Genomic DNA, 57,671 nt, shown 5'->3' with positions numbered 1-57,671 from the left:
GCCGGTGAAGACTGTGGATGTACTGTGCAAGGTGGTGTTTGGCCTGCTTCTGATCGGTTCCGGTCTGTATCATATTTATATTTTTGTGCGTGAAAAAGATAATACTACCATACTGGATTTATTTTCCGGTGTATTGGTGCTGGTGATCGGAGGTTTCCTTTTTACGAATCCACAGGTTGTGATCAAGCTTTTGCCTGTGATGCTGGGGGCCTTTGTACTGGTGGATAGCATCTGGACGATGAGAGGCGGACTGAAGCTGAAAAAGCGCAGACTTGCGTCCTGGAAAGCGTTTCTTGTGGAGAGCCTGATTTTTATTGTACTTGGTGTCTTTCTCATTGCGTACCCCTTCCAGAGTGTAAATGTGATGCTGATGTTTGCCGGATGGATCTTTCTGTGCAACGGCGTCCTGGATCTGATTCTCTACATTATTCTGCAAAAGGGTATGAAGAAAGAGATCACTGCTGAGGAAAGTACGGAAGAAAAGACGAGCACTTCCGCTGATAAAGAGGCTGTGGAAAAAACGGAAGAGTCTGTGGATGTCACGGAAAAAGAGGAAAAAACGTCAGAGAAAATATCGGAGGAGATAAGGCCAGCCGAAATTGCGGCAGAGGATGAGACGGAGACAGAAATTGCGGCGGAAGTGGTGAAGGATGACACAGAGCTGTCCGGCAAGGAAGAAATTTCTCCGGAGACTGAACAGGAAGTCCTGGAGGAGTGGAAGGACTGAGAAAATATAAGAAAGCGATGTACCGCTATGGATAAAACAGAGAACAGCGGAATTGTAATAATGGATTTCTCCGGAATATATGAGGAAGAACAGTTCTGGAAGGAAGAAAAGGTGTCCTGGGTGAAGGCCCGGGACCTTTCCGGAACAAACTGCTACTGCGATGGGGAGGCATTTGAGGTGCTCAGAGAAAAGATCGCAGAGTTTCCAGCCGGGGGAATTCATTTTATTGATTCCGGGAACTATCATTATATGAGCCGTATCTGGCTTGAAAAACTGGAAAAGCCATTTTGTCTGTTGGTGTTCGATAATCATACGGATATGCAGCCTCCTGCATTTGGAGGGCTTTTATCCTGCGGAGGCTGGATCGCCTCGGCACTGGAAGAGCTGGAAAATTTAAAAGAAGTCATACTTGTGGGGCCGGATGAGGCAGCTTATGACCAGGTGGATATGGTGCTGAAGAAAAAAGTACGGTTTCTGAGCAGGGAGGAGCTGGAATGGCATAGAAGCGGCGAAGTGGGTTTACCGGCAGCCGTGGAATGCTTTTTTAAGGAGATTCCCGTGGAACTGCCATTATATATTTCGATTGATAAGGACATTCTGTGCAAGAAAGATGCCAGTACCACCTGGAGCCAGGGGGATATGTCCCTGGAGGAGCTGAAGAGCTGCCTGGAGACAGTTTTCCTTCATTTACGTGAAAAAGGAGGAAAAATTGCCGGTGTGGATATCTGCGGGGAACAAAACCAGGAGGAAGGTGCGTCAGGCAGTGTAAACGACAGGGCGAACAGAGAGCTTTTGGATGTAATAAAGAGAGGAGCAGTATTTGAAGAATGAATTGTTGAGAATCGGTCCGTTTACCGTGTACGGTTATGGATTTATGATAGCTATTGGAATTTTGGCGGCGTATTTTACCGGGGAATACCGGGCAAAAAAATATAAGCTGGAGTACCAGCATGTCTTTTATCTTGTGATCTGGTGCCTGCTGGGCGGCTTTACGGGTTCTAAGATCCTGTATTGGGCTACAGAGTGGAAAAGCATTATAAGTGATCCGGGATTTCTCCTGGATACTCTGACAGATGGATTTGTGGTATTTGGAGGAATCATAGGCGGGATTTTGACAGCCTATGTTTACTGCCGGATCAGACATATTAATTTTCTGGCGTTTTTTGATGTTTTGATGCCTTCTGTGGCACTGGCACAGGGATTCGGGCGGATCGGCTGTTTTTTAGCAGGCTGCTGCTACGGAAGAGAAACAGCAGGAGCGCTGGCAATTACCTTTCATAACTCTGATTTTGCACCAAATAACATAGCCCTGGTTCCTACACAGATTTATTCCAGTATTCTGGATTTTCTGCATTATGGGCTGCTGCTGTACATTCTGAAGCATAAAAAGAGGGATGGCCAGGTCGGTGCAGCATATCTGATCTGTTATAGTGTGGGCAGATTCATCCTGGAATTTTTCAGGGGGGACTTGGAAAGGGGAAGCGTGGGTGTGCTTTCCACTTCACAGTTTATCAGTATTTTTACGCTGCTTGCAGGCATTGGTCTGCTGGCTTGCATAATGGGACGCAAACGGGCATAGTCTTTAGCAATGGCAATCGAGGAGGACTGTGAATGTTTGGACCAGAGGATTTTATAGAAAATGAAATAAAGATGCAGCAGGAGGTCCCCGGAGCGCAGGAGACGGCAGAGGTGCCGGCTCAGAGTGAGCGCTTCGGGGATTTTATTGTGAGATACGAGCAAAATATCCGCGAGATGATAGAAAATATACCGGGACATTCCTTTCAGTCGATCAGTGATATTTTCGGCGTGGTTTATGTACCTCTGGATCAGATCCCTGAAATTGCGATAAACAGCTATTCTTACGGTTCGATACCCAAATGCTATACATACATGGACCTGGAAAGCCAGAATGCTTCCGGTGTGACAAGGCTGCATAATCATCCATATCTCCAGCTGCGGGGAAATGGAACAGCGGTGGCAGTGATCGATTCGGGGATTGACTACCGGAATCCAGTTTTCCGCAATGCAGGAGGAAGCAGGATCATGTATATCTGGGATCAGACCTTAGAGGGTGGGCCGGATGAGCAGGTACCCTATGGCAGACTTTTTACGAAAGAGGATATTGACAGGGCGCTGGCTTCTGAAAATCCGCTGGAGGTGGTGCCTTCTACAGATACAAACGGACACGGGACCATGATGGCAGCCGTGGCAGCAGGGAATCTGGTCTTGCAGGAGGAGTTTTCCGGAGCAGCCCCGGAGGCATCCCTGATCATCGTAAAGGTAAAGCAAGCAAAACAGTATCTGCGGGAATTTTATTTATTTCCACCTGATGCGGATCTGTTTCAGGAGGATGATCTTATGCTGGGAATGGCTTATTCCATACGATTTGCCAGAGGGCTGGGGATGCCTCTTTCCTTTTGCCTGGGAATCGGAACAAGCCAGGGAGGACATATCGGGAAAAATCCCATAAGCCAATATGTGGATTATATAGCAGGTATTTCAAAGCTTTCTGTTTCCATAGCTGCGGGAAACGAGGGTGCTTCAAGGCATCATTATGCCGGCAATTTCAACGGAAGGAATGAGATGGCATCCGTGGATCTGAGGGTGGCGGAGAATGAGGAAAGCTTTACCATGGAATTCTGGGGAACCGCACCGGAAATTTATAATGTTTCCATTCAGGCTCCCACAGGAGAAACGCTGGATATCAGTTCCTCGCTGGGGGCGGTGACGCAGGAGCTTTCTTTTGTCTTTGTGGAAACTAAGGTGCTGGTTAATTATGTAGCCATTGAACGTCAGTCAGGCAATACCCTTGTGTATTTCCGGTTTCTTCAGCCGGCATCCGGAATATGGAGGATTTTTGTGAGAGGAAAGGAGCCGCAGAATGCCAGCTTTCATATGTGGCTGCCGGTGGAAGGATTGATCTCGCCGGATACCTTTTTTCTGGAATCATCACCTTATAATACGGTGACTGCGCCGGGAGATTCCACGGATAGTATTACGGTGACGGCGTACCAGTACAGGGATAACAGCCTGTATGTAAATGCAAGCAGAGGTTTTATGCCAAGCGGGGAAGAGACACCCCAGATCGCAGCTCCCGGAGTAGGAATCCGTGTACCGCTGTTAAATGGAAGCTTTGGAACTGCGTCCGGAACCAGTCTGGCAGCAGCGCAGACAGCAGGGGTGGCGGCTTTGCTGTTCGAGTGGGCGGTCATCAGAGGAAATCAGCCTTATTTTTCAGGCTCCAGTGTGAAGTATTATTTGGAGAGAGGGGCCAGAAGGGAGGAAAGAATGCAGTACCCGAATCCGGACTGGGGATATGGAAGGCTGGATCTTTATCACACCTTTGAGCTTTTGACATAAGGGATTTTGGGAGAGAGCTGCTGAAAAGTAGACAAATTTCATGAGAAAAGATTGTGAATGATGACAACAATAATTTTTAGGGAACCTAATTGTTTTTGCATGCCCGATTTGATATAATGGGAGCACGATACATGAATAATGTAAAAATCGGGAGGTTTCTATGAAAAGAGGCAGCATTTTTGAAACAGACGGCATACCCCAGTTCCATGAGGCTCTTCCTCTGGCGTTGCAGCATGTGGTGGCAATGATCGTGGGGTGTGTGACACCTGCCATTATTATTGCGGGGGCAGCGGGGATAAGCAATGAAGACCAGGTGATCCTTATTCAGGCGGCATTGGTAGTTGCGGCTTTTTCTACCTTGATCCAGCTTTTTCCTATTGGAAAGAAGTTCCCCATCGGTTCCGGTCTCCCTATGATCATGGGAGTGAGCTTTGCCTATGTGCCCAGTATGCAGGCTATTGCAGACGGATATGGAATTGACACCATTTTGGGCGCGCAGGTTGTAGGCGGTGTCATAGCTGTAGTTATGGGAATTCTGGTGAAAAAGATCCGGGTATTTTTTCCGCCGCTGATCACAGGAACGGTGGTATTTACCATTGGTCTTTCCCTGTATCCCACTGCTATTAATTATATGGCAGGCGGTACCTCCAACCCGGATTATGGTTCCTGGCAGAATTGGCTGGTGGCATTCTTTACACTGACAGTGGTAACGGTTCTGAATCATTTTGGAAAGGGAATCTGGAAGCTTGCTTCGATTCTGGTGGGAATTGTTGTGGGATATATTGTGTCCATTCCCTTTGGAATGGTAGATGTATCCAGCGTGGGGAGAGCCAGTGCATTCCAGCTCCCGAAGTTTATGCACTTTGGGATACATTTTGAAATTTCCGCGTGCGTGGCAATCGGACTTCTCTTTGCCATCAATTCTATTCAGGCAATTGGAGATTACTCGGCAACCACCATCGGAGCCATGAACAGAACTCCAAAGGACCAGGAATTGCAGAGCGGTATTGTTGCATATGGTCTCACAAATATTGTGGGAGCGCTGTTTGGAGGGCTTCCCACAGCTACATACAGCCAGAATGTCGGTATTGTGACCACCACCAAGGTGATCAACCGTTGCGTACTGGGACTGGCAGCGATCATTCTGGGAGTGGCAGGTATTGTGCCGAAATTTTCAGCGCTTCTTACCACGATTCCCCAGTGCGTACTGGGAGGCGCTACCGTATCTGTATTTGCATCCATTGCTATGACAGGTATGAAGCTGGTTGCTTCTGCAGAGATGGACTATAGGAATTCTTCTATCGTAGGTCTGGCGGCTGCCCTGGGCGTGGGAGTTTCCCAGGCAACATCGGCATTGTCCACCTTCCCTGAATGGGTTACCATGATTTTCGGAAAATCTCCGGTGGTTCTGGCAACGATCATTGCTGTATTTATGAATATCATTCTTCCTAAGACCAGAAACGAAAAGAAAGAGGAAATGCAGCATGATGCTGAGGTAAAGCATAAACTGGAGGAGGACCACAAAAGGTTCGAAAAATAGTAATATAAATAAAAGAAAATGGCTGTCGTTTATGCGGCAGCTTTTTCTGTATCAGGATTTACATTTGAGTGAATTTTTCGGGAAGCTGAATGGTATACTGGTATTAATGGGACTGATGAGGAACGCACAACATAGGCAGAAAGTGTTGGGTTTAAGGTTCTTATAAAAAAATTTGTCACCTTTTCGTCTTTTAATGTGTGTTACATATAAGGAGAAGACGTTAATGGATGATAATAAAAGAAGAAATCTGGAGGCGGTTTTTTCCAGGTATAACCAAATGCTTTATAAAATTTCAATAATAATGCTTTGCAATGAACATGATGCGTGTGATGCGGTGCAGGAGACTTTCGTCAAGTATTTGGAATACAATGGGTCATTCCATGACGATGAACACGAAAAGGCATGGCTGATTCGTGTGAACATCAATGTCTGCAAAAACTATCTGCGGTTTCACAGCCTTCATCCGACGGTGGATTATGAGCAGCTCACCATGAAATACCATACGGAAGAGGAGACTGGCTTGATGGATGAGCTGTTCCAGCTATCACAAAAATCAAAAGAGGTTATGATTTTGCATTACATTGAAGGATATACCAATGCGGAAATTGGAAAAATACTTCGAATCTCGGAAAGCGCTGTCAAGAAACGAATGGAGCGCGCCAGAAATGAATTGCGTAAACGGTATAATAAGCATTTAGAGGATTGAAATGATGAGGTTTGAGAAGTTAGCGGAACTGGCCGATGATATTACCATGTCTGATGAAAATAAGAGACAGATACTCCAGAATTGCAAAAAAAGGTATGAAGAAAGAAAAAAACGCAGGTTACTGACTACCATTTTAATGGGAATGGTAAAAACAAGATAAAGGATTATCCCGATTTTCTATTCGTTCATAAAAGTTATTAAGCAGGAGAAGCCGCTGCTTCCCTGACATTTTGTAAAGTGTCAGGGAAACAGCGGCTTCTGTCTGTTTATTTAAATTTCCTGTATACCACAACCGGAAGTCCGTCTTCACCAAGAGGAAGCTCTGCACGGCCCTGAATAAGCGGGCGGGCATATTTTATAAACTCTTCGGTCACATCGGAGTCGTCCCGGATCCAGTCCAGCGGGACGGTTTTTTCCATATTGCAGATCGCATTGACATCTTCAAGTCCGCATTCCATGCGATAGCCGCCATCCGGATCCTCACAGCGGACGAAGGATACCATTTTTCCGGTTTCTCCCTTCAGGGCAGCCTGCACACCGTAGCGACCGGCCTGCACGGCCTCCTGCTGGTCTGTAGCCGAGAGAAGGGAGGCAGAGCAGCGCTGGCTTACGTTTAGCTCTACGGAGCGGGCTTTTACGCCCAGTCTGCTTCTTACCAGGTTTTCCAGATATTTGCCGCAGCCGGCCAGCATTTTGTGCCCGAAGGTATCTGTGCCTACGGAATTATCGTATTCGCAGATAAAGGTGCCCTTTGCGTCATGAATACCTTCGGAAACACAGACTACCACGTTGCAGTTCTTTTCAAAGGCTGCCTCGACCTTCTGAAGAAAAGCTTCCGTATCAAAGGCGGTTTCCGGAAGGTAAATCAGAAGGGGATTGTCACCTGTATATTTTCTGGCAAGTACGCTGGCTGCCGTGAGCCATCCGGCGTGACGTCCCATGATCTCCACGATGGTAACGGATTTCTTTTCATAAACGCTGGCATCAATGGCAATTTCCCGCACCGTGGCAGCCACATATTTTGCGGCGCTTCCAAAGCCGGGCGTATGGTCAGTGTGTACCAGATCGTTGTCAATGGTCTTCGGCTCTCCGATGACACGGATATCGCTGCCAACAGATGCAGCATAGCGGGAAAGCTTGCTCACCGTGTCCATGGAATCATTTCCGCCGATGTAGAAAAACCAGCCGATGTTCAGTTCCTGAAATTTCCGGAATAACTGAGGATAAACCGGGTCCTCCAGTGATTCAGGAAGCTTGTAGCGGCAGGAGCCAAGGTAAGCGCCGGGCGTGTATTTCAGGCCTTCCAGCTCTTCGCCGGGAAGTGCCTCGTCGAAATCCAGGATAGTGTCATTTAAAAATCCCTCGATTCCGTTTACCATGCCGTATACATGTCCGATCTCCTCATGGATACGTCCTTCGGAAACAACTCCGTAAAGACTGCTGTTGATAACGGCAGTAGGTCCACCGGATTGTCCTACCAGTAGATTCTTTTTTTCCATAAAGTCCTCCTAGTTATATACTTTAAAATAGATTTCAAGTGTTCACATTATACCATAATACAGGGGAGAACACTATGGAAAAAGTTTTTTTCAGCGGCTTATTCTCAAATTGGCACATTTTCCCGCTTCTGGATTACCTGATAGCCGCATTCGGTAAAGTAGGCTTTCGCTGTGTCCGGAGTGAAGGCGTTCCAAAGGCTGTCTGCCACTTCCGTATCCCGGGGAATGGCACCGCGTTCAATGACGACTACGTTGGCACCGCTTTGGATCACAGCTTTGGAGGGCGGATGTGCGCAAATATCACGGACACCGGAGCAAAGCCTGGTGACAGCAATGATCTGTGCAAGCCTTTTTTCTGAGAGAGCAGGCAGCTCGCCTAGGGGCGTTCCTTTTACCGGAGTCCTTGCCATGGCTCCGGAGACGACTACACCATAGCGGATAGAGTTTAATAACACATCGGCAATTTCCTCATTGGTATGCTCCGGACCAACCGGCTCTACAAGGTGAATCAGCTTCAATTGGGAATCCCGGACAGAAGCCAGAGTGTTCAGACGGTCCTTGGGGTCAAAAATGGTATCAATTCCTTCCCGGAGGCGAAGGGCATGATAAACGCCGTCAGCACCGCTGGCATGGATTTTGTCTGCCTTTTTAAGATCAAATTCTCCAATGTTTAAAACCAGCTCGTACTCTCCCGGAACCTCACAACGTATACTTTTCAGAAAGTCACATAAGGTATCAATGCTGTAAAACTCGGTGGTGCGCAGTACAATAAAGCGGATACCCTGCTGTACATATTCCTGAATCTGGGAAATGATTTCGCTTTGGGAAAAGCTTTTGCTTTCTTTTACAATGCCCCATGCCTCACCGAGAGAGCAGAATCTGCAGTTCATAGGACAGACGGCAAAATCCACGCCGATAGCGCCCCACAGATATGCTTCGCCGCCTGTGATCTGTTTGGATGCTTCATAGGCTGACTGGCACAGATAGCGGTATTCATCACTGTCCTGTGAGATGCCAAGGAGTGTAACAATTGTCTCTTTAGGCTGGACAATGCCGGAGAGACTGTCAGCCTTTACTTTGTCAATCAGTGTTCTTATAGTTTCGTTCATTTTGACCTCTATTCTGCAAGCATGTCGTCCAGGATCTCACAGGCAGTGCAGGCAAACTGCGGACATTTTGTCATCAGAAGGTTTTCTGCCATGATCTTTTCCATTTCTTCCGGTACGCTTAGATCATAGCCATGCATTTTCTTACAGATCAGGTCACTGGATTCTGCGGCAAATCTTTCTTCAAATTCCTGCTTTTTAGCAAGCATGTTCTTCTTTGTTTCGGTATCGCCTTTTTCGCATGGACCGTATTTTAAGCCAAGGGCCATCAGTGCGCCTGCAACGCAACCGCAGGTTTCACCGTGCCACATGCCGCCCCCGAAGGCTGCTGCGATTTTTCTGGCAGTGTCCGGATCAAAACCAAGCTTCTCGGCCGCATAGCCGAATACAACCTGGGAGCAGTCGATTCCGTTTGCAAAACAATCACAGGCAAATTCTTTTGTCATTTTTTCCATTGTCATATCCTCCTGGTATTTTATATTGCTCGTCTTTATTAGACCAGAACTATTGGATTAAGTCTATTAATTTTATTGCAAAATTTGTAATATTTTTATATGTTATTTGCCGATTATGGAAAGGGTTGCATATGGAGCATTTTCTGATAAAATATAAGAAAAAGTCCGGTGGATTTTGTTGGAGTGGAAAAATGGACGAGAGTATGGGAAAACAGGAGCTGTACCGGAAATTTCAGGAAACCGGGCAGGAGAAGAGAAAGCTTGAGATCGCGTTGGAGGGCTTTTTTATGGAAAAAGGAGAGGAAGCCCGCAAGGAGGTTTATGGAACATATCTGAAGCGGCGCATCCGGTCTGCTATGGAGGTGCTGATCCGGTCGGAGGATGTGGGAAAGATGGAAGTGCTGGAGCAGCAGGGATGGTTTGGGGCAAAGGAGCTGGAAGGCTTTTTGCGGACTGCGAGGGCAGAGAAAAGCCTGTCGTCCCTGGCATGGCTTTTGCGGTTAAAGGATGAAAAGTATGGATACGAGGACAGGGATTTTACCCTGTGAAGCAGGGAAGAATATGTCTGCAAACGAAATGGCAGAGATCAGAAAAAGTAAAATGAGTGCACTGGGACTTCGCGTCCTTCAAGTCTGCCGGAATGAACTGTATGCCCGTTATCCTTATCTGGACGGGGCGTTTGCCAGTCTGGAATATAAGGCATCGGGGGAAACCGGGGGAATCGGAACAGACGGCACCCATATTTTATTCCGGCCTGACTTTCTTTTGAAATGTTACGTGCATGATCCTGAGAAGGTGAGGAAGGGCTATCTGCACATGCTGCTGCACTGTCTGTACCTGCATCCTTTTCAGAAAAAGGCGGAAAATATCCGGCTCTGGAACCTGGCGTGTGATATGGCTGTGGAACAGATCCTTGAGCGGGAATGGGGCTTCGGCACCGGCGACGGGGCGGAGATTTATCCGCTGGTACGTCAGCGGCCCATTTTGCTTATGGGGCCGCCTGGTATCGGCAAGACTGCTGTGATGGAGCAGATTGCCCGGGAATGCGGAGTAGGTTTGGTGGCGTATACCATCACCCATCACACTCGACAGAGCGCTATCGGGCTGCCCGAGATCGTGACCAAAAGCTTTGACGGCACCCGGATGGATGTGACGGAATATACCATGAGTGAGATCATCGCTTCGGTGTATGAGTGTATGGAGCGAACGGGAAAAAGAGAGGGAATCCTTTTTATTGACGAGATCAATTGTGTCTCGGAGACACTGGCTCCTACCATGCTTCAGTTTCTGCAGAACAAAACCTTTGGCAGCCATAAGGTACCGGAGGGCTGGATGATCGTTGCAGCGGGAAATCCGTCCCGGTATAATAAGTCCGTCCGGGAATTTGATATTGTAACCCTGGACCGCGTGCGGAAAATCGACATTATGCCGGATCTTTCCGTGTGGATGGAGTATGCCTGGAAAAACCAGGTACACGGAGCGGTTTTGTCCTATCTGAGCATTAAGGAGGAAAGCTTTTACATAGTGGAAAATACAGTGGACGGCAAATTCTTTGTCACGGCAAGAGGGTGGGAGGATCTGTCTGAGCTTCTGAAAAGCTACGAGGAACTGGAAATCCCTGTGACGGATGAGCTGATGTCCCAGTTTTTACAAAAGGAAGAGGTTGCCAGGGATTTTACCGCTTATTATCAGTTATACCGGAAATACGGGAGCGATTATGGTATCAGGGAAATCCTGGACGGCAAGCTGAACGAAGTTGCGTATGAGAAAAAGATTTCCATGGCAAAGGAAGGTTCCTTTGAGGAGCGATTTACTGTGACGGGGCTGCTTTTGGCAGGAATAAACAGGGAAGTTTCCGAATTTGAAAAAACGGACAAAAAAGTGGGCGGCGTTCACAGGCTGCTGACACATTTAAAAAAATATCTACAGGAAAAACAGGATATCCAGTGTATAGAAGAATTTCTGAAGGAGCAGAGGAAAAGCCTTGCTGTGAAGCTGGAAACGGAACTGATTTCCCGCGGAGAGGCCGTGGAATGGGAAACGCAGTTTCATATTCTGGATACCTACAGACTTGCCCTGAAAAAAGAGCATATCCATGACCCGGAGAAAGGTTTTGAGCGAATCCGGGAGATGTTTGGCGAACTGACAGAAGAAAGACTGGGTGTGGCGGAAAAGGTAAAGGACAGTCTGGAAAGAGCTTTTGGTTTCATGGAAAGAGCCTTTGGTGATGACCAGGAGATGGTACTGTTTGTGACAGGGCTTACAGGAAATGAGCGGGTGAGTGCCTTTATCGGAAGTCACGGGTGTAAGCCGTATTTTAAATACAGCGGGAAGCTGCTTTTCCGTAAGGAGGAGCAGAAGCTTCTGGCAGAGTGCCGGAAAATTTTAGAAAAATAGCGGAGGAAAAAAGGATGAAAAGGAAACTGAAAATGGTGTTTTGGGGACTTTGCATGGCAATGCTTCTGGCTGGAAACATTTCTGTTTGCCAGGCGGCAGCGGCACAGACCACATCAAAGGACCAGGCTGGGGGGGAAAAACCGGGAAGAGTCAGTCTGAAAAGTGTGAGTGTGGTAAGCGGAGATAATATGCGGATCACATGGAATCCGGTCAGCGGCGCACAGCGGTATCAGATATACAGAAAGCAGAGCGGCACATGGAAAAAAATCGGGACCTGCAAAAGCACAAAGCTTTCCTATACCGATAAAACAACCCTGGTTGGCGCGAAATATCAGTATCGGGTGAGAGCCTATGCAAAAATCGGGGGAAAGGCTGTATATGGGACTTTCAGCAAGGCAAGCGCGGTCGTAACCCAGAACTTCTACGGAAAGCCAGTGAGCATTTCCAGTGTAAAGTCGTCTGATCCGAAAACTATGGAAATTAAGTGGAAAGCACGGGCAAAAGCTACCGGATATGTGATTTACCGGAGAACTGAGGATACTGCCTGGAAAAAGATCAAAACCGTAAAAAAAGTAACCTCCTATACCGATAAAAATCTGGTCGGGGGAACGGCGTACTATTATACAGTCCGTGCGTTGTCTAAAGCAAATGCCAAAGCAGGGATTACAAAAACACTGTACAGTATTTATAACAAAAATGGAGTGAAGGCCGTTGCCATGAGAGATAAATGGGAACAGCTTCTGTATGATTACAGCAATGACGGGGAAACAAACCAGCTTGTTTTTGTAAAATATACAGGAGGAAGCAGCGCAAAGGTAGAGATGTACCAGAAGAGCAGAACAGACTGGACCTGCATTTTGGCCTGTGACGGATATGTGGGGGCGAATGGAATCGGTAAGCAGATCGAGGGAGACAGAAAGACGCCCACAGGAACCTTTAATCTTACCAGCGCTTTTGGCATTAAGAAAAATCCGGGAGCAAAAATGTCTTACGTGCGGGTGAATAAATATCTGTACTGGTGCGGAGATGCGCAGTATTATAACAGGCTGGTCGATGTCAGGGAAAAGCCCCATGTGTGCAGCGGGGAGCATCTGATCGATTATGTGCCCCATTATTACTATGGAATGTTTCTGGATTACAATAAGGACTGCGTGTACAAAAAAGGATCGGCAATATTCCTTCACTGTACAGGCTCCAATCCTTATACGGGCGGATGTATTGCGGTCAGCCAGGATAATATGATCAAAATCATCCAGAATGCGGAGCCCGGGGCGAAAATCTGTATTTACAGTATGTAAAGTGGAAATTATTATGATATAATAACGGACAGGGGGAATGAATAAGACTGACAAGGAGGATATTATGAGGGATAACGAAAAGAGAAAGCCCAAAAAGAAGAAAAAAGCCGGGGATATCCTGCTGACAGTGGTTTTGCTGGTGGCGATCGGCGTTTTCTGCTATGCTGCGTTTAATCTCTATCATATTTACACAGAATATAAAAAGGGTTCGGATGAATACAACAAGATTGCCGAGATGGCAGTGACGGAGCGCGACCCGGATGAGGACGATCTGGTTGAGATGTCAGGCCCGGATGGACCGAAGCTTACTGTGCCAATGAAGGTGGATTTTGCATCCCTCAGGAGTGTGAATGAGGATGTGATCGGCTGGATCTATATTGAGGCGCTGGACGGAGTAAGCTATCCGGTGGTAAAGGGATCGGATAACAATACATATCTTCATATGACTTATGAAAAAAATTATAATTTTGCAGGGACGATCTTTATTGATTATGAAAACAGTGCGGATTTTAATGACTGCAATACCCTGGTATACGGTCATAATATGAAGAATGGCTCCATGTTCGGGCAGCTTAAGGACTTCAGCAAGGACGAGAGTGCATACGGAAAAAGCAAGTATTTCTGGATTTTTACCCCGGAGAAAAATTACAGGTATGAAATTATTTCTGCCTACACCACAGCGGTGAACAGTGATACGTATACCTTGTTCAAAGGTCCCGGGCAGGAATTCCAGGATTACCTGAACAAGATCACCGGATATTCGGAAATCCAGACTACACCAGGGGATATGACCATCAATGACAAAATTGTTACACTGTCCACCTGTACAGGAAATGAGTCTACCAGATATGTGGTGCAGGGAAAACGTGTGGATGCCGTGGACGTGGAACAGCAGTAGCGGAAAGCATTCCGGAAGGGAGGATACATATGGAAAAAGAAATTGCAAGACTGCAGGAACTGATCGATCAGTATGATAACATTGTGTTTTTTGGAGGCGCAGGGGTTTCCACGGAGAGCGGGATTCCGGATTTCAGAAGTCAGGATGGCCTTTATAATCAGAAATATGACTATCCTCCGGAAACCATTTTGAGCCATACCTTTTTTATGCGTCATCCTGATGAATTCTATAAGTTTTATCAGGATAAGATGCTCTGTGATACGGCTAAGCCCAATGCAGCGCATCTGAAGCTGGCTGAGCTGGAGCAGGCGGGAAAGCTTAAGGCCGTGATAACCCAGAATATTGACAATCTGCACCAGATGGCAGGAAGCAAAAATGTTCTGGAGCTTCATGGAAGCGTTTACCGCAACTATTGCATGAAATGCGGACGGTTTCATGATTTTCACTATATGAAAAATGCCAAAGGCGTCCCGCGCTGTGAGTGCGGCGGTATTATAAAACCGGATGTAGTGCTCTATGAGGAAGGACTGGACAATGACACTATTAATGCTTCTGTCAGGGCGATCGCCAATGCCCAGGTTCTGATCATCGGGGGAACATCCCTGGCGGTATATCCGGCAGCAGGGCTGATCGATTATTTCCGGGGCGACCATCTGGTGGTGATCAACAAATCCTCCACCCCAAGGGATGGTTATGCGGATCTGCTCATAAAAGAGCCTATCGGAAAGGTATTTTCACAGATCATAGTCAGATAGACGCAAAAAGCATATGAAGGAGTTGGGATCATGGGACTTCTATACGAAGTGGGAGATATTGTAACGCTGAAAAAGGGACATCCCTGCGGCAGCAAGGAATGGGAAGTTTTAAGAGTGGGAGCGGATTTCCGTTTGAAATGCCAGGGATGCGGTCATCAGATCATGGTACCCAGAAAAATGGTAGAAAAAAATACAAAAAATCTGCAAAAAAAAGCATAATTCTGCTTTACAGCTTCGGAAAAATATGTTAAAATCTTCAATCGTGATATATTAAATATCCTTGCTCTTTGACAGGTAAAGGGCCATTAGACCATGAGGAGGTAAGACAAGCATGAACAAGTACGAGTTAGCATTAGTTGTGAACGCTAAACTGGAAGACGAAGTACGTGACGCTGTAGTTGAGAAAGCTAAAGGTTACATTACTCGTTACAACGGCGTAATCACAGAGGTTGAAGAATGGGGTAAGAAGAAATTAGCTTACGAAATTCAGAAAATGCATGAAGGCTTCTACTACTTTATTCAGTTTGAAGCAGACGCACAGTGTCCGGCGGAAGTAGAAAGACATGTACGTATCATGGACAACGTATTAAGATACTTAGTCATCAGAAAAGACGCGTAATCTTTTTACTTGAAAGTGGATTTTAGAAAGCACCATTAAGAACCCGTTCACCCGACATTAATGAGAGAGGTAAGACGAATGAACAAAGTCATTTTAATGGGACGCTTAACGAGAGATCCTGAGGTCAGATATTCCGCAGGAGAAAACGCACTGGCGATTGCCAGGTACACATTGGCAGTAGACAGAAGATTCCGCCGCGATGGAGAGGCAAGCGCTGATTTTATCAGTTGTGTTTCTTTCGGACGTACTGCGGAGTTTGCCGAGAAGTATTTCCGTCAGGGACTGAAGATCGCGGTTACAGGCCGTATCCAGACCGGAAGCTACACCAACCGTGAAGGCCAGAAGGTCTACACCACAGAGGTAGTTGTGGAGGAGCAGGAGTTTGCTGAGAGCAAAGCTTCCAGCGACAGCTATGCAGCATCCCATCCACAGCACAGCGCCCCGGCACCGTCCATGCCAAGCCCCAGCGCAGCAACTGCTGACGGCTTCATGAACATCCCAGATGGAATCGATGAGGAGTTACCATTTAACTGAAAATAGGAGGAAAGTAATCATGGCTTACAACAATAGAGGCGAAAGACCAGATTCTCCAATGAAGAGAAGAGGCGGCCGCAGAAGAAAAAAAGTTTGTGTATTCTGTGGTAAAGAGAACAATGAGATCGACTACAAGGATGTGGCAAAATTAAGAAAGTATGTTTCCGAGAGAGGTAAGATCCTTCCGAGAAGAATCACCGGAAACTGCGCAAAACATCAGAGAGCGCTGACCGTTGCTGTTAAGAGAGCACGTCACCTTGCACTGATGCCGTATATCCAGGACTAATATAAACGCAAGTCGAGCAGCAACCTGCGTTTATGAGCATGTAGCAAAGCGGGATGCGAATGTCCGCTTTACCGGCAATACCGCCATCCGAGAGGGTGGCGGTATTTTTTTCCATGTATTCTATGGTAAAATCCACTGGAATCTGTTATAATAATCAGGGTATTGCTTTTTGGGTCAGAGAAAGCATCCCCCAATTGTTCTTTGAACAAGAAGGTTCCTGTTTGATTCCGGTTATTTACGGAAGCAATATTAGTTGTCTATATAGAAAGAATGGAAAAGATATGAAAGATAAACTGAAATTTAAAGGACCTATGAAGCATTTTATGAGGTGGCCGCTTTATTTATCACTTCTTCTGGTGATTTTAAATGTGCTGATATACCTCGTGAACATTAAAGCGGGAATTCTCGCAACATTTGGCCTGATCGTGTATATTGCTGCCGCTGTGGCTGTTACCATGTACCATAAGCCCAGGGTGCTTAACGATCTGATCGACTTTGCAAATCAATATGATGCGCTGGAGAAGCGTATGCTGGAAGAACTGGCACTGCCCTATGCGATCCTTGACACCAAAGGTAAAATGATATGGTCCAACAAGGTTTTTGCCAGCCTTACAGGAAAAGGGCAGTTTTACAAAAAAAACATCAATACAATTTTTCCGGAGATCACACCAGAGAGCCTGCCGGCACAGGAAGAAAAGGAAATCTCTGAACTCAGCATCCGGCTGGGAGAGCGGGTATACCGGGTTTCCATGCAGTTGGTGACCATGAAGGAAATGGTGAATAAGGTCGATATCCTGCAGGATATGGAAGAAGAATTCCATCTCATTGCCATGTATCTTTACGATGAGACAGAGCTGCAGGAATACATTCAGAAGAATGAGGATGACAAGCTGGTAGTTGCTCTGGCTTATCTGGACAATTACGAGGAAGCTTTGGAGAGCGTAGAGGAAGTGCGCCGATCCCTTCTGACCGCGCTGATTGACCGTAAGATCACGAAATATTTTTCCAATTTTGACGGTCTGGTGCGGAAGTTGGAAAAGGACAAATATTTCCTTATCATGCGCCAGAGTTCACTGGAAGCTTTGAAGGAACAGCGTTTTCATATTCTTGACGAGGTAAAGACCGTAAATATCGGAAACGAGATGGCTGTGACCTTAAGTATCGGATTCGGATTGAATGCGGCAAACTATCTCCAGAATTATGAGTATTGCCGGATTGCCATTGAGATGGCTTTGGGACGCGGCGGTGACCAGGTAGTTATTAAAAACGGCGATTCCATTACTTACTTTGGCGGAAAAGCCCAGCAGATGGAAAAAACCACCCGGGTAAAGGCAAGAGTAAAGGCTCAGGCGCTGAAGGAATTTATGAGCACCAAGGATCGTGTGGTGGTCATGGGACATAAGATCACGGATGTGGATGCGCTGGGTGCGGCCATCGGTATTTACCGTGCGGGCAAAACCCTGGGCAAGCCGGTTCACATTGTGGTAAATGATCCGACTACGTCCATCCGTCCTCTGATGGCGGGATATATCAACAACCCGGATTATGAACCGTCCATGTTTGTGGACAGCTCACAGGCACGGGAGCTGGTGGATAACAATACGGCTGTGATCGTTGTGGATACTAACAAGCCAAGCTATACGGAATGTCAGGATCTGCTTTATATGACAAAGACGATCGTGGTATTGGATCACCACAGGCGCGGCAGCGAGGTGATCCAGAATGCAGTTCTTTCCTATGTGGAGCCATACGCTTCCTCTACCTGTGAAATGGTTGCGGAGATTCTGCAGTATTTTTCGGACGACCTGCGCCTGCGTAATCTGGAAGCAGACTGCCTGTATGCGGGCATTGTTATTGATACCAACAATTTTACAGCGCGATCCGGTGTACGGACCTTTGAGGCAGCGGCTTTCCTGCGCAGGAACGGCGCGGATATCACAAGGGTGCGCAAGATGCTGCGGGATAACATAGAGTCCTATAAAGCACGAGCTGAAGCTGTGCGGACTGCCCATATTTACCAGAAATGCTTTGCCATTGCAGTATGCCCGAGCGAAGGTCTGGAAAGCCCTACCGTGGTAGGCGCTCAGGCAGCAAATGAGCTTTTGAATATTGCGGGAGTAAAGGCATCCTTTGTTCTTACTGCCTACAACCATGAGGTGTATATCAGCGCACGTGCCATTGACGAGGTCAATGTACAGGTGATGATGGAGAGAATGGGCGGCGGAGGCCACTTAAATATTGCAGGTGCACAGGTTAAGGCATCTGTGGAGGAAACCGAACAGATGCTAAAAGATATTATAGATCAATTATGTCAGGAAGGAGAAATTAACCAATGAAGGTAATTTTATTAGAAGATGTAAAATCTCTTGGAAAAAAAGGAGAAATTGTAAATGTCAGCGATGGGTATGCCAGAAATATGATCCTGCCGAAAAAGCTGGGTGTGGAAGCAACTCCAAAGAATTTAAATGATTTAAAGCTTCAGAAAGCAAATGCTGAAAAAGTGGCGCAGGAAAATCTGGAAGCCGCCAGAGCCTTTGCAAAAGATCTGGAGGATAAGGAGATCATCCTTACTCTGAAGGTGGGAGAGGGAGGAAAAACCTTCGGCTCTATCTCCACAAAGGAAATATCGGAGGCTGCAAAGGAACAGTTAAATCTGGATATTGATAAGAAAAAACTTCAGCTTCCCAATCCGATCCGGAATCTGGGCGTGACAAATGTACCGGTACGTCTGCATCCAAAGGTGACAGGAAGCCTGAAGGTATGGGTAAAGGAAGCGCAGTAGAACACAGCTCACGCTGCGGGGATGCGTACAATTTTTAGATTGCTGTAAACTAAGTTTGAGAGGATGTTTAATCGCAAATGGAAGAAGCGCTGATCAAGAGGATTCTTCCTCACAGCATAGAAGCAGAACAGTCGGTGATCGGCTCCATGATCCTGGATCGGGATGCCATTTTGGTGGCTTCGGAGATTCTCACAAGCGATGATTTTTACCAGAGCCAATATGGAATCATCTTTGATGCCATGGTGGAGCTGTGCAATGAGGGAAAGCCTGTAGATATGGTGACACTGCAGGATCGCTTGAAGGAGAAGGAACTGCCGCCGGATATCAGCAGCATGGAGTATGTGAGAGATCTGATCTCTGCCGTGCCCACCTCTGCCAATGTAAAATATTATGCCAATATTGTAAGTGAAAAAGCGGTTCTCAGGCGTCTGATCAAGACAAGCGAGGAGGTTGCAAATACCTGCTATCTGGAGAAGGACAGCACGCAGATGATCCTGGACGAAGCGGAGAAGAAGCTTTTTAATGTACTTCAGCGGCAAATGGGTGATGATTATGTGCCCATTCAGCAGGTTGTATTGAATGCTATCAATAATATTGAAAAGGCATCCAAGCTGAAAGGCTCCGTTACCGGTATTCCTACAGGATTTGTGGATCTGGATTACAAAACCTCCGGGATGCACCCGTCAGATCTGGTGCTGATCGCGGCGCGCCCGTCTATGGGTAAGACGGCATTTGTGTTGAATATTGCACAGTATATGGCATTTCGGAAGGATGTTACGGTGGCAATCTTTAGTCTCGAGATGTCAAAGGAGCAGCTTGTAAACCGTCTTCTTGCCATGGAATCCCATGTGGATTCCCAGAACCTCAGAACCGGAAATCTAAAGGACGAGGACTGGACAAAACTGGTGGAGGGCGCGGATATCATCGGGCGTTCCAATCTGATCATTGATGATACGCCTGGTATTTCCATTTCAGAGTTGCGTTCCAAGTGCAGAAAGTATAAACTGGAGCACAATCTTGGTATTATCATGATCGACTATCTGCAGCTCATGACGGGAAGCGGAAGGAGCGATTCCAGGCAGCAGGAAATTTCGGAGATCTCCCGTTCCCTGAAAGCCATAGCCAGGGAGATGGATGTTCCGGTGATTGCACTTTCCCAGCTCAGTCGTGCTGTGGAGCAGCGTCCTGATCACAGACCAATGCTTTCCGACCTTCGAGAGTCCGGAGCCATTGAGCAGGATGCGGATGTGGTCATGTTTATTTACCGGGATGACTATTATCATAAGGATACAGAGAAAAAAGACATTGCGGAGATCATCATAGCCAAGCAGCGAAATGGCCCCATCGGAACCGTAGAACTAGTATGGCTGCCGAGATATACGCAGTTTGTAAATATGAAAAAGTAGAGCCGTGCGCGGATACGGATAAGAGCCGCCGGGGAAGTGCTTGCATTTCCCCGGCGGCTCTTATCTGTAGACGCATAGGGCGAAGCCCGCCACCGAGCGGCGTAAGCCGCGAGGTGAGCACGGCTCGTACGTGTGGAATGAGCACGGCTCGTACGTCTGAAACCGCGCACCGCCTTATCTTTTGACACATTATGTCGACCTGTTTTTCTTGAAATCTCCGCCCGGTTTGTTATAATGGAGTAAGTGAAGTTCATAAGGAGGGGTAGTATGGAAAAACGGTACACCGTTGCACAGACTACAGAGATGACTGGGGTAAAATCCTATGTTCTGCGATACTGGGAAGAGGAACTGGATCTCCGAATCGGCAGAAATGAGCTGGGGCACCGCTACTACACCGGATATGATATTCAGTTGTTTTTGAATATAAAAGAACTAAAGAACCGCGGACTTCAACTGAAAGCCATTAAGGATCTAATTCCGCAGATCGCTCATACGGCACCGGGTTCTGCTGAAAGTAAGATCAGGCTTCTGGAAGGAGAAAAAGCAGAGGGAATTTCTGAGGACAAGCCGGAGGCAAAAAGCGAGGCAGAAATAATCAGGGAGGAACTTCTTGACAGAGAAGACAATCAGCAGGAACCAAGAAACAGTGAAAAGATACTGGAGTTTCAGGAAATCCTGGAACGCCTGATTGCTCAGGAAATACATGCAAAAAATGATGGAGAAAAAAGATGCCGTTCACTGGACGAGGCCATCCGCCGTCAGCAGCTCGCAAGGAAAGAGGCTGCCGCAGCATCGGATAAGAAAAACAGGAAGAAAAATAAAGTACATAGCTGAAGAGAGTGAGCTATCCCCTATTGTCATAGAGGGTAGCTTTTTTATTTCAAAGGAAAGTAGTTTATTTTGTTCTGCGTGAAGATTTGCTGAACTTTCCTTTGAAACAAAAAACGCAGCTTACGCTGCGTGAATGCGCACTATGCGCAAGAGGAATATGGTTGCTGGCGCAACCGCGCTTCGGCGCGAGTGTGCGCCAAGGCGCACACTTTTTCATGTCAAAGGAATATGGTCGTGGGCACTCACTTTCTGATAAGATAGCATTCTGGAAACCTCTGCACGACTACTGACGATACAATATGAAATTGATTTCAGCATTATAAATAAAAAAATAGATGATAAATTATATAGAATGCCAATTTACAAAATGAAAATAATGGTTTATTATATATGAAAATGAAATCGATATCACAACAGCGCAGTTCTCCGCTGCGTATACGGACAAAAGCAAAACAAATGCTTTCACGCTGAATTACAGGAGGTTATAAATGGAGCGAAAGGTGATTTTTCTGGATATTGACGGAACACTGACAGAGCCGGGGAGTAATGATCCGCCGGAATCTGCTTTGCAGGCGATCAAAGGCGCGAGAGAGCAGGGGCATTATGTATTCCTGTGCACGGGCAGGAATTATGATATGCTGTCCCCGCTGCTGAAATATGATTTTGATGGAATCGTGGCCAGTTCGGGAGGATACATCGAATGTGGGAAAAACGTGATCTACGATTGCCCGATGACGGAAACGCAGAGACAGACCGCAATGAAGGTACTGGAGGAAAACGGGGTATTCCGCACTGTGGAGTGTATGGACGGTTCATACACGGATGAGGGCTTCAAAGATTTTCTGCGGGACCATGCTGCGGAAGGGAGCAACAGTGAGCTGCTCCGATGGAGAGAACAGATCGAGAAATCGCTGAACATTCTTCCCATGAAGGAATACAGGGGACAGCCGGTGTACAAGATCGTGATCATGAGCAGGACCAGAAATCAATTGGTACAGCCGCAGAAGGTTCTGGCATCTGATTTTGAGTTCTGTATCCAGCCGGAAAATAAGGATGGATTTATTAACGGAGAGGTGGTTAATAAACAGTTTGATAAGGGAAAGGCGGTCAAAAAGGTCTGCGATTATCTTGGGGTTTCTCTGGACGATTCAGTGGCTTTTGGGGATAGTATGAATGACAGGGAGATGCTGGAAGCTGCAGGTCTTAGTATTTGTATGAAGAATGGCAGTGAAGAGCTGAAAAAGCTGGCGGATGACATCTGTCCATCTGTGAAGGATGACGGTATCCGAAAAGCTTTTATAAAGTATCATTTAATCTATGCTTAAGTGACGAAATGGGATATATTCTGTAGGGTTAAATAACTCAATGTGAAATCGTTCACATCATTATGCGCAAAAATGACTGCGATAATTTAGAATAAATGTCAATTTACTTTGAGAAATATTGGTGATATATTTATTTCATAAAAAGTGTTATCGATTTCATATTTAAGAGAACAAAAAGTGGAAAAGAGGAAAGAATATGGCTATGGATTATGCGAAATGCGCAAAAGAGATTTATGAAACTCTTGGCGGAAGAAGCAATCTGGTAAGCGCAGCACACTGTGCGACCAGGCTCCGACTGGTTACTGTGGATAACAGTAAAATCGATATGAAAAAACTGGAAAACATTGATGGAGTAAAAGGCGTGTTCAGTAATAATGGACAGCTTCAATTGATCATAGGTACAGGAACCGTAAATAAAGTATATGATGAGTTCCTGAAGGTAAGCGGCATGACAGCGGCAACAAAAGAGGAAGTAAAAGCAGCAGCTGCAGCCCAGCAGCCCATATTTAAACGGATGATCAAGGCTTTGGGTGACGTATTTGTGCCGATCCTTCCGGCTATCGTGGCCTCCGGCCTGATGATGGGGCTTGTTGAAGCGCTTGGCAAAGCGATTCCGTCATTTGCGGGCAGCGACTGGTATGGAATCCTTGATCTGATGTCAAACACAGCGTTTACATTCCTTCCGATACTGATCGCAGTGTCTGCGGCAAGGGTATTTGGCGGTAATATTTTCCTTGGAGCAGTTATTGGTATGATCATGATCCATCCAAACCTGCTCAATGCATGGTCCGTAGGTTCTATGGCAGAAGCGGATATCCCGGTATGGAATTTGTTTGGATTTTCCATTCGTCAGGTGGGATATCAGGGACATGTGATACCGGTCGTTATTGCGGTGTGGCTGATGTGTAAAATTGAGAAATGGCTGCACAAGCATGTGCCGGAAATGATCGATTTATTTGTAACTCCGCTTTGTACGGTACTTGTAACTGCATTTATCACGCTGGGAATCATCGGTCCGGTATTTTCAACAGCAGAAAGCTATGTGTTGGAATTTGCAGGGTGGATCATTACAGTAGGACATGGAATCGGCGCTATGATCATGGGCGCGTTGTATCCGCTTACAGTAGTCTGCGGTATTCATCATATGTACAATGTTATTGAAGCGGGAATGCTTTCCGCAGTGGATGGACTGAACATCTGGATGCCGATCGCATCCGCAGCAAACTTTGCGCAGGGCGCTGCTTGCCTTGCTGTTGGCCTGAAAGCAAAAAATATGAAAACGAAGTCTGTTGCGATCCCATCATCCATATCAGCAGCATTAGGAATTACAGAGCCAGCTATTTTTGGTGTGAACCTTCGGTTTATGAAACCGCTGGTGTGCGGTATGATCGGCGGAGCAGCAGGAGCGCTGCTTGGATCCATTTTCCATATCGGCGCAACCTCCTACGGAGTAACAGGTATTCCAGGATTTTTGATCACACTGGATTACACTGTACAGTATGCGATCATATTGGCAGTATCCTTTGGCGTTTCCTTTGCCCTTACATGGTTTACCTGGAAGGAGGAGACCGGGGAAGACGGAGCTTCCGAAAAAACTGCGCCGAAGGCAGAGGAGGCACAGGCAGAGATTCCGGAGAAACCAGCTGCAGCGGAAAAAGCTTTATTTGCTCCTTTGAGGGGAAATGTTATTAGCAGAGAGGAAATCCCGGATGAGACATTCGCGGCTGGTATTCTTGGAAACGGAGTAGGAATTGAGCCGGAGGCTGGAGAAGTAGTTGCTCCATTTGATGGCGAAATTTCCTCGGTTACGGACACCTGCCACGCCATAGGAATCACTGGCCCTGATGGAATGGAGGTCCGATCCATGTGGGAATTGATACTGTAAATATGAAGGGAGAGGGATTTAACCTTTTGGTTTCCGAAGGCGACAAGGTAAAAGCCGGACAGAAATTGCTTACCTTTGATATTTCAAAGATTAAAGAAGCGGGATATAGTACGACAACTGCCGTGCTTTTGACGAACAGTGATGATTATCCCGGCTTTAAGGTATTAAAAACCGGAAAAACAGATACTATGGAAAAGCTTTTTACAATTGAATAAATAAAATTTATATAATATCCAGGGAGGTAACAGAAATGCAGAAATTTAGTTATGTGATCAAGGACGAGATAGGAATTCATGCAAGACCAGCAGGGCTTTTGGTAAAGGAAGCAAAGAAGTATGAGAGCAAGATCCAGATCGTAATGAATGGAAAAGCAGCAGGCGCAACAAAGCTGATGGCTGTTATGGGGCTTGGAGTGAAATGCGGTGACACTGTAGAGGTAGAAATAGAAGGTGCCGATGAAGCCGCCGCCTTTGAGGGAATGAAAACATTTTTTGAAAACACTCTGTAAATAATAAAGGGATGCTGCTTATACAAGCTCTGGAAAAGATCAGAGGAGTTGTGGCGGCATCCCCTTTCTATAAGGAAAGGGGAAATCAGGAAGAAATGAAAACAGCAGAAACAGTTTTTTTAAAGAGATTAGAAAAGCATCACGATGAGCTTCGCTGGCTTTATATGGAATTATATGGAAATGATTCCATGTTTGCTGAGTTGTGTGACAATATAAAGCAATTCTATCTGGAAAGAAATGAAGATTTAAAAGCATTGGATCTGAAACGGGAGAAAAAGCCGGACTGGTACAAGCAGAATGATATGCTTGGCATGATGTTTTACATTGACAATTTTGCGGGAGATATGAAGGGCGTTGAAGCCAGATTGGGCTATATTGAGAAGTGCAATGTAAACTATATTCATCTGATGCCGTTTCTCGATACACCCGAGGGACGTTCTGACGGGGGCTATGCGGTATCTGATTTCAGAAAGGTACAGGAAAAACTTGGCTCTATGAAGGATCTGGAAAATCTGACAGCGGCCTGTCATAAAAAGGGTATCAATGTCTGCATGGACTTTGTTATGAATCATACATCAGAGGATCATGAGTGGGCGAGAAAAGCACGTCAGGGTGATGGGGAATATATGAGCCGCTATTTTTTCTTTGATAATTGGTACATGCCGTCCCTGTATGAGAAAACGGTTCCGCAGGTATTTCCTACCACAGCGCCGGGGAATTTTACATGGCTTGATGACGCAGGGTATTTTGTTATGACAACCTTTTATCCCTATCAGTGGGATCTGAATTATAAAAACCCCAGGGTTTTCAATGAGATGATGTATAATTTCCTTTATCTTGCAAACAGGGGGATTGATATTATCCGTATAGATGCAGTTCCATATATTTGGAAAGAATTAAATACGCCGTGCCGGAATCTGCAGCAGGTACATACCATTGTGCGCATGATGCGTATGATCAGCGAGATTGTCTGCCCAAGCGTTCTTTTGCTCGGAGAGGTGGTCATGGAACCGGAAAAGGTAGTGCCGTATTTTGGAACAGTGGAGAAACCGGAATGCCACATGCTCTACAATGTTACTACAATGGCAACCACATGGCATACCGTAGCAACCAGAGATGTAAGACTGCTGAAAAAGCAGCTTGATATTGTAAATGCACTTCCAAAGGATTATGTATTTTTAAATTATCTCCGGTGCCACGATGATATCGGCTGGGGGCTTGATTATGGGACTCTGATGACAGAAGGAATTGAGGAGCGCTGCCATAAGAAATATTTGAACGATTATTTCCAGGGCTATGCAGGGGACAGCAAAAGCCGCGGGGAGCTTTACAATGCGGACCCGGTTACCGGAGATGCCAGATTTTGCGGAACAACGGCGTCAATGTGCGGTATAGAGAAGGCTGGATTTGAGCAAGACAATGAGGCGATGGAAAAGGCCGTCAGGCTGGATGTGATGCTCCATGCTTATATGTTTATGCAGTCCGGTATTCCGGTGCTGTACAGTGGGGATGAGATTGGACAGGTCAATGACTATACATATAAAGAAAATCCCCATAAAGCCGCTGATTCCAGATATCTCCATCGTGGGGCGATGAATTGGGAGCTGGCTGAAAATATTCAGGATTCCAATACTGTGGAGGGAAAAATTTTCTATAGTCTGGACAGGTTGGAGAAGATACGGAAAAAGGAAAAGGCATTTGTATCCAATGCAGACACCTGGACCATTGAGACATGGGATCAGTCTGTACTGTGCATCGGAAGATATTATGAAGGCGAGAAGATCATAGGGCTGTTCAACTTCAGCGAATTTGATAAGACAGCATGGATCAATGAAACAGACGGAGATTATGTGGAACTGATTTCAGGAAGGGAAATGAAGGCGGCAGGGGTGAATATTCCGGCTTACGGTTTTTATTATCTGAAGAAAAAGCAGCAGAAATCCCAGTAGGTCTTTATGGAGTGAAGAACAGGCTATAGTATCAGACACGGCTGGAAATCCATATTTGATTGTGCTATACTATGAAAAAGATTTCATTATTATGACAAGGAGCAATGCGGATGAATATAGCAGAAATCGCAAAAATGGCAGGCGTGTCCAGAGCAGCCGTTTCCCGTTATTTTAATAACGGATACATTTCAGATGAGAAGCGGGAAGCAATCCGAAAGGTTGTAGAAGAAACAGGATACAGACCGTCTGTCCAGGCACAGACGCTTAGAACAAAGAAAACGAAAATGATTGGTGTGATCGTGCCAAAAATCGCATCTGCGTCCATTGGAAGGATTGTGGAAGGAATACTGTCTGTCTTAAATGTGAGCGGGTATCAGATGCTGTTGGCCGTTACTCAAAATAATCCAAAGAAAGAATTGGAATATTTGTCTGCTTTTAATGACAAACAGGTGGATGGCGTGATTTTGGTCGCCACGGTCTTTACAGCAGAGCATAAACGTATATTGAAAAAGTTTCCCGTTCCGCTTGTGATCCTGGGGCAGCAGTTGTCAGGCTGCTGCTGTGTCTTTCATGATGATTACCATGCAGCCTATGATCTTACAAAGTTTTTCCTGGAAAAGGGAAGGAAGAAACTTGGTTACATTGGTGCGATCCAGCAGGATAAGGCTGTAGGAGCAGAGCGGTACAGGGGATTCCGGGATGCAGTGTGTGATATGGGACATAACGAGCTTGCGGAAAATTTTGTGATCGCCTCTTTCTCAGTTCAGTCCGGATATGAAAAGACAGGTGAGATACTGGAAAAATGCAGGGAGCTGGATGGCTTGATCTGCGCTACGGATACCATGGCTGCCGGGTCCATGCAGTATCTGCAGGAGCATGGAATAGCGGTTCCGGATCAGATATTGGTGGCGGGACAGGGGGATTCCGAGATGGCAAGGGTAACAGCGCCGCCTCTGGTCACAGTCCACTATTCATATGAAAAAAGCGGAGAGATAGCGGTACAAATGCTGATGGAGATACTGGGGCAGGGAGAAAGCGCCCTAAAAGAAGTAAAGTTGGGATATTATATTGTAAAATCCTAAGCACAGAGAGCGGAAATATCAAGGATATGCAAAAGAAAAACGCTGCAGGTTTTAAAGCCTGCAGCATTTTAGTCCCTTTCGGGTAAGTATTATTCCTGGCTGATAGCGCCGGTAGGACATACATCTGCGCAAGTACCGCACTCTACACAAGCATCAGCATCGATTACGTAATGGTCATCGCCCTGGGAAATAGCCTCAGATGGGCACTCGCCTTCGCAAGTTCCGCAGCTAACACATTCGTCAGAAATTACATATGCCATAATAGTATCCTCCTTTTAATCTCTTTTGCCCCCTGTTCGGGTCATACACACATTCTAATATATCTGGGATAGGATTACAAGTACAAAATTATAAACATATTTTTAGATTTCAGGCAGTTGCGAAAAGATGAGTTTGGTATTATAATGAGCTGGAATGGGAATGCTTTCCCATGTCTTGTTAAAACAAAAAGGAGGAATTATATCATGGCACAGGTAACAAAACAGATGCTGATCGGCCAGTTACTTCAGTTAGATCCGAATATTGCAGGCATTCTTATGAGAGCAGGTATGCATTGCATCGGATGCCCGTCTTCTCAGATGGAATCCCTTGAAGAAGCTGCAATGGTTCACGGCATGGATGCAGACGTACTGGTTCAGCAGATCAATGATTTTCTTGCTCAGTAATTTATGCATTGTGCTGGAAGCATAATGACAAATAAAAAAGACCGGTGATGTGCCGGTCTTTTTCTTTTTTTCTTAAAGCTGTGCCAACTGCTGTACGGCATTTTGGCTGATCATCTCGCCATGTTCTTTCAGGTATGCTTCTCCGGAAAGAGTGAAGGCGCGCCCGTTTCCGTATTCGGAAAGAATGTTGCAGACCTTATTAAACTCCTCCGGTGTGTAGGCGGACTGATGGATCACCAGTTGATAGCTGCTGTCTGCCAGATTTTTGTACAAGGTATTTTGTCCGGTGAAAAAGCCGGAAAGTCCATGGGAAGCAGCGATCACATCGTCAAGCGTCGGGAAGGTGTAAAGGCGCAGAAGATTAACGGCAGCCTCCTCCGCAGCAGGTTTTGCCGGGGAAGCATCGGCCTTTTCCTGTTTCTTTTGGGATGACTTCTGTCTGGCCTCGCAGAGCTTCTGAAAAATATCAATGATATTGTCAGCGCCGTCAAACTGGATGTTTTCCTGCTTATTGGTTTTGTAGGGCGCAAATTTGGAAAAACGTGTGTCCAGCTCCTCTGGATCATCCACCTTGGTGACAATGAGGATGATGCTTTCTGTATTTACCGGGATAGCTTCGATCATCAGCGGAATGTTATCTGCTTCAAAGCCAAACTCGATCTGTGCCTGGTGCATCATTTCGCGGAAAAGATTTTTCGCTTTCTCCGTGCCGTATGCCAGCTCGCTGATCCGAATCTGGTAGCTCTCCAAATCTTCCTTTGTGAGAGTGCAGCGGATTTGGTTTTCGTTGATTTTTTCTATTTTCATATTATCACATCCTATTCTTTGAGAAGTGGTATCTGTTCTTATTTTATACCGATGGCATTTGTGAATTCATAAATAATATGATTCTACATTTTATAATATATGAATGAAAAGTGCAAGAGGAAAGAATTGTGAACTGCAGAATACTTTGAAATATTAAATATTAAATTTTTCAAAACTTGACAAAAGCCCTTGCATCATGACATAAAATCTGTATAATGGAGAACAAGAAAAGAAATTTGTCAGATGGCTTTATAAGCTGTAACCCGTTGACATAAAGTTCGCTTAAAGTATTAACATTGTAACTGTTCAAAAGTTTTATGGTTGCCGCCGATTATTGTCTTGCAGCATTCTTGCTGTGGCGTCACACCAATTTCCACGAAGATAAAGTAAGCTGTCGGTACAAGTGTCTTTTCTGTAACCTGTGTGGTGTTTTCTAAATTCAGTAGAAAAGAAAGGAGGTTAGGGCACGAATAATATATCACGAGTGAAAAGGAAGAAAAAGTCCTGTAAGCCGTTGAAGCAGGAGTTGGAGCTTTACAGGGAAAAGGGAATTTCTCTTTACCTGGACGGAGAACCAAGCACTCCGAAAACCATCGCAAAAGCCTGTCAGTTTGCAGATGGCGGCGGATATATGCGGGACTACACGGAAGATGAAAAGGGCCTGATTGCCCGTGTGGATTTTGATTTTATCGGGGCTACATAACCCATGAAAGATACAAAAGAGAAAGGAGTCCTTTCGGAACGGCAAGTTCCCCCTACTCATACAAAACCGGCCGAAAGGACTTTTAAATATAAATAAATTATGAAAAGTCGAATTTTGTAATGCAAACTTTCGGGAATATGATATAATAGCACTTAATGAACTCAAGCGGCAGCGCAGAGTGAATTAATCGCGGATTTAATCGCAAAGATTTTGCCGAAAGGATACGAATTATGAGAAGAAGAATGAACCCGGTTGTACTTGTGTGTATTCTGATTGCTGTTATAGCATTGCTGGGAATTGGTACACATGTGATCATGAAATATATACCGACGAAAAAGCAGATGGATTTAAATGAATATTATGGAACCGTATCAGAAGGGGAAGCGGCTATTACCATTGGTACGGAGATTTTGGAGCAGAGAGGTGCCATTTCCGGTGACTTGGCATATCTTCCTATTGAAGTGGTAAACAGCTATCTGAACCAGAGATATTACTGGGATGGTGAGGGGCAGCAGGTACTCTACGCCACACCGACTGAGCTGACAAGCGTACCCGCTGCAGCAGAGGCCGGCAGTGAGGTTTGGCTAAAGGATGGCGCCGTTTATCTCAGTCTCGATTATATAAAAAGATATACAGACATAGATTCTTATATTTACCAGAATCCTTCACGAATTGCCATTCAGAAACAGTTTACAGGAATCATGACCGTTACGGCTCAGAAGGATACGTATGTCCGTTACAGAGGCGGCATCAAATCGCCGGTACTTACCAAAGTGAATAAAGGCGATACCCTGATTTATATGGAAGAGCTGGAAAGCTGGACACAGGTAGCTACCTGGGACGGCTATGTAGGCTATGTGGAAAAGAAAAAGATCAGTGTGCCTCAGGAAACGACCATGGAGCGTAGTTTTCAGGCAGAGCCATATACGTATCTGACTATGGATCAGCCTGTAAATATGGTCTGGCATCAGGTGATGTCAGCAGAGGCAAATGTTACGCTGGCAGATGCGATTCAGAATATGACAGGTGTGAATGTGATCGCGCCGACCTGGTTCTTTGTCCAGGATAACAGCGGAAATCTTACCAGTATCGCCACGGCAGACTATGTGGCTCTTGCTCATGAGAGAGGGCTGAAGGTCTGGGGCGTGGTGGATAACTTTAATTACAGTGAAAATGTGGATACCACCGTATTGCTTTCCAGTACAAGTGCCAGACAAAATCTTGTAGCCCAGCTTGTGGGCGCGGCAGCAGGTGCGGGAATTGACGGTATTAATGTTGACTTTGAGTATTTGAAGGAGGATGTTGGTCCCCACTTCCTGGAGTTTTTGCGGGAACTGTCTATAGAATGCCATAAGAATAATCTGGTTCTGTCAGTCGATAATCCGGTTCCTGAGGATTTTACCAGCCATTATGACAGGGCAGAACAGGGCCGGGTGGTAGATTATGTGATCATTATGGGATACGATGAGCATTACGTCGGTTCCGAAGAGGCCGGATCTGTAGCTTCCCTGCCATGGGTAGAGAAAGGAATTCAGGACACCATCGCAGAGGTTCCGGCAGAACGTGTGATCAATGCAATGCCGTTTTACAGCAGGCTCTGGAAAACGGAGGCGGGCACCCTGTCAAGCGAGGCCATTGGCATGGACCAGGCACAGCAGGTGGTCACAGAAAATAACGCTCAGACTTACTGGGATAATGATGTGAGCCAGCATTACGGCTCCTTTGAAAAAGATGGAATCAGCTATCAGATCTGGATAGAGGACAGCGAATCTATTGCTGCAAAAGTACAGCTTGCAAAGAATTATAATCTGGCAGGTGTGGCTGCGTGGAAGCTTGGATTTGAGAACAGCGCTGTCTGGCAGGCGATTACGGATAATCTGAATTCCTGACAGGAAGCAACGGCTTCCTTTGAGATTTATCGATGATAAAAGCACTCCCTGGGACATATATTAAAATAAATATGCCAGGGGGTGTTTTGTGTTGAAAAAACATTTCATGGAGCTGACAATGGCCTGCCTTCTGCTGATATGCTTTTATTATTTGTCCAGAGAGGCTGCGAATGTATCAAAGGAAATGAACTCCGAAAAGGTGATCGTGGTGGATGCGGGACATGGAGGGATGGATCCGGGAATGATCGGAGTGGGTGGACTGGAGGAAAAAGGTATCAATCTGTCTATTGCCCTGAAGCTTAAGGAGGAGCTGGAAAAGCGGGATTTTACGGTGGTTATGACGAGAAGCGAGGATGTAGGGCTTTATGATAAGGATTCCAACAATAAAAAAGCCCAGGATCTGCAAAAAAGAATTTCCATCATTCAGGAAACAGAGCCGCTGCTGTCTGTGAGTATTCACCAGAACAGCTACCAGGATCCATCTGTGAAGGGGCCGCAGGTGTTTTACTACAAGGATTCAATTGAGGGGGAGAAGCTGGCGAAGATATTGCAGGAGGAGCTGAATACAGGCTTGTCTGTAGCGCGACCAAGGATAGAAAAAGGAAACACAACTTACTATCTTCTGAAAAGAAGCCCGGGAATCCTAAATATCATAGAATGCGGTTTCCTCACAAACCAGGAGGAAGCATCCCTCCTTCAGCAGGAGGAATACCAGCAGCAGGTAGCCCAGGCCATTGCAGATGGGATCAGCCAGTATCTTGACTTAGAAAACGGAAACGCCGTCTGATTTTTCTGTGAAGACACTTTTAATAAAAGGGGGACCATGGTATAATGTGAGCACTTAGCGAATGCACGAAACTTGATTATTTGAAATTGTAAATACATGATGAACAGATAGAGGAAAAGTATGTTTGGAATTTTGTATCTGATATTGGCGGTTTTACTGGGGCGAGAGGTTACGGAAGCTCTGCTCCCATGTGAAGAGAACGGAAAGGAAGCCAGCCGTAAGCCCTTGTGCATGGTGGCTGCGGCCTCTTTTGGAACAGGAACGCTGCTTCTGACGTGGGCGGTTTACATAGTGGCCTGGGCTGCCAGTGTGTGCATGGGAGTGGAAACACCTCTTTTGCCGGGAAATCTGATCGTTATGCTGGGAACTGCTGCGGGGCTTGGCATCCTCTATGCAAAAAGAAAAAAAAGCGGAACAAAATCCTTGAGAGAGGAACTGGCATATAAAAGACCGGACCGCCGGGAGATTATCTTTTTCAGCATCCTTCTTGCTTTTGTCACCTGGATTATGTTTTATGTATTTCACATGAACAACGGATATCTGTACTCCGGCTTTACGGTTTATGGTGATTATGCGCCTCATACGGCCATGATGCGTTCCTTTTCCTATGGAAATAATTTTCCCACCCAATACCCTCACTTTGGGGGAGAGGATATCAAGTATCATTTTATGTTCCAGTTTCTGGTGGGAAATCTGGAATATCTGGGACTTCGCATTGATATTGCCTACAACCTTGTCAGCATTCTTTCACTGGTGGGCTTTTGGGTGATGCTGTATTCTCTGGCAAAGCGGATCACCGGAACCTTTGCCAGCGGCGTACTGGCTGTGATATTCATGTTATTTCGAAGCGGAACCGCCTTTTTCCGGTTTGCCTGGGAACATATCCAGGCGGGCGATCTCTTACAGACTCTTTCAGAAAACACCAGCTTCATCGGTTACACCACAAATGAGAACTGGGGATTGTGGAACTTTAACGTATACCTGAACCAAAGACATCTGCCCTTCGGAATGCTTCTGGCAGCCCTGGCGCTTTGGCTGTTTTGGGATTGGCTGGAGGCGGGAGCGGCCCATGAGGAAAAGGGACTGCTTTGGATGAAAAAGCGGATTTTTTCCATAGAAGCCTGGAAGAGCCGTAATCTGGAGAGTGCGCTTCTCATGGGGCTGCTTCTGGGACTTTGTGCTTTCTGGAACGGGGCGGCTGTAATCGGAGGGCTTTTGCTCCTCATGGGCTTTGCACTTTTTTCGGACGGCAAGCTGGATTACCTGCTTATGGCAGTGACAGCCATATTTTTTTCCTTCCTTCAGACAAAAATCTTTATCCGGGGCGAAGCGGTGTCCACATCTTTGTATTTTGGATTTCTGGCAGAGGAAAAAACAGCAGGAGGAGTTCTGGCTTATTTGATCGGAATCAGCGGCTTCTTTTTTGTGGGCGTGATCGTTCTGCTGCTTTTCCTGAAAAGGCGGGAGAGAGCAGCGGCCGTCAGCTTTTTGTTCCCGGCAGTTTTTGCGTTTTTTGTATCGCTGACTCCGGATGTGACGGTAAATCATAAGTATATCATGATATCCTATGCATTTCTGGCAATCTTCTGGGGACTTGCTGTTGAAAAGCTGTTCCGTGGAGGAGTGTGGAGAAAAATACTGGCAGCAGCACTGGCAGTATGTCTGACGGCTACGGGAATCTATGATTTTGTGGTGATTTTAAAGGACAATGACAAAGACCACAGAGTCGCAGTGAACATGGAAAGTGATCTGACCCAGTGGCTGAAAGAAAATCTGGATCATGACGATCTGCTGCTGACGCCGGAGTACAGCATGAACGAGGTAACCATGTCCGGCGTTATGATGTATATGGGGTGGCCCTACTACGCATGGTCTGCAGGCTATGATACTTATTACAGAGCTGAAAAGGCAGTGGGCATTTATACAGCTTCAGACGATGAGATGCTGAAAAAGCTTGTAAAAGAGAAAAAAATTACCTACATTTTATATGAAGAAGGAATGGAATTTGAACAGCATGAATGCCGGGAGGATGTTATTGCAAAGAATTTCCCGGAAGTTTATAAATCTAAAGATGGGAGAATCAGAATTTATGGAACACAGCGATGAGAGGAATGTGAACGAACAGGAGGATGGCGTGCACTTGCAATCTTCCTCTGGAAAGAAAAAATGGAAATGGGGACTTAAAGCTGTTATGGCAGCAGTCCTCCTGGCACTTTCGGCTTTTTTGCTGAAAAGTGATGTGTGGACCTTCTGGACATGGTGGCTTCTTGCGGCTGTTATGGGTGTTGCCGCAATGCCGGTGACAGGACGGCTTTTTGAACGGTTTGATGACAAGGGATGGATTTTTTCCAAAATGCTGGCAATTACCGCAACCGGGTATCTGACATGGCTTCTGGTATCTATTAAGCTGGTACCTTTTACGGCACTGACCTGTGTCCTTGTGACCGTGGTTTGTGCAGGAGGCTGTATTTTCCTTTTGCAAAGGCAGTCAAAAAAAGGAATCGAATGCTTTCCTATAGAGCATCTTTCGCTGGTATACTGGGAGGAGCTGATCTTTTTTGCGGCATTCCTTTTGTGGACATACCTTGCAGGCTTTCGGCCTGAGGCAATCGGCACGGAAAAATTCATGGACTATGGCTTTATGGAAACCATGATGCGCAGTACAACCCTTCCGGCGAGGGACCTGTGGTATTCAGAGGGGCATATTAATTACTATTACGGCGGACAGTATTTTGCGGTATTTCTTACAAAGCTTTCTTTTACAAAGGTGGAGCTTACCTACAATCTCATGCGGACCTTTGTGGCAGGACTTGCCTTTGCCATGCCCTTTTCTCTGGTTTACCAGATGGCGGTTGACAGAATGAAGGGACAGCCTAAAAAGAAACGGGTAAAGGAAGCGGTGCCTGTTTTTGCAGGACTGACGGCAGGAATGGCAGTATCTATTGCTGGAAATATGCACTATGTGATTTATGCGGTGATCCTTCCGTGGATCCAGAAGATAAAGGGCGAGGAGGTCACGGGATACTGGTTCCCTGACGCGACCCGGTATATCGGCTACAACCCTGACAGGCCGGACAAGACTATACATGAGTTTCCATGCTATTCCTTCGTGCTGGGGGATCTTCATGCCCATGTGGTAAACATTATGTTTGTGCTGCTGTTGTTGGGGATTCTCTATGCCTGGATGCGAAGCGAGCGAAAAAAGGACATCCCTGCTGAGGAATCTTTGAAAAGCGCAGAGTTCTGGAAGAAACAGCTTTTGATGCCGCATATCCTTTTGGTCAGCTTGCTTCTCGGTGTGTTCCAGTGGACTAATTTCTGGGATTTTGTGATTTATTACGTAGTAACAGGCGCTGTTGTGACATTTACCAACATTATCAGACTGCGGGGAAAGATAAAACGGATTCTGGCAGTGACCTTGGTTCAGGCGGTAGAAATCCTGGTGGTTGGTTATGTGGTGATCCTGCCCTTTACTGTGCAGTTTGTATCCATGGTAGACGGGGTGGCGCTGGCGCAGAATCATACGCTGATCCATCAGCTTCTGGTGTTGTGGGGGCTGCCGACGGCAATCTCTCTGATGTTTGTGATAGCCATATTATGGGAAAAGCTTCGTGGTATGGAGCATAAAAGCCTGTACAGATTGATGAAGGCTGTGAGGACTGCAGATCTGTTTACCATTATTTTGGGGCTTTGCTCCATTGGTCTTGTGCTCATACCGGAGATCGTCTATGTCAAGGATATTTATGGCATTGACTATTCCAGAGCAAATACAATGTTCAAGCTGACTTATCAGGCTTATATCATGTTCGGCATGGCCATGGCATATGCAATCTACCGGATGATGGTGGTGTCAAGACAGAAAATATTCAAGATTTTTTCCGGGATTGGACTCTTTTTCCTGGTTTGTACAGCCGGATATTTCGGGAAAAGCGTGGAGACCTGGTTTGGTGAGGTGTGGAAACCGTCCGAATACCAGGGATTGAACGCTACCACATATCTGGAAACAGACTTTCCGGAGGACGTGGCTGCTATCCGGTGGCTGAAGAAAAATATCAAAGGGGTTCAGGTGGTGCTGGAGGCAAACGGAGACAGCTACAAAAATTACGAAAGAGTTTCGGCAACTACAGGACTGCCTACGATTCTGGGCTGGTACGCACATGAGTGGCTTTGGAGAGGCGATACAGATGATCTGAATCAAAAAAGCGCGGACGTGGAGAGTATTTACACCTCCGGCGATCCTGTTCTTGTGGAAAAGCTTCTGGATGTCTATGAGGTTTCTTACATCTTTGTAGGCTCTATGGAACGGGAAAAATATGAGGATCGCCTGAATAATGAGCTGCTGAAAAGTCTGGGAGAGATCGTATTTGCAGATGAAAATTCCGGAACCTATATCGTGCAGGTGGATTGACAAGATTTTACATGGAATGGTATAGTTATACCAATGGATGAGGATGGGCTTTTATTACATTTAAAGGAGGAGTTGGCATGAGCATTACAAATGATTTGTACAAAAAAATGGTTTCCTTCTATAACGGAGATCCGGAGCATATTCAGCATTTTGTAAAGGTACACAGCTTTGCAAGGCTGATCGGAGAGGAAGAAGGGCTTGACGAAAAAACACAGTTTATTCTGGAAACAGCAGCTCTTGTCCACGATATCGGTATTAAGCCCTCCATGGAGAAATACGGAAGTTCAGCAGGCAAATATCAGGAAAAAGAAGGACCGGCCTATGCAAAAGAAATGCTGGAGGAGCTGGGCTATGAGTCTGACGTGGTGGAACGTGTCTGCTATCTGGTGGGGCATCATCACACATATACGGATATAGACGGGCTGGACTACCAGATCCTGGTAGAAGCGGATTTTTTGGTGAATTATTTTGAAAACGGAAATTCTACGGATAACATTAAATTAAGTGTGGAAAAAATCTTCCGCACGGATGCCGGAAAGGCAATTGCAAAAGAGATGTTCTTCCCGGATCCGGCTCCCTTTGTGATGTCTGATACCTGGGCCCAGGATGCCCTGCAGGATCTGGAGGATTTCATCGAGGAGCAGGGAATTTATATCAGACAGTAAAGAAGGCAGGACAGAGATGAGAGCAGAAATTGTATCCATGACAGCGGACAACCTGGACGAAAATGCCATTGCCCGTGCAGGAGAAATTCTGAAAAAAGGCGGGCTTGTGGCGTTTCCCACAGAGACTGTGTACGGTCTGGGGGGAGATGCCCTGAATCCGTTATCTTCTAAAAAAATTTATGCAGCAAAGGGGCGGCCGTCTGATAATCCGCTGATCATACATATTGCCGATATGGACAGTTTGGACAGGATCGTAAAGGAAGTTCCGGAAAAAGCAATGCTTCTGGCGGAAAAATTCTGGCCGGGACCACTGACCATGATTTTTCAGAAGTCAGATCAGGTACCTATGGAAACTACAGGCGGGCTGGACAGTGTGGCGGTACGTTTTCCAAGCGATGGTGTGGCGGCTGCTCTGATCCGGGCTGCCGGAGGATATGTGGCAGCGCCCAGCGCCAACACATCCGGTCGGCCAAGTCCTACTACAGCAGAGCATGTGGAAGAGGATCTTGGGGATGCGATTGATATGATCATTGACGGCGGTGCGGTGGGAATCGGACTGGAATCTACGATCGTGGATTTCACGGAAGAGGTTCCGGTTGTTTTAAGGCCGGGCTATATTTCTCTGGAGATGCTCAAGGCTGTTCTTGGGGAAGTGAGGATGGATAAGGGGCTGATCAGCCCGGACAGCAAGATTCATCCAAAAGCTCCGGGAATGAAGTACCGTCATTATGCGCCAAAGGCAGAACTTTCCATTGTGGAGGGGGAAACGGAGGCTGTGACAGAGGCTATTAACCGTTTTGCGTTGGCAGCAGAGGAGAGAGAGGAACAGATAGGAATCATTGCAACAGAGGAGACCTTTTCGAGATATCCCAGAGGCATTGTGAAATGTATCGGCAGCAGGGAAGAGGAAGAAACCATTGCACATAATCTTTACGAGGTGCTGAGAGAGTTCGACCAGTGCCAGGTAAGTGAGATATATTCCGAGGCATTTTATACGCCAAGGATGGGACAGGCAATTATGAACCGGCTGTTAAAGGCGGCGGGGCATAAAATAATTCATGTACAGGGGGAAAAGTAAATGTTGGCAATAGGCTGCGATCATGGTGGTTATGAACTGAAACTGGAGATTGAGAAATATCTGGATGAAAAGGGGATTGCATATGAGGATTTCGGCTGTGACAGTACCGCTTCCGTAGATTATCCGGTGTATGCAAAAAAAGTATGTCAGGCGATTCTGGACGGAAGATGCGATAAGGGAATCCTGATCTGCGGAACCGGCATTGGTATTTCCATCACTGCTAATAAGTTTAAGGGAATCCGTGCAGCTCTCTGCACAGACTGCTTCTGTGCGGAAGCCACAAGACAGCATAATGATGCCAATGTTCTGGCACTTGGCGGCAGAGTGGTTGGGCCGGGGCTTGCGCTGAAGATCGTGGAAACCTTTTTGAATACGCCGTTTTCGGGGGATGAGCGGCATATGAGAAGGATCGGGCAGATTGAACAGGAATAAAAAGAGAAGGCAAAAGGTAATGTGACCAAGGAGGGTTTTTACATGGGAGACAAGAATCAGAAAAGAGAGGGATATCTCACCTGGGACGAATACTTTATGGGGGTTGCAGTCCTTTCGGGAATGCGTTCCAAGGATCCGAATTCACAGGTAGGCTGCTGTATCGTAAGCGAGGACAATAAGATTTTATCCATGGGTTATAACGGATTTCCCAAGGGATGCTCTGATGATGAATTTCCCTGGGCCAGAGAGGGAGAGCCGCTTGATACCAAGTATCTCTATGTGACCCATAGCGAATTAAATGCGATTTTGAACTATAGAGGCGGCAGTCTGGAAGGGGCAAAGCTCTATGTGTCCCTTTTCCCCTGTAACGAGTGTGCCAAGGCCATCATTCAGGCGGGAATCAAGACCATTGTATACGACTGCGACAAATATGCGGATACGCCTTCCGTGATAGCGTCCAAGAAAATGCTGGATGCGGCGGGTGTACGTTACTATAAATACAGTCGTACCGGGAGAAAGATTGAGCTGGATGTGTGAGAAACCCTCTTGACACAAACGGAAAATTCGCATAGAATATCCATAAATGCGAAATATTACGGCGATGAAGAGAATAGTACATGAGGAGCAATCTCAGAGAGGAGTCCCGAAGTCTTTCCGGCAGGTGCCAGCGTAGGTGCGGGCAGAGGCCAAAAGGCGGTGGTGTGAGGATTCTGTGCGTGAATCATGGAACCGGCCTCGGAGCCCCGCACAATTGAAGTGCGGCGTATTCCGGCGTTAGCGGAAATTGAGAGAGCATTGCGCAGGCATTTTGCGTAAGGCTAATTAGGGTGGTACCGCCGAAGCTTTTCGGTCCCTTGTGAGGGATGGAAGGGCTTCTTTTTTGTTTACAGAAAGACGCTCTCGTATCCCGGAAAACTCATTCAATCACAAAAAAGGAGAAAAAATCATGGCAAAAGAAAAGAAATTGGTAGAAGCCATCACCTCTATGGAAGAGGATTTTGCCCAGTGGTACACAGACGTGGTGAAAAAAGCAGAGCTGTGCGACTACACCAGCGTGAAGGGCTGCATGGTGATCAAACCGGCAGGCTATGCTATCTGGGAAAACATTCAGAACGAGCTTGACCGCAGATTTAAGGAGACAGGCGTACAGAACGTTTATATGCCTCTGTTTATTCCGGAGTCCCTTCTGCAGAAGGAAAAGGATCATGTGGAAGGATTTGCGCCGGAGGTGGCATGGGTAACGCACGGCGGACTGGAACCGCTGCAGGAACGTCTCTGTGTACGTCCTACCTCCGAAACACTGTTCTGCGATTTTTATCAGAAGGAAATCCAGTCCCACAGGGATCTGCCAAAGGTATACAACCAGTGGTGCTCCGTAGTGCGTTGGGAAAAGACCACCCGTCCTTTCCTGCGTTCCCGTGAGTTCTTATGGCAGGAAGGTCATACAGCACACGCAACCGCAGAGGAAGCTGAGGAGCGTACCATTCAGATGCTGAATGTATATGCGGATTTCTGCGAGGAGGTTCTTGCCATTCCTGTTGTAAAGGGACAGAAGACAGACAAAGAGAAATTTGCAGGTGCAGAGGCAACCTATACCATCGAGTCCCTGATGCACGACGGAAAAGCTCTGCAGTCCGGTACAAGCCACAACTTCGGTGACGGCTTTGCAAAAGCCTTCGGCATCCAGTATACAGACAAAAACAACCAGTTACAGTATGTACACCAGACCTCCTGGGGCATGACCACACGTATGATCGGCGCACTTATCATGGTTCACGGCGACAACAGCGGACTTGTGCTGCCTCCGAGAATCGCACCTACCCAGGCTGTGATCATTCCGATCCAGCAGCGCAAGGAAGGTGTGCTGGAAAAAGCGGATGAGCTTTACAGTGTGCTGAAAGCAGCAGGAATCCGCGTAAAGGTGGACGATACGGACAAGAGCCCGGGATTCAAGTTTGCAGAGCAGGAAATGCGCGGTATACCGGTTCGTATCGAGTGCGGACCAAAGGATATCGAAGCCGGACAGGCTGTGATCTGCCGCCGCGATACAAGAGAAAAATATACCGTAAAATTTGAGGGGCTTGCAGATAAGGTGCAGGAGATCCTGGATACCATGCAGCATGATATGCTGGAAAAAGCACGCGCACACCGCGATGCACACACCTATGTGGCAACGAACTACGAGGAGTTTAAGGATACCATCGTAAACAAGCCTGGTTTTGTAAAAGCAATGTGGTGCGGCTGCCAGGAGTGCGAGGACAAGATCAAAGAAGATGTGCAGGCAACTTCAAGATGTATGCCTTTTGACCAGGAGCAGTTAAGCGATGTCTGCGTCTGCTGCGGAAAACCGGCTAAGAAGATGGTTTACTGGGGAAGAGCGTACTAAAGAAAGAGTAGAAACAGCATGAGATTTGAGATTCCATCAAAGGTAGAAACGATCATTCAAACATTAGAGGAAGCAGGCTTTGAAGCATATGCGGTAGGAGGCTGTGTGAGAGACACCATTCTGGGGAGGACGCCGGACGACTGGGATATCACCACGTCTGCCGCACCGGAGCAGGTGAAGGCACTGTTTCGCCGTACGGTAGACACAGGTCTAAAGCATGGCACTGTGACAGTTATGATGGAAAAAGAAGGTTTTGAGGTAACCACCTATCGTCTGGATGGGGAATACGAGGATGGCCGTCACCCAAAGGAGGTCACCTTTACCGCAAGCCTGGAAGAAGACTTGAAAAGACGTGATTTTACCATCAATGCCATGGCATATAACCCGGACAGGGGACTTGTGGACTTATTTGGAGGGATCGCGGACCTGGAGCGGAAGATCATCCGCTGTGTGGGAAATCCTTTGGAGCGCTTTACGGAGGATGCGCTGCGCATTATGAGAGCAGTACGGTTCAGCGCCCAGCTTGGATTTGAGATTGAGGAAAAGACAAAGGAAGCCCTGGGCGTTCTGGCACCTAATCTGAAGCATGTAAGTGCAGAGCGCATCCAGGTGGAGCTGGTGAAGCTCCTCGTGTCCCCACACCCGGACTATCTGCGCACGGCATATGAGGCCGGGATCACAAGAGAGTTTCTGCCCGAGTTTGATGCCTGCATGGAAACAGCCCAGAATACGCCTCATCACTGTTTTACAGTGGGAGAACACACCCTCCATGCCCTGGCAAATATCCGGGCAGACCGTGTCCTGCGCCTTACCATGCTGCTTCACGATATTGGAAAGCCGGCAGTGAAAAAAACAGATGAAAACGGTCGGGATCATTTTAAGACTCATGGACCTGCTGGTGAGAGGATGGCCCATACCTTCCTCCGCCGGCTGAAATTTGACAATGACACTATAAAAAAAGTATGCCGTCTGATCAAATGGCATGATTTGCGTCCGCTGCCTCAGGAGACAGAGGTGCGAAGAGCCATTTACACAATAGGGGAGGATCTGTTTCCGCTGTATCTGGAGGTGCAGCGAGCGGATATGCTGGCCCAGAGCCAGTACAAACGGCAGCAGAAGCAGGCACGTCTGGACGGGGTGGTGCAGCTTTACCGGGATATTACGGCCCGTGGAGATTGTGTCTCCCTGAAAACCCTGGCAGTGACCGGGACAGATTTGATCGCTGCAGGCATAAAGCCCGGAAAACAGATCGGGGAGATACTGGACAGGCTTTTACAGGAGGTTCTGGAGAATCCGGAGCTGAATGAGAAGGACCTGCTGTTATCCAGAATATCCCCCGGATCCCTCTCATAAGATAAAAGGTACAAACCAATATGAGGGGGACGAACCATTGTATGATTACGGACTCAGTACCTTGACCCAATACGGTCTGACCGCCGAAACTACGACCCGAACCCGCGGCGCTTTGCTGTGCCGCACGGAGCGGGGGCTTTTGCTTCTAAGGGAGTTTCACGGCTCCGAAAAAAAACTTCAGGCTCAGCAGGAGCTTCTTTTGGAACTACAGTCCGGGGGAATGAATGTAGACCCTTATCTTATGAACCAGTCAGGTTCTCTTATCACATCGGATAAAGACAATATTCCATACACTCTGCAAATCTGGTATGAAGGCCGCGAGTGCGATACCAAATCACGTGAGGATATCCTGAAAAGTGTCCGCACCCTTGCACGCCTACATAAATCCATGAAATTATCCCTGAACGAAACTTATATGGAAAAATCACTTCAGGACGAATATACCCGCCACAACCAGGAAATCCGAAAAATCCGGAAATACATCAGGCAGAAAGGACCGTCCAATGCTTTTGAGAAGGATTTTCTTGCGAGCGTAGGCTGGTTTTTAAAAAAAGGCGAGGAGGCGCTTCAGATGCTGGCGGATTCCGGCTATGAGGAGCTTCGGAAGGCATCCATGGAGGAAGGGCGTGTCTGCCACGGCGAGTATAACCAGCATAACGTTCTAATGATAAAGGGCGGAACTGCGGTCACCAATTTCGGGCGGTGGAGCTTTGACATCCAGATGGCTGACCTTTACCGCTTTATGCGCAAAATCCTGGAAAAATATAACTGGGATCTGGGACTGGCAGGGGAAATGCTGAGAACTTACCACCAGGTCAAACCCATCACTCCCTCGGAATGGCAGAATCTGAAAGTGCGGTTTACTTATCCGGAAAAATACTGGAAGCTTGCAAACTACTATTTTTCCCATAACAAGGCCTGGATTTCCGAGAAAAATGTGGAAAAGCAGAGAAAATTTATTGCCCAGCAGGAAGTGTGGGGAGCTTTTCCGGAAAAGTGTTTCGGGAGATATCCCTTCTGAGCGGCAACGGAAATAAAACTGCCGGATCCCCTTGATTTTGCTTTATTTTTCTTGGGAAGTGTTATATAATAGAAGAAAATTACGTAACCTTTCGGCGCTGCCGGAGGGGTTACTGTTCACTCCGTTCACAGTAACACGCTCCGCGAGATGCACAGAAATCGCATTCATGCGATTTCGCGCCTGCAATTCTCGGGTTTTATGTGACCTTTGCTCACATAAAACGTCTCGCGGGATATCCCGAGTGAGCAGTACCCCGGAGGGTTACAAAATACTAGGTATTAGGGAGGTACTTTAGAAATGGATTATAAAGAGGTTTATAATCAGTGGCTGGAAAACCCGTATTTTGACGAGGCTACAAAAGCAGAATTAGCTGCTATCAAGGATGATGAGAACGAGATAAAAGAGCGTTTCTACATGGATTTGGAATTCGGTACAGCAGGTCTGCGCGGAATCATCGGAGCAGGAACTAACCGTATGAACATCTACGTGGTAAGACGCGCTACACAGGGACTTGCAAACTATATCTTAAAGGTTGGGAAAGAATCTCAGGGCGTGGCAATTGCTTATGATTCCCGCCACATGTCTCCGGAATTTGCACAGGAAGCAGCACTCTGCCTGGCAGCAAACGGCATCAAGGCTTACATTTTCGGGACACTGAGACCGACTCCGGAGTTGTCCTTTGCAGTTCGTCATTTAGGCTGCGCAGCCGGAATCAACATCACAGCAAGCCATAACCCGCCGGAATACAATGGCTATAAAGTATACTGGGAGGACGGCGCACAGATCACACCGCCTCACGACACCGGTATCATGGGCGAAGTAAAGGCTATCGCTGACTGGAACACCGTAAAGACCATGGACAAGGCAGAAGCAGAGAAAGCCGGACTTTTCGAGGTGATCGGACAGGCTATCGACGATGCTTATATGGCAGAACTGAAGAAACAGGTCATCCACATGGATGCTATCGAAGCAGAGGGCAAAAACCTGAAGATCGTTTACTCACCTCTTCATGGAACTGGAAATATCCCTGCAAGAAGAATCCTGAAAGAACTTGGCTTTGAGAATGTTCATGTAGTAAAAGAGCAGGAGCTTCCTGACGGAGATTTCCCGACTGTAAGCTATCCGAACCCTGAGGCAGCAGAAGCTTTTGAGCTTGGCTTAAAGCTTGCAAAAGAAATTGATGCAGACCTGGTTCTGGCTACAGACCCGGATGCAGACCGTCTCGGTGTCCGCGTAAAAGACAAAAACGGCGAATACCATGACCTGACCGGAAACATGTCCGGATGCCTTCTTGCAAACTATGAGATCAGCCAGAGAAAGGCTGTGAACGGAGGTCTTCCGGAGGACGGCGCTCTGATTAAGACGATCGTAACCACAAACCTGGCAGATGCCATTGCAAAGGGTTACGGCGTAAATCTGATCGAAGTTCTCACCGGATTCAAGTTCATCGGACAGCAGATCCTTGGATTTGAGAACAGCGGAAAGGGCACATACCTCTTTGGATTTGAGGAGAGCTACGGCTGCCTGATCGGAACCTATGCGAGAGACAAGGATGCTATCGTTGCAACAATGGCTCTCTGCGAAGCTGCTGCATACTATAAGACACAGGGCAAGACTCTCTGGGATGCTATGATCGATATGTATGAGGAGTTTGGCTACTATAAGGATGCCATCCAGTCAGTGACCATGAAGGGTATCGAGGGATTGGAAAAGATCCAGGAGATCATGCGTACTCTCCGTGCAAATGCTCCGAAGGAGGTTGCAGGCTATCAGGTATTAAAGGTAAGAGATTACAAGGCAGATACCATTACAGATGTAGCTACCGGAGAGGTTACACCTACCGGACTTCCGAACTCCAACGTTCTGTACTATGATCTGACTGACGATGCATGGCTGTGCGTAAGACCGTCCGGAACAGAGCCGAAGGTTAAATTCTACTATGGAGTAAAGGGAAGCTCCCTGGCAGACGCTGATGAAAAATCCGATGCTATGGGTAAAGCCGTACTTGCTATGGTAGACGCGATGAAATAAGATATGGAAGAGCAGTGCGCAAAAGCCTTTTCCGAATTTACGGAGGTTGTCAGAAGGCTCAGGAAAGAATGTCCCTGGGACAGCACACAGACCCATGAAAGTCTGAAGCCTTGCCTGGTAAATGAAACACAGGAGGTGCTGGAGGCGATCGATATTCTGAATGCCGGGGGAAATGGGGACAATCTTTGCGAGGAGCTGGGAGATGTTCTTCTTTCCGTAGTCCTGCACAGTGTGATTGCGGAGGAAGAGGGGCTTTTTACCATGGAGGATGTCATTGCAGGTGTATCCGAAAAGATGAAATTCCGTCACCCAAGGATTTTTTCACCCCAGGATGAGGAAATATGTTCCTTATCCTGGGAGGAATTGAAAAAAAGGGAAAAGGCGCGCCGCAAAAAGCGGTAAAGTGTAAACTTCTAAGGAAAAACCTTGACAATAAAAGGCAAAAGGTATATATATAGAGGATAGAGCGCTGTCGCTTTCGGCAGATGCCATTAAACAAGAAAAGAGATTTCATCATTAGAGGAGGAAACACCATGAATAAAACAGAATTAGTAGCAGCTATGGCGAAAGAGACAAATTTATCAAAGAAAGATGTTGAAGCAGTTTTAAAATCTTTTATTGATGTTGTATCTGACGAACTGAAAAAAGGAGAAAAAGTTCAGTTAGTTGGCTTTGGTACTTTCGAAGTCAGCGAAAGAGCTGCTAGAGAGGGCAGAAATCCTCAGACTGGTGCGACTATGAAAATTGAAGCTTCCAAAGCTCCGAAATTTAAAGCAGGAAAAGCTTTAAAAGATATGGTTAATGAGAAATAATCAGAAAATGGCTGTGGGGGAACTTGGGTTCCCCCATTTTTCATGCTATAGGGTGTGCCCTATAGCATGAAAAACGCAGCTTACGCTGCGAGGATGCGCACTACGCGCAAGAGGAATATGGTTGCTGGCGCAACCGCGCTTCGGCGCGAGCGTGCGCCAAGGCGCACACTTTTTATTTAGGAGAAAATTATGCGTTTAGATAAATTCTTAAAGGTATCACGTCTTATCAAGAGAAGAACCGTGGCGAACGAAGCCTGCGATGCAGGGCGTGTTCTGGTAAACGACAAGGCAGCTAAGGCGTCTGTCCAGGTAAAGGTGGGCGATACCATTGAAATCCAGTTCGGAAGCCGCAATGTAAAGGTGGAAGTCCTGGATGTGAAAGAAACTGTAAAAAAAGAAGATGTAGAAAAACTCTACAGGTATCTCTGATAAGGGGAGAACGGGGAAAGGTCTATTTAGGGCTTTCCGGTCATAGACTAACAGTGAGCGACGTGTAAAAGCCCTGGGAGGAATGACCTTGGAGGAGAGAATGGCAAAGACACCCCACAGACTGAGCCTGGATGACCGTAAAAGCGGCACCCTGACAGGTGTGCGGGATGTAAGCTCCTTTGACGAAAAAGAAATCCTGCTTTTGACTGCAGAAGGAAAACTGTTGATAAAAGGGGAGCAGCTTCATGTAAAACGGCTGAACCTGGAAAAAGGAGAGGTGGATATCGAAGGTAGGGTGGATTCGCTGACCTATCTTTCAAAAAATACGGACAAAAAGGAAGAATCCCTTCTAAAAAGGATGTTCCGGTAACGTATGAGCAGCTATATCCACAATGAATTACTCCTTTTTTTTCAGTCCGTGTTCATGGGGGCCATGCTCCTTTTCTGTTACAGTTTTTTTACCGCCCTGAGGAGAGTGCTTCCCCATCATCCGACGGCGGTTATTGCAGAAGACCTGCTCTATTGGATTTCGGCAGGAATATGGGTGTTTGTCAGGATCTATACCACAAATCAGGGAATTTTGCGCAGCTTTCTGTTTTTAGGGCTTTTGCTGGGAGCGGTTCTGTGCAATGAGCTTTTCAGACCGCTGTTTGTCAGGATATGTGCAGGAATCCTGGCGATTCCTGTGGTTATTGCAAAAAAAATAATAAATAGGTTGCTATTTTGTGTTAAACGATGTAAAATTTTAATGAGTAACCTGGCGAAAAAACGGAAAAAGCGGCAAAATAAAAAGAAATCGCGGTTGAAAAGGGGCAGGAAGTTTGGGAAAATCAGAAAAAAAGGGCAGGAAAAAGAGAATAGGGTATAATCATCTTGGAATGCTCGGAATTGCGCTGGTTGTTCTGATACTTCTGGTTGGATTGATGCTCAAGAGCCAGGACCTGAAGGGGACGCTGGCTGTGTACAATGCCAGAGCCGCTTCCCTGGAGCAGGATATCGAGTCGGAGAAGGCACGTACCGAGGAGATTGAACAGCTCAGGGAATACATGCTTACAGACGAGTATGCGGAGCAGGTAGCCCGTGAGCGTCTGGGGCTTATCAAAGAAAACGAGATCGTATTTCAGGAAGAGAATTAGTGTAAATAACGAATATTAGGGTTTTCTGACGAAAACTTTTTCCGGGCATTCGCCCTGGTTTGACAGATATTTTGAATGACATCCCCTATAATAAGCACTTAATACGGAATATGTGAGAAGGCATAGGAAGAAATTAAGGGGAGGGGAGAACATGCAGGAATGGATTATTGCCATGCTCGTTATCAGCGTGCTGCTGGTTGTACGGGACATGGCAAAAACTATTTTGTCGGGGAGAAATGGAGAAATTCGGGAGATGCTGCCCCTGGAGGAGAACCATCCTCAAAAAGAAAAGGTACAGCGGTATGCCGCCTCTTTTCAAAAACTGGCAGACACCTTTTACGGAATGCCTTACCGGAAGGATTATTTAAGCAGCGGTCAGGTGGAGGCGATCGTGCGGGATACCTGCGACCGGGTATGCAGCCGGTGCTATCAGCGGGAAATCTGCTGGGGAGAGCAGGCTGGGAATATGTACCAGGGCGCAGAAACCATGATACGTGCCATGGAGGACGGGGAAGAGGAGACCATCCAAAAGGTAAAGAGCGACTGGATGAGTGTGTGCAGCCGTTTTTTACAGTTTTATGAGACAATGAATGACGGCTTTTCCAGAGAGAGGCAGAATCTGGTCTGGGATAACAGGATGATAGAAAGCCGCCTTGCAGTGGCACAGCAGCTTACGGAGATATCCAAGATCATGGAAATGGTAGCGGGCGACCTGTACGACATAGCCCAGGCAGAGCCCAAATTTACGGAGGAGCTGCGGAAATCCCTGAAAAAGCGCCATATTATTCTGCGGCAGGTTTGGGTGATGGATAAGGTGGAAGGCAGAAGGCAGGTCTTTCTCAATATGCGCGCCAGAAGCGGACAGTGTATCTCCATGAATGAGGTAGCACAATTGCTTTCCAGAGAATGTGGGACAGCCATGGCACCCATAAGCGGCAGCAGGTGCATTGTAAACGGTGAGTACCACACGGTTCATTTTGTGGAGGACGTGAGCTACCAGGTACTCTACGGTGTGGCAAAACTCACCAAGGAGCGGGAAAAGGTTTCCGGTGACAATTATATCTGCAGACAGGAAGAAGAGGGAAGATTTGTGATGTGCCTTTCTGATGGTATGGGCTCCGGTATGGAAGCCTGCCGGGAAAGCGAAGTGGTGGTGGAATTGCTGGAACAGTTTATGGAGTCTGGCTTTTCACAGGAAACCGCGGCAAAAATGGTAAATTCCGCTCTTGTTCTGAAGGGGCAGGAGGGAATGTTTTCCACAGTTGATATCTGTGCAGTGGATTTATATACCGGCATCTGCAATTTTTTAAAGGCGGGAGCGTCTGCCACTTTTATCAAGCGGGACCACTGGGTGGAGGCAATCGCCTCGGAAAGCCTTGCGGCAGGGCTGGTGCAGCAACTTGATTTTGAAACGTCTTCCCGGAAGCTTTACCATGGTGATTATCTGATCATGATGACAGACGGCGTGCTGGATGCTCTGCCTGTGGAACGGGAGGAGGAGACCATGAAGGAGATCATCATGGATGTCCACGAAGAAACGCCGAAGGAAATGAGCAGAGGAATCCTGGAGCGGGTGCTGGGCTACAGCGATTACTGCGCCAGGGATGATATGACCGTTCTGGTGGCAGGGCTGTGGAAAAAATAGTCTGTCGGTCACAGATAGTCGGTAACAAAAAAGCGGAAGAGGGCAGGAAAACGATGTACGAAAAGGTAAGAGACTACATAGAAGAGAACAAAATGATAGAATCAGGCTGTACGGTTCTTGCCGGAGTTTCCGGGGGTGGGGATTCCATGGCAATGCTCTCTTTTCTGAAAGATTATCAGAAGGAAAAAGAATTTACCCTCCTGGCTGTCCACATCCATCACGGCATCAGAGGGGAAGAGGCGGACAGGGACGAGGCGCTGGTGAAGCATACCTGCGAGAACTGGGGAATTCCCTATCGGATTTACCACTATCAGGTGCCGGAGCTTGCCAGAAAGCTGAAAACAGGATTGGAGGAGGCCGGAAGGCTGGCACGGAAGGAGGCTTTTGCGCTGGAAAAGAAACGCTTGGCACTTCCGGAGAGCCGGATGCGCATTGCGCTGGCGCATAACCAAAACGATCTGGCTGAGACTGTGATCCACAATCTGTGCAGAGGAAGCGGGCTTCGGGGACTTGCAGCCATGAGTCCGGCGGAAGGTTATATGATTCGTCCGGTTTTATGTTTAGAAAAGCGGGAAATTGGTGATTATTTAGAGAAGGAGCAGATTCCTTACATTCTTGACAGCTCCAACTTATCGGATGATTATACCAGAAATCGTATCCGTCATCATGTGCTGCCAGCGATGGAGGAAATGATCAATCCAAGGACAGCGGCTCATCTGGCAGAAACGGCAAGAGTTCTTTCACAGGCAGCGGCATATCTGGAAAAACAGGGGGAGGCTCTGCTTTGGCAAAATGGGACCATGATGCCGGGAGAAAACAGTTTTTTTCTTGAAAACGCATTTTTCGAAGGAGATGCAATTGTGGTATCCTGCGGATTGATAAAGCTTTTTGAGCTTTTGGCAGGAAAGCGAAAGGACTTCACCTCTGTCCATGTGTCTGATGTGATGAAACTGGCAGAAAAGCAGGTGGGCAAAAAGATTATGCTGCCCTATGGTTTGACCGCCAGAAGAGATTATAATGGAGTTATACTTTCCAAAGAGATGGAACAGAGCATGATAGACGGAGAATGGGAATTACTCGTCCCGGGAAGCTTAAGCTGCCCCCTGGGAAGATTTGAGGCAAAAATAATTTCATTCCGGAATCAGAAGATTGAAGAAAAAAAGTGTACGAAATGGCTGGATTATGATAAAATAAAATACAGCCTGTCCATCCGAACCAGAAGGACCGGGGATTTCCTGATCATAGACAGGAATGGCAGCAGAAAAAAGCTGAACCGCTGTCTGATAGACGAAAAAGTTCCGGCAGAGAAGAGAGACGGTATCCCTCTTGTGGCAGCGGGAAATGAGATCCTCTGGATCGTGGGAGGACGGATTAACGAGAAATACAAAATCACTCCGGAAACAAGGAGAATATTAGAATTGCAATACAAAGGAGGAATGGATTTATCATGAGTGAAAAAATCAGAGTTTTACTGGATGAAGAGCAGGTTGACAGCCGTATCCGGGAAATTGCCGAGCAGATCAGCAAAGATTATGCGGGAAAAGAAATCCATATGATCTGTGTGTTAAAGGGCGGCGTATTTTTTATGTGTGAGCTGGCAAAGAGGATTACCGTTCCGGTATCTCTGGACTTTATGTCCGTATCCAGCTACGGTGATGATACCAAGTCCAGCGGAGTTGTCCGAATTGTGAAGGATCTGGATCAGCCGCTGGAGGAAAAAGAGGTTCTGGTGGTGGAGGATATCATTGATTCCGGCAGAACCTTAAGCTACCTGCTTGACGTACTAAAGCGGCGTAATCCTAACAGCGTGAAGCTGTGTACGCTTCTTGATAAACCGGAACGCAGGGTGGTAAATGATGTAAATGTGGATTACTGCTGCTTCAACATTCCTGACGAATTTGTAGTGGGATATGGTCTGGACTATGCCCAGAAATACAGAAATCTTCCCTACATAGGCGTTGTAGAATTTGACGCAGACTAAATCCATGAAAGGAGATTTGAATAAGTGAATAAGCAGTCAGGCAGAATAGGCTTGTATCTGGTGTTGATTGTAGCTTTGATTGCTGGGTATCTGTATCTGAATGACCAGGTTGCCTCCCAGAGTGACTATACTATGGGGCAGCTTGAGCAGGCATTAAAAGACGGCAAGGTGTATGACGCAAGAATCCATCAGAATAATGAGGTTCCCACAGGCTCTGTGATCGTGGGCGTGACAGGGGAAGGCCAGAAACGTGTATATGTGACGGATGTAAAAGAGGCGGAAACGCTGCTTCGTGAGAGCGGCATTGATCCGGTGACGGATGATGTTCCGAAGGATAATGTATTTCTTACGACTCTTCTTCCGCTGTTGGTAACAGGAGGACTTATCATTTTCCTGATGCTGATGATGAACCGCCAGATGTCAGGAGGAGGCGGCAGCAATGCCAAAATGATGAATTTTGGAAAAAGCAGGGCGAGAATGTCTCTTCCGGATGACAAAAAGGTGACCTTCCAGAACGTTGCGGGTCTGCAGGAGGAAAAGGAAGACCTGGTAGAGGTTGTGGACTTTTTGAAATCCCCCCAGAAGTATACGAAGGTGGGAGCAAGGATTCCAAAGGGAGTTCTTCTTGTAGGACCTCCTGGAACAGGAAAAACCCTTCTGGCAAAAGCTGTTGCCGGAGAAGCCGGAGTTCCGTTTTTCTCTATCTCCGGTTCTGACTTTGTGGAAATGTTTGTAGGTGTGGGCGCATCCCGTGTCCGCGACCTCTTTGAAGAAGGAAAGCGTCACGCTCCCTGTATTATTTTCATTGATGAGATCGACGCGGTCGCCAGACAGCGAGGAACAGGAATGGGCGGCGGACATGACGAGAGAGAGCAGACCCTGAACCAGCTTCTTGTAGAGATGGACGGTTTCGGGGTAAACGAAGGCATCATTGTCATGGCAGCCACAAACCGTGTGGATATCCTGGATCCGGCTATCCTGCGTCCGGGACGCTTTGACCGTAAGGTGGCAGTAGGCCGCCCGGATATCAAGGGCAGAGAGGAAATCCTGCGCGTCCACGCAAAGGATAAGCCGCTGGGCGAGGATGTGGATCTTCGCCAGATCGCACAGACCACAGCAGGCTTTACAGGCGCAGACCTGGAAAATCTGTTAAACGAAGCCGCTATTGTGGCTGCAAAAGAAGGCCGCGCCTTTATCAAACAGCAGGATATTAAGAATTCCTTCATTAAAGTGGGAATCGGAGCCGAAAAGAGAAGCAAGGTCATTTCCGACAAGGAAAAAAAGATCACCGCATATCACGAGGCGGGCCATGCCATTTTATTCCACGTACTGCCGGATATGGAACCAGTATACACCATTTCCATCATCCCTACGGGAATGGGCGCAGCCGGATATACCATGCCCCTGCCGGAAAACGATGAGATGTTTAATACAAAAGGAAAAATGCTCCAGGATATCACCACCCTTCTGGGAGGCCGTGTGGCAGAGGAAATCATTTTCGGGGATATCACGACCGGAGCCTCCAATGACATCAAGCGTGCCACCAGCGAGGCCAGAGCCATGGTCACCAAATACGGCATGTCGGACAAGGTGGGCTTGATCGCCTACGGAAATGATGACGATGAAGTCTTCATCGGCAGAGACCTTGCCCATACAAGAGGCTACAGCGAGGAAATGGCAAAAGAAATCGACAGCGAGATCCACCGCATCATCGAAGAATGCCACGCCCATGCCAAGGAGATTATTTCCAGCCATATAGAAGTCCTTCATAACTGCGCAAGCCTCCTTTTAGAGAAGGAAAAGGTGCATCGCGAAGAGTTTGAGGCACTTTTTACAATGGAAAGTCAAAACCTTCCAGAAACCAATATATAGAATAACCAAAAAAGTGTGCCAAATTTTGTGAAGTTTGTGCACACTTTTCTATTGCCACATGGTATTATATAAACCGTAAAAACCCCCCAATACATTATATAGTTTTTGCTACACCCCATAAGAAGAAATACCTTCTCCAAAAAAGACAGCGTTAGCTGTCTTTTTTACGTAGTGCCTACATGCGCCATCCCCAACCGTACCTCCTGCCAAAACGTCCAAGTACAGTGTCTCCCTACCCTATACAGGCATTCTACCGTCAAGCAAGCGGGCCAAAGGGGGGAGCGCGAGGGGGCATTCGGCCTTCGCTCTCCGAGATTGCCCCCTCGCACCCTTTTAGTGAAATTGCCAGTCTCCCCCGGGTGAGATTTGTGAGATACACCAAATATTAACGGTTGTGGAATCATAAAAATTAAGTTAAAATAAAAAATATAATTTACTGAGAAGACGAGGTTTGACAATGAAACGGGAAAACGTAGATGTTACCAAAAGAATGCAATATATGCTTACTATGCGGCCAGTACTGAATAAAGATGCATTGTTTAGTGACGGCTCCGAATATTACAGATGTCCTGCAGAACCAAAAGCAGGAGAAACCGTAAAAATCCGGTTTCGTACGCAGAGAAATAATGTGGATATGGTTTATCTCGTTTATGAAGGCAAAAAGCAGGAGATGGAAATCTGCGGAACGTCAAACGGATTCGATTATTATGAGACAGAGATCATCATGGGAAACGAGATTCTGCGCTACCATTTCGAGGTAGTTTACGGATGGCTGACCTGCTATTATAACTACCAGGGCGTAAGTATGGACCATGAGAAGCGCATGGATTTTGAAATCTATCCGGGATACGATACACCCAAGTGGGCAAAAGGCGCTGTCATGTATCAGATTTTTGTAGACCGTTTTTGTAACGGTGACCCTTCCAATGATGTAGAAACGAGAGAATATTTCTACATCGGTGATGCCTCGGTACGGGTACATGACTGGGCAAAGATACCTGCTGTCATGGGCGTCCGCGAGTTTTGCGGCGGTGACCTGCAGGGTATCATGGATAAGCTGGACTATCTGCAGGACCTGGGTGTGGAGGTTATTTATCTGAATCCTATTTTTGTTTCACCCAGCAACCATAAATATGATATTCAGGATTATGATTACGTAGACCCTCATTACGGAAAAATTGTGGAGGACTGTGAGTGGGGAATCCTGGCAGAAGGTGACCGGGATAACGCCCATGCTGAAAAATTTATCAAGCGTGTGACAGACAAAAGAAATCTGGAGGCCAGCAATGCTCTTTTTGCCAATCTGGTAGGAGAGATCCACAAGCGCGGAATGAAGATCATTCTGGACGGCGTGTTTAACCATTGCGGTTCCTTTAACAAATGGCTTGACAGAGAACGGATATATGAAAATCAGGAGGGCTACGAAAAGGGAGCTTATATTTCCGCTGACAGCCCATACCGGTACTTTTTTAACTTTTATGACGAGAACCGCTGGCCCTACAACCCCTGCTATGACGGGTGGTGGACCCATGATACACTGCCGAAGCTGAATTATGAGGCATCCCGGGAGTTATATGATTACATCCTGCAGGTAGGGAAAAAATGGGTTTCTCCGCCCTATAATGTGGATGGATGGAGACTTGACGTTGCGGCGGATCTTGGTCACAGCAATGAGTTTAACCATCAGTTTTGGAAGGATTTCAGAAAGGCGGTAAAAGAAGCGAACCCCAATGCCATAATCCTGGCAGAGCACTACGGAAACCCGGAGAGCTGGCTTATGGGGGATGAGTGGGATACGGTTATGAACTACGATGCCTTCATGGAGCCTTTGACCTGGTTTTTGACTGGTATGGAAAAGCACAGCGATGAGTACAGGGAGGATCTGTACGGAAACAGTGATGCTTTTATCGGTGCCATGAAGAATAATATGCGTGCCCTTCATATGTCTGGTTTATACACTGCTATGAACGAGCTGTCAAACCATGACCATTCCAGGTTTCTTACAAGGACGAACCGTAGAGTGGGCAGGATTTCCTATGCAGGTGCGGAGGCTGCATCAGAGAATGTGAATCCGGCGGTGATGCGGGAAGCGGTAGCCGTGCAGATGACATGGCCGGGAGCGCCTACTGTATATTACGGTGATGAAGCCGGCGTCTGTGGCTTTACGGATCCGGACAACAGAAGGACTTATCCGTGGGGACATGAGGACAGGATGATGATCGATTTCCACCGGGATATGATCAGGATTCATAGGAGATATGAATTTTTGCGGGAAGGCTCTGTAAAGTTTTTGTGGAATGATTACCAGGGGCTTTGCTACGGAAGATTTTCTCATGAGGAAAGGCTGATTGTGATCCTGAACAACCGGGAGGAAGAGCGGGAAGTAGAAATTGAGGTCTGGAAGACAGGAATGAGCAGGCTGGAGGATGCTACGCTGACGAGAGTAATGCTTTCCTACAGGGAGGGTTATACCACAGAAGAATATGAGTATACGGCAAAAGCCGGTGTGCTGACAGTTACCATGCCGGCATACGGTGCGATGGTACTGTACCATAAGTGCCCTCACCCAACTCTGTTTCGCTGAGAATGAAAAGAACGGAATAAATAAAAGCTCCGGTATCAGGCAGAAAAAATCTGCAGGATACTGGAGCTTTTTCAATTTTTTCTTGTTTGCGCTGAGAGGATGCGCCGCCACATTTTTTAAATAAGCTCGCTTAAGGTTTTAGCGAAAAAGATGACCAATACAAGAAGGATAACGGGACGTACGATCTTTGTACCGTCTTTGGAGAATTGGTGGCTTCCTATGTAATTTCCTGCCATGTTGCAAAGCCCGGCGGCTATTCCAAGAGGCAGATATACCTTTTGGTTTATGAGAAAAACGGAAAGGGCAGCCAGGTTTGTGGTGAGATTGATCACTTTTGTGGTTCCGGCTGCATCCTGCAGGTTTAAGCGGCAAAGTCCTGTAAAGAGAAGGATCAGGAAGGTTCCGGTGCCGGGTCCGTAAATTCCGTCGTAAATGCCGATGACAAGGGAGACAAAGCAGCACAGCAGGATGGTGATGTTCAGCGGGTGTTTTTTAACATCGGGTCTTTCCAGATTTTTTTTACGCATAACGTAAAAGGCGATAAAAGGAAGGATCACAAGGATGATCATTTTTAAAACGCCTTCGCTGAGACCAAGACTTACATGGGCTCCGGTCCAGGAACCGATCAGGGCAGCCGCTATGCTGGGAAGGCAGATGTTCCATTTGACATAGCCCTGACGGAAGTAGTGGATGGTGGAAACGGTAGTTCCCATGGAAGAACTCATTTTGTTGGTGGCAATGGCGGTGTGGACAGGAAGGCCTGCAAACATATAGGCTGGCAGGGAAATCAGTCCGCCGCCACCTGCAATGGCGTCTACAAAGCCGGCAAGGAATACCAGGGGACAAACGATTAGGTATGAAAGCATGATGATATAGGCTCCTTTTCTTTTATTTTATTAAAATAAATGTAAGCTACGAAAACCCAGGAGGGGTGCTCCTGGGTTTTGGAAAGTATAGCATAGTGGATGGAGAAGGATTCGAACCTTCGAAGGCGTTGCCAACAGATTTACAGTCTGCCCCCTTTGGCCACTCGGGAATC

At 46.8% G+C, this 57,671-nt stretch carries 57 protein-coding genes and 1 tRNA gene (1 of these 58 running past the window's edge); 51 read left to right on the top strand and 7 right to left on the bottom strand.

Features of this window, described 5'->3' with window-relative positions; all coding sequences use genetic code 11:
* The 7 genes from ACESZH_RS18220 to ACESZH_RS18190 form a co-directional block, all read left to right on the top strand.
* Positions 1-727 carry the 3' portion of a DUF308 domain-containing protein gene (locus ACESZH_RS18220; protein WP_373218065.1) on the top strand. The gene continues 86 nt to the left of window position 1, outside the view, so the window shows 727 of its 813 coding nt (coding positions 87-813); its start codon lies off the left edge, out of view; the stop codon is at positions 725-727.
* 27 nt (positions 728-754) lie between these two features.
* Positions 755-1,558: an arginase family protein gene (locus tag ACESZH_RS18215; protein WP_373218066.1), complete on the top strand. Its 804-nt coding sequence runs from the start codon at positions 755-757 to the stop codon at positions 1,556-1,558.
* Positions 1,548-2,306, top strand: a complete 759-nt coding sequence (locus ACESZH_RS18210) for a prolipoprotein diacylglyceryl transferase (protein WP_373218068.1) — start codon at positions 1,548-1,550, stop codon at positions 2,304-2,306. Before ACESZH_RS18215 ends, ACESZH_RS18210 begins: the two co-directional genes overlap by 11 nt.
* A gap of 32 nt (positions 2,307-2,338) precedes the next feature.
* Positions 2,339-4,087 carry a S8 family peptidase gene (locus ACESZH_RS18205; protein WP_373218070.1) on the top strand — a complete coding sequence of 583 codons (1,749 nt, stop codon included), beginning with the start codon at positions 2,339-2,341 and terminating at the stop codon, positions 4,085-4,087.
* Between the two features lie 160 nt (positions 4,088-4,247).
* Positions 4,248-5,627: a uracil-xanthine permease family protein gene (locus ACESZH_RS18200; RefSeq protein ID WP_373218072.1), complete on the top strand. Its 1,380-nt coding sequence runs from the start codon at positions 4,248-4,250 to the stop codon at positions 5,625-5,627.
* Between the two features lie 223 nt (positions 5,628-5,850).
* Positions 5,851-6,333, top strand: a complete 483-nt coding sequence (locus ACESZH_RS18195) for an RNA polymerase sigma factor (RefSeq protein WP_373218073.1) — start codon at positions 5,851-5,853, stop codon at positions 6,331-6,333.
* Position 6,334: 1 nt separating this feature from the next.
* Positions 6,335-6,493, top strand: a complete 159-nt coding sequence (locus ACESZH_RS18190; protein WP_373218074.1) for a hypothetical protein — start codon at positions 6,335-6,337, stop codon at positions 6,491-6,493.
* Positions 6,494-6,599: 106 nt separating this feature from the next.
* Here the strand turns inward: ACESZH_RS18190 and ACESZH_RS18185 are convergent, their stop codons facing one another.
* The 3 genes from ACESZH_RS18185 to ACESZH_RS18175 all read right to left on the bottom strand — a co-directional run bounded on the left by ACESZH_RS18185 (position 6,600) and on the right by ACESZH_RS18175 (position 9,393).
* The gene (locus ACESZH_RS18185) at positions 6,600-7,832 is read right to left on the bottom strand and encodes a 6-phosphofructokinase (protein WP_373218075.1); all 1,233 of its coding nucleotides are present in this window, start codon (positions 7,830-7,832) and stop codon (positions 6,600-6,602) included.
* Positions 7,833-7,936: 104 nt separating this feature from the next.
* Complete coding sequence (locus ACESZH_RS18180) at positions 7,937-8,941, bottom strand: radical SAM protein (RefSeq protein ID WP_373218077.1); 1,005 nt, start codon at positions 8,939-8,941, stop codon at positions 7,937-7,939.
* Between the two features lie 8 nt (positions 8,942-8,949).
* Positions 8,950-9,393 (bottom strand): C-GCAxxG-C-C family protein, encoded by a 444-nt coding sequence (locus tag ACESZH_RS18175; RefSeq protein WP_373218078.1) that lies wholly within the window; start codon positions 9,391-9,393, stop codon positions 8,950-8,952.
* A gap of 191 nt (positions 9,394-9,584) precedes the next feature.
* Between ACESZH_RS18175 and ACESZH_RS18170 the strand changes: the two genes are divergently transcribed.
* The 19 genes from ACESZH_RS18170 to ACESZH_RS18080 all read left to right on the top strand — a co-directional run bounded on the left by ACESZH_RS18170 (position 9,585) and on the right by ACESZH_RS18080 (position 27,948).
* Positions 9,585-9,941, top strand: coding sequence for a hypothetical protein (locus ACESZH_RS18170; RefSeq protein WP_373218080.1), 357 nt, complete (start codon positions 9,585-9,587; stop codon positions 9,939-9,941).
* The gene (locus ACESZH_RS18165) at positions 9,910-11,790 is read left to right on the top strand and encodes an AAA family ATPase (protein ID WP_373218081.1); all 1,881 of its coding nucleotides are present in this window, start codon (positions 9,910-9,912) and stop codon (positions 11,788-11,790) included. The genes ACESZH_RS18170 and ACESZH_RS18165 overlap by 32 nt, the downstream gene beginning before the upstream one ends.
* A gap of 14 nt (positions 11,791-11,804) precedes the next feature.
* Complete coding sequence (locus ACESZH_RS18160; protein ID WP_373218082.1) at positions 11,805-13,088, top strand: L,D-transpeptidase family protein; 1,284 nt, start codon at positions 11,805-11,807, stop codon at positions 13,086-13,088.
* Between the two features lie 64 nt (positions 13,089-13,152).
* Positions 13,153-13,986: a class B sortase gene (srtB, locus tag ACESZH_RS18155; RefSeq protein ID WP_373218083.1), complete on the top strand. Its 834-nt coding sequence runs from the start codon at positions 13,153-13,155 to the stop codon at positions 13,984-13,986.
* Positions 13,987-14,015: 29 nt separating this feature from the next.
* Complete coding sequence (locus ACESZH_RS18150) at positions 14,016-14,741, top strand: NAD-dependent protein deacylase (RefSeq protein ID WP_373218085.1); 726 nt, start codon at positions 14,016-14,018, stop codon at positions 14,739-14,741.
* Positions 14,742-14,771: 30 nt separating this feature from the next.
* The gene (locus tag ACESZH_RS18145) at positions 14,772-14,960 is read left to right on the top strand and encodes a DUF951 domain-containing protein (RefSeq protein ID WP_373218086.1); all 189 of its coding nucleotides are present in this window, start codon (positions 14,772-14,774) and stop codon (positions 14,958-14,960) included.
* Positions 14,961-15,072: 112 nt separating this feature from the next.
* Positions 15,073-15,360 carry a 30S ribosomal protein S6 gene (rpsF, locus tag ACESZH_RS18140; RefSeq protein ID WP_373218087.1) on the top strand — a complete coding sequence of 96 codons (288 nt, stop codon included), beginning with the start codon at positions 15,073-15,075 and terminating at the stop codon, positions 15,358-15,360.
* A gap of 78 nt (positions 15,361-15,438) precedes the next feature.
* Complete coding sequence (locus tag ACESZH_RS18135) at positions 15,439-15,894, top strand: single-stranded DNA-binding protein (RefSeq protein WP_373218088.1); 456 nt, start codon at positions 15,439-15,441, stop codon at positions 15,892-15,894.
* 19 nt (positions 15,895-15,913) lie between these two features.
* A complete protein-coding gene (gene rpsR / locus ACESZH_RS18130) occupies positions 15,914-16,180 on the top strand; it encodes a 30S ribosomal protein S18 (protein WP_373218089.1) in 267 nt (88 codons plus the stop codon).
* A 281-nt stretch (positions 16,181-16,461) separates the two neighbouring features.
* A complete protein-coding gene (locus tag ACESZH_RS18125) occupies positions 16,462-18,516 on the top strand; it encodes a DHH family phosphoesterase (protein ID WP_373218090.1) in 2,055 nt (684 codons plus the stop codon).
* Positions 18,513-18,962: a 50S ribosomal protein L9 gene (rplI, locus tag ACESZH_RS18120; protein ID WP_373218091.1), complete on the top strand. Its 450-nt coding sequence runs from the start codon at positions 18,513-18,515 to the stop codon at positions 18,960-18,962. Before ACESZH_RS18125 ends, rplI begins: the two co-directional genes overlap by 4 nt.
* A gap of 77 nt (positions 18,963-19,039) precedes the next feature.
* On the top strand, positions 19,040-20,368 hold the full coding sequence (gene dnaB, locus ACESZH_RS18115; protein ID WP_373218093.1) for a replicative DNA helicase: 1,329 nt from the start codon (positions 19,040-19,042) through the stop codon (positions 20,366-20,368).
* Between the two features lie 267 nt (positions 20,369-20,635).
* A complete protein-coding gene (locus ACESZH_RS18110) occupies positions 20,636-21,202 on the top strand; it encodes a MerR family transcriptional regulator (RefSeq protein ID WP_373218095.1) in 567 nt (188 codons plus the stop codon).
* A gap of 485 nt (positions 21,203-21,687) precedes the next feature.
* Complete coding sequence (locus ACESZH_RS18105; protein WP_373218097.1) at positions 21,688-22,524, top strand: HAD family hydrolase; 837 nt, start codon at positions 21,688-21,690, stop codon at positions 22,522-22,524.
* Between the two features lie 196 nt (positions 22,525-22,720).
* Positions 22,721-24,409 (top strand): PTS transporter subunit EIIC, encoded by a 1,689-nt coding sequence (locus tag ACESZH_RS18100; protein ID WP_373218099.1) that lies wholly within the window; start codon positions 22,721-22,723, stop codon positions 24,407-24,409.
* On the top strand, positions 24,391-24,624 hold the full coding sequence (locus ACESZH_RS18095) for a PTS glucose transporter subunit IIA (protein ID WP_373218101.1): 234 nt from the start codon (positions 24,391-24,393) through the stop codon (positions 24,622-24,624). The genes ACESZH_RS18100 and ACESZH_RS18095 overlap by 19 nt, the downstream gene beginning before the upstream one ends.
* Positions 24,625-24,659: 35 nt before the next feature.
* Positions 24,660-24,917 carry an HPr family phosphocarrier protein gene (locus tag ACESZH_RS18090; protein WP_373218103.1) on the top strand — a complete coding sequence of 86 codons (258 nt, stop codon included), beginning with the start codon at positions 24,660-24,662 and terminating at the stop codon, positions 24,915-24,917.
* Between the two features lie 95 nt (positions 24,918-25,012).
* On the top strand, positions 25,013-26,866 hold the full coding sequence (locus ACESZH_RS18085) for an amylosucrase (protein WP_373218106.1): 1,854 nt from the start codon (positions 25,013-25,015) through the stop codon (positions 26,864-26,866).
* Between the two features lie 110 nt (positions 26,867-26,976).
* A complete protein-coding gene (locus ACESZH_RS18080; RefSeq protein ID WP_373218109.1) occupies positions 26,977-27,948 on the top strand; it encodes a LacI family DNA-binding transcriptional regulator in 972 nt (323 codons plus the stop codon).
* 89 nt (positions 27,949-28,037) lie between these two features.
* Here ACESZH_RS18080 and ACESZH_RS18075 read toward each other — a convergent pair whose 3' ends face one another.
* A complete protein-coding gene (locus ACESZH_RS18075; protein WP_373218111.1) occupies positions 28,038-28,208 on the bottom strand; it encodes a DUF362 domain-containing protein in 171 nt (56 codons plus the stop codon).
* Between the two features lie 204 nt (positions 28,209-28,412).
* Here ACESZH_RS18075 and ACESZH_RS18070 point away from each other — a divergent pair, with 204 nt between their 5' ends.
* Complete coding sequence (locus ACESZH_RS18070) at positions 28,413-28,613, top strand: DUF1858 domain-containing protein (RefSeq protein WP_373218113.1); 201 nt, start codon at positions 28,413-28,415, stop codon at positions 28,611-28,613.
* 72 nt (positions 28,614-28,685) lie between these two features.
* Here the strand turns inward: ACESZH_RS18070 and ACESZH_RS18065 are convergent, their stop codons facing one another.
* Positions 28,686-29,420: an adaptor protein MecA gene (locus tag ACESZH_RS18065; protein WP_373218115.1), complete on the bottom strand. Its 735-nt coding sequence runs from the start codon at positions 29,418-29,420 to the stop codon at positions 28,686-28,688.
* Between the two features lie 484 nt (positions 29,421-29,904).
* Here ACESZH_RS18065 and ACESZH_RS18060 point away from each other — a divergent pair, with 484 nt between their 5' ends.
* The 24 genes from ACESZH_RS18060 (at position 29,905) to ACESZH_RS17945 (ending at position 56,632) form a co-directional block, all read left to right on the top strand.
* Positions 29,905-30,123: a hypothetical protein gene (locus ACESZH_RS18060; protein ID WP_373218117.1), complete on the top strand. Its 219-nt coding sequence runs from the start codon at positions 29,905-29,907 to the stop codon at positions 30,121-30,123.
* Between the two features lie 230 nt (positions 30,124-30,353).
* Complete coding sequence (locus ACESZH_RS18055; protein ID WP_373218118.1) at positions 30,354-32,012, top strand: glycosyl hydrolase family 18 protein; 1,659 nt, start codon at positions 30,354-30,356, stop codon at positions 32,010-32,012.
* Positions 32,013-32,100: 88 nt separating this feature from the next.
* On the top strand, positions 32,101-32,799 hold the full coding sequence (locus ACESZH_RS18050) for an N-acetylmuramoyl-L-alanine amidase (protein WP_373218120.1): 699 nt from the start codon (positions 32,101-32,103) through the stop codon (positions 32,797-32,799).
* Between the two features lie 120 nt (positions 32,800-32,919).
* Entirely contained in the window at positions 32,920-34,905 is a 1,986-nt protein-coding gene (locus ACESZH_RS18045) for a hypothetical protein (RefSeq protein ID WP_373218122.1), read from the top strand.
* Complete coding sequence (locus tag ACESZH_RS18040) at positions 34,889-37,207, top strand: DUF2298 domain-containing protein (RefSeq protein ID WP_373218124.1); 2,319 nt, start codon at positions 34,889-34,891, stop codon at positions 37,205-37,207. The genes ACESZH_RS18045 and ACESZH_RS18040 overlap by 17 nt, the downstream gene beginning before the upstream one ends.
* 77 nt (positions 37,208-37,284) lie before the next feature.
* Positions 37,285-37,872 (top strand): HD domain-containing protein, encoded by a 588-nt coding sequence (locus tag ACESZH_RS18035; RefSeq protein ID WP_373218126.1) that lies wholly within the window; start codon positions 37,285-37,287, stop codon positions 37,870-37,872.
* Positions 37,873-37,888: 16 nt separating this feature from the next.
* Complete coding sequence (locus ACESZH_RS18030) at positions 37,889-38,950, top strand: L-threonylcarbamoyladenylate synthase (RefSeq protein ID WP_373218128.1); 1,062 nt, start codon at positions 37,889-37,891, stop codon at positions 38,948-38,950.
* Positions 38,951-39,382 carry a ribose 5-phosphate isomerase B gene (rpiB, locus tag ACESZH_RS18025; protein WP_373218130.1) on the top strand — a complete coding sequence of 144 codons (432 nt, stop codon included), beginning with the start codon at positions 38,951-38,953 and terminating at the stop codon, positions 39,380-39,382.
* A gap of 42 nt (positions 39,383-39,424) precedes the next feature.
* On the top strand, positions 39,425-39,919 hold the full coding sequence (locus ACESZH_RS18020; protein WP_373218132.1) for a cytidine/deoxycytidylate deaminase family protein: 495 nt from the start codon (positions 39,425-39,427) through the stop codon (positions 39,917-39,919).
* Positions 39,920-40,328: 409 nt separating this feature from the next.
* The gene (gene proS / locus ACESZH_RS18015) at positions 40,329-41,768 is read left to right on the top strand and encodes a proline--tRNA ligase (RefSeq protein ID WP_373218134.1); all 1,440 of its coding nucleotides are present in this window, start codon (positions 40,329-40,331) and stop codon (positions 41,766-41,768) included.
* 18 nt (positions 41,769-41,786) lie between these two features.
* On the top strand, positions 41,787-43,121 hold the full coding sequence (locus tag ACESZH_RS18010; RefSeq protein WP_373218135.1) for a CCA tRNA nucleotidyltransferase: 1,335 nt from the start codon (positions 41,787-41,789) through the stop codon (positions 43,119-43,121).
* A gap of 37 nt (positions 43,122-43,158) precedes the next feature.
* A complete protein-coding gene (locus ACESZH_RS18005) occupies positions 43,159-44,142 on the top strand; it encodes a CotS family spore coat protein (protein ID WP_373218136.1) in 984 nt (327 codons plus the stop codon).
* Positions 44,143-44,439: 297 nt separating this feature from the next.
* Complete coding sequence (locus ACESZH_RS18000) at positions 44,440-46,173, top strand: phospho-sugar mutase (RefSeq protein WP_373218138.1); 1,734 nt, start codon at positions 44,440-44,442, stop codon at positions 46,171-46,173.
* A gap of 3 nt (positions 46,174-46,176) precedes the next feature.
* Entirely contained in the window at positions 46,177-46,575 is a 399-nt protein-coding gene (locus ACESZH_RS17995; protein ID WP_373218140.1) for a MazG nucleotide pyrophosphohydrolase domain-containing protein, read from the top strand.
* Between the two features lie 131 nt (positions 46,576-46,706).
* Positions 46,707-46,985, top strand: a complete 279-nt coding sequence (locus ACESZH_RS17990; protein ID WP_373218141.1) for an HU family DNA-binding protein — start codon at positions 46,707-46,709, stop codon at positions 46,983-46,985.
* Between the two features lie 189 nt (positions 46,986-47,174).
* Positions 47,175-47,414 (top strand): RNA-binding S4 domain-containing protein, encoded by a 240-nt coding sequence (locus ACESZH_RS17985; RefSeq protein ID WP_373218143.1) that lies wholly within the window; start codon positions 47,175-47,177, stop codon positions 47,412-47,414.
* An 88-nt stretch (positions 47,415-47,502) separates the two neighbouring features.
* Positions 47,503-47,784 (top strand): sporulation protein YabP, encoded by a 282-nt coding sequence (gene yabP, locus ACESZH_RS17980; RefSeq protein WP_373218145.1) that lies wholly within the window; start codon positions 47,503-47,505, stop codon positions 47,782-47,784.
* Positions 47,785-47,787: 3 nt separating this feature from the next.
* Complete coding sequence (gene yabQ / locus ACESZH_RS17975) at positions 47,788-48,282, top strand: spore cortex biosynthesis protein YabQ (RefSeq protein ID WP_373218146.1); 495 nt, start codon at positions 47,788-47,790, stop codon at positions 48,280-48,282.
* Positions 48,236-48,550, top strand: a complete 315-nt coding sequence (locus ACESZH_RS17970) for a septum formation initiator family protein (protein ID WP_373218147.1) — start codon at positions 48,236-48,238, stop codon at positions 48,548-48,550. The genes yabQ and ACESZH_RS17970 overlap by 47 nt, the downstream gene beginning before the upstream one ends.
* A gap of 151 nt (positions 48,551-48,701) precedes the next feature.
* Positions 48,702-50,195 (top strand): SpoIIE family protein phosphatase, encoded by a 1,494-nt coding sequence (locus ACESZH_RS17965; protein WP_373218149.1) that lies wholly within the window; start codon positions 48,702-48,704, stop codon positions 50,193-50,195.
* Positions 50,196-50,248: 53 nt separating this feature from the next.
* Positions 50,249-51,646: a tRNA lysidine(34) synthetase TilS gene (gene tilS, locus ACESZH_RS17960; protein WP_373218150.1), complete on the top strand. Its 1,398-nt coding sequence runs from the start codon at positions 50,249-50,251 to the stop codon at positions 51,644-51,646.
* The gene (gene hpt / locus ACESZH_RS17955; protein WP_373218152.1) at positions 51,643-52,176 is read left to right on the top strand and encodes a hypoxanthine phosphoribosyltransferase; all 534 of its coding nucleotides are present in this window, start codon (positions 51,643-51,645) and stop codon (positions 52,174-52,176) included. Before tilS ends, hpt begins: the two co-directional genes overlap by 4 nt.
* Positions 52,177-52,200: 24 nt before the next feature.
* On the top strand, positions 52,201-54,048 hold the full coding sequence (gene ftsH, locus ACESZH_RS17950; protein WP_373218154.1) for an ATP-dependent zinc metalloprotease FtsH: 1,848 nt from the start codon (positions 52,201-52,203) through the stop codon (positions 54,046-54,048).
* A gap of 457 nt (positions 54,049-54,505) precedes the next feature.
* A complete protein-coding gene (locus ACESZH_RS17945; RefSeq protein WP_373218156.1) occupies positions 54,506-56,632 on the top strand; it encodes a glycoside hydrolase family 13 protein in 2,127 nt (708 codons plus the stop codon).
* Between the two features lie 116 nt (positions 56,633-56,748).
* Here ACESZH_RS17945 and ACESZH_RS17940 read toward each other — a convergent pair whose 3' ends face one another.
* A complete protein-coding gene (locus tag ACESZH_RS17940) occupies positions 56,749-57,498 on the bottom strand; it encodes a sulfite exporter TauE/SafE family protein (RefSeq protein WP_373218158.1) in 750 nt (249 codons plus the stop codon).
* 96 nt (positions 57,499-57,594) lie between these two features.
* Positions 57,595-57,670, bottom strand: a tRNA-Tyr gene (locus ACESZH_RS17935).
* Position 57,671: the final 1 nt, after the last annotated feature.

This window comes from Ruminococcus sp. 5_1_39BFAA, assembly GCF_964240875.1.
GTDB lineage: Bacteria > Bacillota > Clostridia > Lachnospirales > Lachnospiraceae > Blautia_A.
Note: the sequence above shows the minus strand (reverse complement) of the source record. Positions and strands in the feature narration are given on the sequence as shown.

Coding starts and splice junctions, on each gene's coding strand:
- ACESZH_RS17990 (WP_373218141.1), top strand. CDS start 46,707: ATGAATAAAACAGAATTAGTAGCAGCTATGGCGAAAGAGACAAATTTA.
- ACESZH_RS18055 (WP_373218118.1), top strand. CDS start 30,354: ATGAGAAGAAGAATGAACCCGGTTGTACTTGTGTGTATTCTGATTGCT.
- ACESZH_RS18085 (WP_373218106.1), top strand. CDS start 25,013: ATGAAAACAGCAGAAACAGTTTTTTTAAAGAGATTAGAAAAGCATCAC.
- rpiB (WP_373218130.1), top strand. CDS start 38,951: ATGTTGGCAATAGGCTGCGATCATGGTGGTTATGAACTGAAACTGGAG.
- ACESZH_RS18030 (WP_373218128.1), top strand. CDS start 37,889: ATGAGAGCAGAAATTGTATCCATGACAGCGGACAACCTGGACGAAAAT.
- yabQ (WP_373218146.1), top strand. CDS start 47,788: ATGAGCAGCTATATCCACAATGAATTACTCCTTTTTTTTCAGTCCGTG.
- rplI (WP_373218091.1), top strand. CDS start 18,513: ATGAAGGTAATTTTATTAGAAGATGTAAAATCTCTTGGAAAAAAAGGA.
- ACESZH_RS18170 (WP_373218080.1), top strand. CDS start 9,585: ATGGACGAGAGTATGGGAAAACAGGAGCTGTACCGGAAATTTCAGGAA.
- rpsR (WP_373218089.1), top strand. CDS start 15,914: ATGGCTTACAACAATAGAGGCGAAAGACCAGATTCTCCAATGAAGAGA.
- ACESZH_RS18150 (WP_373218085.1), top strand. CDS start 14,016: ATGGAAAAAGAAATTGCAAGACTGCAGGAACTGATCGATCAGTATGAT.
- rpsF (WP_373218087.1), top strand. CDS start 15,073: ATGAACAAGTACGAGTTAGCATTAGTTGTGAACGCTAAACTGGAAGAC.
- ACESZH_RS18125 (WP_373218090.1), top strand. CDS start 16,462: ATGAAAGATAAACTGAAATTTAAAGGACCTATGAAGCATTTTATGAGG.
- ACESZH_RS18020 (WP_373218132.1), top strand. CDS start 39,425: ATGGGAGACAAGAATCAGAAAAGAGAGGGATATCTCACCTGGGACGAA.
- ACESZH_RS18100 (WP_373218099.1), top strand. CDS start 22,721: ATGGCTATGGATTATGCGAAATGCGCAAAAGAGATTTATGAAACTCTT.
- ACESZH_RS18035 (WP_373218126.1), top strand. CDS start 37,285: ATGAGCATTACAAATGATTTGTACAAAAAAATGGTTTCCTTCTATAAC.
- ACESZH_RS18195 (WP_373218073.1), top strand. CDS start 5,851: ATGGATGATAATAAAAGAAGAAATCTGGAGGCGGTTTTTTCCAGGTAT.
- proS (WP_373218134.1), top strand. CDS start 40,329: ATGGCAAAAGAAAAGAAATTGGTAGAAGCCATCACCTCTATGGAAGAG.
- ACESZH_RS18080 (WP_373218109.1), top strand. CDS start 26,977: ATGAATATAGCAGAAATCGCAAAAATGGCAGGCGTGTCCAGAGCAGCC.
- ACESZH_RS18190 (WP_373218074.1), top strand. CDS start 6,335: ATGATGAGGTTTGAGAAGTTAGCGGAACTGGCCGATGATATTACCATG.
- ACESZH_RS18180 (WP_373218077.1), bottom strand. CDS start 8,941: ATGAACGAAACTATAAGAACACTGATTGACAAAGTAAAGGCTGACAGT.
- ACESZH_RS18160 (WP_373218082.1), top strand. CDS start 11,805: ATGAAAAGGAAACTGAAAATGGTGTTTTGGGGACTTTGCATGGCAATG.
- ACESZH_RS18110 (WP_373218095.1), top strand. CDS start 20,636: ATGGAAAAACGGTACACCGTTGCACAGACTACAGAGATGACTGGGGTA.
- ACESZH_RS18135 (WP_373218088.1), top strand. CDS start 15,439: ATGAACAAAGTCATTTTAATGGGACGCTTAACGAGAGATCCTGAGGTC.
- tilS (WP_373218150.1), top strand. CDS start 50,249: ATGTACGAAAAGGTAAGAGACTACATAGAAGAGAACAAAATGATAGAA.
- ACESZH_RS18175 (WP_373218078.1), bottom strand. CDS start 9,393: ATGGAAAAAATGACAAAAGAATTTGCCTGTGATTGTTTTGCAAACGGA.
- ACESZH_RS18010 (WP_373218135.1), top strand. CDS start 41,787: ATGAGATTTGAGATTCCATCAAAGGTAGAAACGATCATTCAAACATTA.
- dnaB (WP_373218093.1), top strand. CDS start 19,040: ATGGAAGAAGCGCTGATCAAGAGGATTCTTCCTCACAGCATAGAAGCA.
- ACESZH_RS18065 (WP_373218115.1), bottom strand. CDS start 29,420: ATGAAAATAGAAAAAATCAACGAAAACCAAATCCGCTGCACTCTCACA.
- ACESZH_RS17940 (WP_373218158.1), bottom strand. CDS start 57,498: ATGCTTTCATACCTAATCGTTTGTCCCCTGGTATTCCTTGCCGGCTTT.
- hpt (WP_373218152.1), top strand. CDS start 51,643: ATGAGTGAAAAAATCAGAGTTTTACTGGATGAAGAGCAGGTTGACAGC.
- ACESZH_RS18205 (WP_373218070.1), top strand. CDS start 2,339: ATGTTTGGACCAGAGGATTTTATAGAAAATGAAATAAAGATGCAGCAG.
- ACESZH_RS18200 (WP_373218072.1), top strand. CDS start 4,248: ATGAAAAGAGGCAGCATTTTTGAAACAGACGGCATACCCCAGTTCCAT.
- ACESZH_RS18185 (WP_373218075.1), bottom strand. CDS start 7,832: ATGGAAAAAAAGAATCTACTGGTAGGACAATCCGGTGGACCTACTGCC.
- srtB (WP_373218083.1), top strand. CDS start 13,153: ATGAGGGATAACGAAAAGAGAAAGCCCAAAAAGAAGAAAAAAGCCGGG.
- ACESZH_RS18070 (WP_373218113.1), top strand. CDS start 28,413: ATGGCACAGGTAACAAAACAGATGCTGATCGGCCAGTTACTTCAGTTA.
- ACESZH_RS18145 (WP_373218086.1), top strand. CDS start 14,772: ATGGGACTTCTATACGAAGTGGGAGATATTGTAACGCTGAAAAAGGGA.
- ACESZH_RS17985 (WP_373218143.1), top strand. CDS start 47,175: ATGCGTTTAGATAAATTCTTAAAGGTATCACGTCTTATCAAGAGAAGA.
- ACESZH_RS18040 (WP_373218124.1), top strand. CDS start 34,889: ATGGAACACAGCGATGAGAGGAATGTGAACGAACAGGAGGATGGCGTG.
- ACESZH_RS18165 (WP_373218081.1), top strand. CDS start 9,910: ATGGATACGAGGACAGGGATTTTACCCTGTGAAGCAGGGAAGAATATG.
- ACESZH_RS18075 (WP_373218111.1), bottom strand. CDS start 28,208: ATGGCATATGTAATTTCTGACGAATGTGTTAGCTGCGGAACTTGCGAA.
- ACESZH_RS17945 (WP_373218156.1), top strand. CDS start 54,506: ATGAAACGGGAAAACGTAGATGTTACCAAAAGAATGCAATATATGCTT.
- ACESZH_RS18000 (WP_373218138.1), top strand. CDS start 44,440: ATGGATTATAAAGAGGTTTATAATCAGTGGCTGGAAAACCCGTATTTT.
- ACESZH_RS18090 (WP_373218103.1), top strand. CDS start 24,660: ATGCAGAAATTTAGTTATGTGATCAAGGACGAGATAGGAATTCATGCA.
- ACESZH_RS18215 (WP_373218066.1), top strand. CDS start 755: ATGGATAAAACAGAGAACAGCGGAATTGTAATAATGGATTTCTCCGGA.
- ACESZH_RS17995 (WP_373218140.1), top strand. CDS start 46,177: ATGGAAGAGCAGTGCGCAAAAGCCTTTTCCGAATTTACGGAGGTTGTC.
- ACESZH_RS18045 (WP_373218122.1), top strand. CDS start 32,920: ATGTTTGGAATTTTGTATCTGATATTGGCGGTTTTACTGGGGCGAGAG.
- ACESZH_RS18105 (WP_373218097.1), top strand. CDS start 21,688: ATGGAGCGAAAGGTGATTTTTCTGGATATTGACGGAACACTGACAGAG.
- ACESZH_RS17965 (WP_373218149.1), top strand. CDS start 48,702: ATGCAGGAATGGATTATTGCCATGCTCGTTATCAGCGTGCTGCTGGTT.